Origin of the sequence: Mucilaginibacter paludis DSM 18603 (assembly GCF_000166195.2) — a bacterium.
Taxonomy (GTDB): domain Bacteria; phylum Bacteroidota; class Bacteroidia; order Sphingobacteriales; family Sphingobacteriaceae; genus Mucilaginibacter; species Mucilaginibacter paludis.
Genome location: NZ_CM001403.1, coordinates 1671457 through 1729127, shown reverse-complemented (window position 1 = coordinate 1729127; position 57671 = coordinate 1671457). Strand labels below are relative to the sequence as shown.

Below are 57671 nucleotides of genomic sequence, written 5' to 3'. Positions count from 1 at the left end.
TAAACTTAAAGCACCTTTCAAAAGAGCACAGAAAACATAGGTTAAAAATAGAAGAAATTGTAATAAGTATTTGATTATTAGATATTTAAATACTATATTTAGATAGTTAAACAAAAATAAGAAAGGCGGGGCCATCTAAACCTCCCCGCCTTAAAAAACGAAAAATATGAGAGTAAAAATACATAGGTTTGCCCATGCGGGCAAACCGCGCCTAAAAATTAAATTACTGAAAATCAACAATATATAAGTACAGCTACTTAAATTGACGGCTATGCCTTGGGAAGGTGTAGGAAGGGATTTGTACGCCTTTTACGCGCGGTAAGTATACAGCTATCGGATGCGCTTTGTCAATACGCTTATTTTGCAATAAGAAAGGTTCCCCTAATAAACCAGCTTGCAAATGCGTAGGGGTAAAAAAAGCGGCGGCCTTGTGCGATTCCTTCCCTTGGGGAAGGTGTAGGAAGGGGTTTTTACGCCTGGCTTTTTTTCGGGTGGTTGGATCGGTTTCTTGTAATGACGAGCTGTTAAGTTATTGATTATCAATATGATTTACCTCTCCATTTTGTCATCCCGACGCGAGGAGGGATCTCCTAAAAGCGGTAAGTATGCATCATATTAGCTGCACTGATTAGCAATGTGCAATATTTGCTCCAATAATCAGTATTCTTAATTTAGAACATCGTCCCGCTCAGTCGCCGCGGAAGAGCTTGTTACGTTATTCACTTGTGTTTGTTTTTGGTGTGAATGATTGCTGCGCAGTTTTGTCTTGATACAAAAAGTAACCAAAACTAAGCGGCAGCGACCTCATGAATACCTTGAAAAACAAACAATAAAGAATAAACCGACCGGAGGGAGCTCATGAACACCTAAAAAAACAAACACAGGTGAATAAAATCAAGACTGCCCGATCCTTCCACCCGCAAGGCCAGCTCCCGGCCCGGCGTGCAGTCATGCTTTTGCGCGCCTTTCCTATCTGCGTTGGCAATTTATAAGGTTCAAACCTCATCCCTGTTTTTTCCGGCTGGGCCGGATATGTTACTTATATATCTTAAACTTTTCTACCTCCATACCAACTATTTAAAGTCAGCGTTAAAAAAGTGGTTATCCACACTTGTGAAATACTAATGTTAATTACACTTTTGCATAAAGCGTAATTTAGCAAATTATTGTTATCAGTCTACTTATGGTCAAAGCAAAATACTTTATACCGTTTCTGTTTATCTTATTCATTACCAGGGTTAAGGCGCAGGAAAATCAGTCTTTCGAAATATATCGTACCTTCCATGCCGCGGTAGACCTGTTTGACAAAGGGGCCTACGTAGCTGCTGCCGAACAATTTCGCATGGTTGAAAAATCGAGACTTATGCCTTCCAGTCAACCCGAGTTTGAGTCACAATTATCGCTTCTTAAAGAGAACTGCCAATACTACGAGGCCGTTTGCGCGCTGGAGTTAGGCAACGATGATGCCGAAAATATGCTTTTGAAATTTATTAAGGAGCACCCCGAAAACCCGTTTACCAAGGTAGCCTATTTCCAGATCGGTAAATCATACTATAAACAAGGCAACTATATTTTAGCCATTGTATGGTTTGATAAAGTACAGGCGGGCGAATTGAGCGGAAGCGCCAATACTGAATACAAGTTTCGTAAGGGCTACGCTTATTTTATGACTGGTAATTTTAAAAATGCCCAATTGCTGTTTAGCGAGGTTAAAAACAAAAAATCGCCCTATACAGAAGACGCTATTTATTACTTTGCCTATATAGCCTATCTGAATAAAGACTATAGCATTGCCCTGGTTAATTTTGAGAAGCTTAAAAACTCAAAAAAATACGAATCCAGCTACCCTTATTATATCACAGCAGTTTACTTTTTAGATAAACGTTATGATGATGTGTTGAACTATGCTATTCCGATTATCAAAAGTACGCATCAGCAGTACGAAACTGAATTATTGCGGCTCATTGCTGCATCGTATTTTGCGAAAGCCGATTTTCCTGATGCGATGAAGTATTACACCCGTTTCCAGGATCATGATCTGGGTAAAACGCAAAATAACCAGGATACTTACCAAATAGGGTATGCAAGTTATAAGGTAGCAGATTATCAAAAGGCCATTAAAGAGCTGGAGAAACTGGTAGATCAGACAGATATTTACAGCCAGAGCGGCAGTTATACCCTGGGCGATGTTTTTATCAAGGTTAAAAACAAGCAGAGCGCCCGTAATGCATTTTTTGTTGCATCGAAACTTGATTTTGATCCTCAGCTGAAAGAAGATGCGCTATACGAATATTCAAAGCTGTCGTACGAGCTTGATTTTAATAGCCAGGCTTTAGAATCAACCCGGCTTTACTTAAAAAACTATCCGCGCTCAGCCAAACTGAACGAGGTGAAAACCTTGTTGGCCGAGGAACTCCTTAACTCGCATAATTATAAGGAGGCTATCGAAATATTGGAGCCGCTACCTAATAAAACCGCCAGTGCCAAGGAGGCATACCAGAAAGTAACCTACTACCGCGGCCTTGAGTTTTATAACGAGCGGGCTTTTGAAAATGCCATAGGTGTTTTTCTTCGCTCTCTGCAAAACCCCGTTGACCCTAAGATTACCGTACTTACTACCTATTGGATGGCCGAAGCCATGTACGAGGTTCGTAAATACGGAGAGTCGGTAGAAACCTTCGAGAAGTTTTTGGATATGCCCGAGGCGCAGTCAACACCGGTTTATAATTATGCCAATTACGCACTGGCTTATGCGGCCTTTGGCGATGAGCAGTATAAAAAGGCTGCAACTTATTTTGAGCGCTTTTTAGCGGCTGAGCAATTGGATAAAAATAGCATTAATGATGCGATAACCCGTACTGCTGACAGCTATTTTGTAATGAAAAATTACGGGAAGGCAATGGATTATTACGACCGGATTATTAACGGGCACGAAAAAGGCGAAGACTATGCTTTATTTCAGCGTGGCATGATCCAGGGTTTGCAGGGTGCTTTAGATAGCAAAATCAATACTTTAAACAGTGTATTGAGCCAGTTTCCCAATTCAAATTATGCAGATGATTCGGCTTTTGAGATTGCCTATGCTTATTTTATGAAGGGCAACGGCGATAAGGCTATCTCTGATCTGTTAGCCATGATTGCCAAGTATCCGCGCAGTAGTTATATACCGAGGGCTTTAGTTACCATTGGTTTGGTCAATTATAACGCAGGTAAAGATGATCTGGCTGTCGAATCATTTAAGCAGGTTGTTAAAGATTATCCGTCCACCGATGAGGCTAAGCAGGCTTTAAAGCAAATTGAAAAAATATATACCGATAAGGGCGATGCACAAACCTTTATAACCTACGCGGCTACCACACCGATAGGCAATTATACCACGGCCCAGCAGGAAAGCATTATGTACACCGCCGCCAACAACCTTTATTTAAAAGGCGACTGGCAGGGTACGGTAAATGCGGTGAACGGTTATTTTGACAAATTTCCGAAGCCCATTTATGATAAGCAGTCTAAATTTATCCGCGCACAAAGTTTGGTTAGCCTAAACCGGGGCGACGAGGCCGTTAACGATTATAATTATATCCTGAACGATTGGACGAGTGCTTACACGGAAAAATCGCTGATCAGCATGTCGCGTTTATTTATGGCGCAAAAAAAATACAACGAGGCTGTGGTGTATTTAAAACGACTGGAAACCAACTCCGAATATAAGGCCGATTATAATTTTGCGGTTAATAACCTGTTGCTTTGCTACTCGGAGATGGAAATGCCCGACGATGCGCTTAAATATGTAAACTTAGTACGCGAGAATATCCAGAGCAGTGAGGAGGATAAATTTAAATCGAGCTTGTATGCCGGTAAAGCTTACCTGCAAAAAGCCGATACTACCACCGCTTTAAAAGAGTTGAATGATGTGGTAGCCAATACCAAAACGATAGCTGCGGCCGAGGCCGAGTATAACATAGCCAAAGTACAGTATTTAAAAAGGAGCTACAAAACATCGCAGAAAACCTGTTTCGATCTGATCAACAAGCTGGCCAGTTATGATTACTGGGTTGCTAAAGCTTATCTGCTACTTGCCGATAACTACACTGCGCAAAAAGATACCTTCCAGGCTAAGGCAACCTTGCAGAGCATTATTGATAATTACAAGGCCGACGATGATATTTTGCCTGCGGCTAAACAGAAGCTGGCTAATTTATCTCCGGCAAGTGATGGACAGAAAGACAATAAAGAAAACAAGCAATGAAATTAACATCTATCAATAGCTTCATTACGGTTACGGCATTGTTTTGCTTTACCTATGCCAACGCACAACAAAAGCCGTCAACAAAAAAAGTTACCAAAACTTCAACCAAGCCTGCAGCCACAAAAAAAACAGCCGTTAACGCAAAAAAGGTAGCTGGGTTAGCTAAATCTTTGACGGATACGGTAAAAAAAGGAGGGGCTAATACTAATAATCTGCCCAAGGATAACAGCAACCTCTCGGAAGAGATTGTGGTGACCACGGCCTATAAGCCTGTTTTGGCAGATGCCGTTAAAATAAGACGCAATCCCAACCTTGAAAATACCGAGCCCTTTAAAGCACCCTTAAGCTATAACGCCTTAGATAAAACCCTGCGGCAAGATGACGAAATAAGGGAGTTACCCGCCATGACGATACCGCGGGAAACAGATCCGGATGTACAGAACAGCTACGTTAAAATTGGCCTGGGCAGTTTAAAAACAACTTATGGCGAAGTATATATCGATAATGGCCGCGATGAGGCCTTGCAGGTAGGTGGTTACCTGAAACATATTTTGCAGAACGGCAATCTGTATCAGCAAAAGGCAGGCAGGGACGAGGCCGGAATTTTCGGAAAAACTATTGGGGGTGAGTCCACCCTGAGTGGCCGGATCAATTACGGTTATCGCAGCAATTACTTTTACGGCTTTGATCAGTTTAACCCGCCAACGATACTGAATGTAGATAAACAACACTTCAGCACCTTATCGGGCGAGGCCGAGTTAGCCAAGAATTATAAAGACGAAGAAGAACAGTTTATCTATTCGACTAAAGTAAGCGGGTATACTTTTAGCAACGCTTTCAGCGCTAAAGAAAACAACGTGGTACTGTCGGGTTATATTAACCAAACGGTTAACCAGTTTTATGCAGGCATCAGCGGTAAAATAGATTTTACTACCGTTAAAGATGTTGCGTATTCGTTTAACAACAACATCATCAGTGCTAACCCTTATCTCAAATTTCAGGGTGAAAAATATAAGATTGACGCGGGAGTAAATATCGTGAACGAATTCGGAGCATCAACACGCTTCCATTTGTTTCCGGCGGCCAGGCTCGAGTTCCAGGTGATACCGAAATATGTGCGTTTATTTGCCGAGGCCCGCGGTGATGTGAACAAATCATCTATCCGCGATTTTTCGGAAACCAATCCGTTTTTAGGGCAAAATATCAATATCCAAAATTCGATTGACCAGTTGGACCTGAGCGTAGGGCTGAAAGGTATGTTGGCTCCCGGTTTCGGTTTCAAGGCAAGCATCTATCGCAACAGCGTTAAAAACATGCCGTTGTTTGTAAGCGATTTCGACTTTACCAAGGGGAACAATCGCTTTGCTGTAATTTACGACGGTGGCAGTGCGCGTATCAACGGCTTTAACGGGGAACTGGATTATAAACCGGCAGATGAATTGGATATTTTTGGCCGTATCGAGTTGAAAGATTACCAGCTTGCTACAGAGGCCCAAGCCTGGAACTTACCTAAATTTACATTAACAGCGGGTACTACCATCCACATCAGCGATCTGATCAGTGTTAACGGTTCGTTGGTTTTTCGTGGCAATACCCAGGACAGGGTATCATCAACCCAAATCGTCAATATCAAATCGTTCGCGGATATTAGTGGTGGTATTGAGTATAAGGCAACCAAGCGCCTGTCAGTTTTTGGACAGGTAAATAATTTACTTGGCAATAGCTACCAAACCTGGCTATACTATCCTAATTATGGCTTTAATATATTTGGAGGGGTTGGTTATAAGTTTTAACGTCGCTTTGATGTTATTGAATTTAGAACTATTTTTAGCGAAATGGATATAGCCGTTTTTATTAGTGAGTTACTGGACCATCAAAAAGATTTGGTGATACCCGGATTGGGCTCCTTTTATAGGGCTCATGTAGAAGGATATTATAACCAGGATCAGCAGCAATTTTATCCGCCGACGATGCAATTGCAATTTAGTACGGAGCAAAAGGATGACGATGGGAAATTGGTGGGCCTGATTGCCGAATATAAAAATATCAGTATCGAGTCGGCAAGTTATTTTGTCGACAAATTTGTGACCGCAGTATTGTTGCAGGTTAATGCGGGGAGCTTTGCCATTGGCGACAAGGGCGTACTTAGCATGCGGCGGAATCAGTTGGTGTTTATCTCCAAAAAGTTTGATAACAACAACGAATTATTTTACGGCTTAAGTCCTGTTAAGCTAAAAAGAACTAAATCATACAATCAGGAAGGGATTGCAGCCCCCAACGTGCAGGTGCCGGTTACCGAAAAACCATCACCCTTTACGGCTGCCTTACTGCGCGGCGAAACCATGCCTGATGCTATAGACGGCGTGGAGCAACAGCAACACGAGCCAGAAGCTGAAACCAAGCCCCGCAAAATATATATCCTGGTACTGGTAATAGCGCTTGTTTTATTATTAAGCGGCGTGGTACTAGTAACTGCCTATTGGCTAAAGCCCGAGCTGTTTGCCGGGCTGAGGGGGCATGTTGAGCCACCACCGGTTAGCGGCAGCGTACGAAAGAAGATAGTTTCCGATTCCACTGAAAATGCTATACAGGCTCAGAAAGATATCGGCGCCACGCCTGTGGTTGATTCGGTAACTAAAAGTAAAATAGAAATGCCGGTAGATACCTTTGGTATTGTAATAGGTACATTTAAAACGTATAACGGCGCGCAAATGGAATACGGCCGCTACATTAATAATGGTATGCGCAACATTGAAATCCGTAGAAAACCCGACGATGCCAGGCGTTACCAGATAGATGTTGCCACCTATTTAAATATCGATTCGGCAAATGCTCATTTGGAGCAATTCAAGAAAAAGTTAAAACAGACAGACATTTTCGTACAAACATATCCATATAAAAAACAATGATGTTATTACTGCAAGCAATAGATACAGCCAAACAAGTAGTTGATTCTTTAAGCAAGACTGTACAGCCCGGGGCTCTGCCCCAGGAAGAGTTACGCTTTGGCGACCTGCTGATTAAGGGTGGCTGGGTGATGGTGCCTATCGGGATATTGGCAGTATTAGGATTGGTGATATTTTTTGAGCGTTATTTTACCATTCGCAAAGCCTCAAAAGATGAATCTAACCTGATGGCGCAGGTGCGTTCGAGCATCATATCGGGCAAGCTCGATTCTGCTGTCGCGATTTGCAAAAACAGCAATTCGCCGCTGGGCCGTATGCTTCAAAAAGGATTACTACGCATTGGCCGCCCTATTAAAGATATTGAAGGCGCTATCGAAAATATTGGCAAACTTGAAGTATCCAAACTGGAAAAAAACATTGCCATTTTAGGTATAGTTGCCGGTATAGCGCCAATGTTTGGCTTCCTGGGTACCATAGCCGGGGTAATTAAAATATTTTACGATATATCTAAAACCGATAACATCAGCATGGGGGTAATATCCGGCGGTTTATACGTAAAAATGGTTACGTCGGCTGCTGGCTTATTGGTCGGCATCATCGCCTATGTACTTTATAACGTTTTAAACATTATGGTTGATAAAGTAATTTTGAAGCTTGAAACCGACGCTATCGAGTTTATTGACCTGTTAGAAGAACCCAGTAAATAATGAACCTTAAAAAAAGACATAGCCGTGCCACGGCAGAGGTGCACACATCGGCAATGAACGATATCATGTTCTTTTTGTTGTTGTTCTTTTTGATCGCCTCAACCGTTACCAATCCAAACGTGATCAAACTGATGCTGCCTAAATCATCTTCGGGGCAATCGGTATCAAAAAAAACGATCACGGTATCGGTAACCAAAGAGTTAAAATACTACGTAGACAAAAAAGAGGTTAAGGTAGACGACTTGAATGCCGCTTTAGCCGCCTATAAAAAGATGGCTACCGAGCTTACCATTGTTTTATTTGTTGACCGTACCGTGGCTATACAAAACGTGGTACAGGTGATGGATATAGCACAAAAGTTAAATATTAAATTAGTTTTAGCTACCGAGCCAAAATAATATGGAATACCGGGAAGAAAATAACTATCCAAAAGCATACATTGCCACGGCCATTATTATGAGTGTGCTGTTTGCTTTAAGTTATTTTATTGTTTTTAAAACGCCACCAAAACAGGAAGAAGGCACCGGCGGTATCCTGGTGAACTATGGCACTACCGACGAAGGTATGGGGACCGATTTTATGAGCGTTGAAGAAGTGTCGCGTGCCGAAAAGGCTAATAAAAGTGCTCCCAATAAAGTAACGCCTAACGAGGCTACCGAGAAACCCAGTACCGAAGAGAGCGATAAAAAGGTAGTAACCCAAAATACGGAAGACGCACCGACTGTTGCTGATAACAGTAAAAAACCAAGTAATAGTTTATCAACCGATGCCAAAAAAGCGGTAAGTAAACCTACGGTTAACCAAAATGCCTTGTACAAAGGCCCTAAAACCAACGGCACCGGATCTGGCGATGGTACAACCGGAACTCCGGGTAACCAGGGCAAACCCAATGGCTCAAACATGAGCGATAATTACAATGGTACGGGCTCCGGCAACGGTGGCTTAAATATGGCGCAGCGGAGCTTTGTAAGCAGGCCAGCAGTTGATAACCCTAAAAGGAATGTCGGTACTATTGTAATTGAAATTAAGGTAGATAAAAACGGAAACGTGATTGATGCAGGCGCTGGCCGGGGCACAACCATTAGCGATAATAACCTGATCCAGAAGTGCATACAGGCCGTGTACAGTTCCAAGCTGAATGCTTCGGATGTAGCACCCGATACACAGGTTGGCAAGGTGACTTTTGTATTTAAAGTAAATTAAACTTTTGTTGTTTTGTCCATGGTCGATGGTGTTTTGTCCATAGTCAATGGTCGATGGTCCATGGTTTTTTGTCCATAGTCGATGGTCGATAGTCCATGGTTGGAAATTCCATAGTCCATGGTTGAAGATTTTGATAGTTGATGATCGATGGCTTTTGGCTGGTGATGTTGGTTATTCACAGGTATTCTTTAATCTGCAAAACAGCACGATGGACTTCCAGCGAACTTACTATCGACCATGGACTAAAATAACCTTAAACAGACAATACCATGGACCATCGACTATGGACCATCAAAAAAGACATGACTTACCCCGAAACCCTCGATTATCTTTATGCCCAGTTACCTATGTTCACCAGGGTGGGTTCATCGGCATTTAAAAAAGACTTAACCAATACACTTGCTTTGTGCCAGGTTTTGGGCAATCCGCATGAGCAGTTTAAAACTATCCATGTGGGTGGTACCAATGGCAAGGGCTCTACATCGCATATGCTGGCAGCAGTACTGCAAACGGCAGGTTATAAAACAGGTTTATATACGTCGCCCCATTTGCGGGATTTTAGGGAGCGCATCCGTATCAATGGTGAAATGATTCCGGAGCAGGCTGTAGTTGATTTTGTTGACGAGCACCGGCATAACTTCGAAGAGATCGAACCCTCTTTTTTTGAAATGACGGTAGCGCTCGCTTTTGATTTTTTTGCCCGCGAGAAAGTGGATATAGCTGTGATAGAAGTTGGATTGGGCGGGAGGCTTGATTCTACCAATATCATTACGCCGCTGCTTTCGGTGATTACCAACATAGGCTGGGACCACATGAATATGCTTGGCGATACCCTGCCGCTCATCGCTGCCGAAAAGGCGGGCATCATCAAACCTGGTATCCCCGTAATCATCGGAGAATATCAGCCCGAAGTGGCCGATGTTTTTATTACGAAGGCCAGACTGGAGAACGCGCCGATTAGCTTCGCATCCGAGTTGCTGGAAGCAGGAAGCGAGAATAAAGAAGCAAGAGGTGAGAATCAGGAAGCGGGAAGCGAGAGGGCAGAAGCGAGAAATGCCAAATATCTTGAACTTGGTTTGCGGAACAAAAATAGCCCAGAGCTCCAGGCGTTAAACTATCAACTTGATCTTAACGGCTCATACCAAACCAAAAACGTAAAAAGCGTTTTAAGCGCTGTTGATCAATTAAGATTGCAGGGTTATGCCATTACTGATGGCGATGTTCAGTCTGCGCTGCGGCAGGTAAAAGCACTCACCGGCTTACGCGGCAGGTGGGATACGCTAAGCGATAGTCCGTTGGTGATATGCGATACCGGGCACAACCCCGAAGGCATCGCCGAAGTACTAAAAAACATTGCAGCTACGCCACACCAGCAATTACGTTTTGTAATGGGTATGGTAAATGATAAGGATAGCAGCAAGGTACTTGGCATGCTGCCCCAAAATGCCATTTACTACTTTTGTAAACCTGACATCCCCCGTGGCCTCGATGCAGAAACCTTAAAACTAAAGGCCGAAAGTTTTGGCCTGCATGGTAACGCTTACTCAAGTGTACAAGCGGCTTTTCAGTCGGCTAAGGCTGCGGCACAAAAGAATGACCTTGTTTTTATAGGGGGAAGTACTTTTGTGGTGGCCGAAGTGGTGTGAATATTTGCTGGTGTCGATGAAGTACCTTCTTCAGATGCGCTGGTCTGCGGGCATGCTTACCGCTCGCAAAAGGTGCGTCATCAAAACAACTTTTGTCATCAGAGGTAACTTTCTTCACGCGCCGGGTCTGCGGCAGACCTATCGCTCGCAAAAGGATCTTCAGCTCTGGGCCGGATTCTATTACACACGCGTCATTGCGAGTATCCCACCGGGCCTCACCCCGGAAAAAACAGGGATGACATTTGAGACCTGTAGGCTATTTTGCGCAGATAAGAAATGTGCGCAAAAGCCTGACTGCACGCCGGGCCGGGTTTGGCCTGTGGGCGGAAGGATCGGGCAGTCCAAAGCCCCCTCTAAATCTCCCCCGGTAGGGGAGACTTTTTAAGCCCTCCCTACCGGGGAGGGTTGGGTGGGGCTTCTTCACGCGGCGATTGAGCGTGCCGATGTTCTAAATTATGAATACTGATTATCTGAGCAAAGATAGCACATTGATAATCAGCGCACCGAATATGACGCATACTTACCGCTTTTAGAAGATCCCTCCTCCCGTCGGGACGATATGATGGAGAGAAATTTAACATTGACAATCAACAACTTACATAGACGTCATTATAAGGAACGAAGCAATCTCTACTCAGGCAGAGCAGCTTTGCAAGTTCGACCTGCACAGTTTAGACATTGCTTCGTAGTTCCTCCTCGCAATGACGTTGGGGAGGGTTTCTGAGTGCTTACAGAGGGGGATCCCATCGTTTGCGAGGCCGTCTTCGGCCTAACAAAGTTTAAGCGTGCTTTAACGGTAAATTACTGCGTTTGCCCGGCCAGTAAATACAATACAGCCATCCTGATAGCCACGCCATTTTCAACCTGGTCGAGGATGATGGATTGCTTGCTGTCGGCTACGTCGCTGGTGATCTCCACACCGCGGTTGATAGGCCCCGGGTGCATCACGATGATCTCTTTGTCCAACGAATCCAGTATTTGTTTGTTTAAACCGTAAAGCATAGTGTATTCGCGCAGCGAGGGGAAGTACTTAATATCCTGCCTTTCCAGCTGTATTCGTAGCATGTTAGCTACATCGCACCAGTTAAGGGCTTTAACCAAATTATGTTCAACCTTAACCCCTAATGAGCCGATGTATTTCGGGATAAGTGTGGTTGGCCCGCAAACCATTACCTCGGCGCCTAAATGTTTAAGGCACAAAATATTGGATAGCGCTACACGCGAATGTAATATATCACCAACAATCACTACCTTTTTGCCGGCCACTTCACCATACTTTTCGCGTATCGAAAAAGCATCCAGCAAGGCCTGGGTAGGGTGCTCGTGCGCGCCATCGCCTGCATTTACAATCTGAGCCTTTACATGCTTGGACAGGAAGATGCCTGCCCCGGCGTAAGGGTGCCGCATCACCACCATATCCACCTTCATGGCCAGGATGTTGTTTACCGTATCAATCAGCGTTTCACCCTTACTCACGGATGAAGAGGATGCTGCAAAGTTAACTACATCTGCCGAAAGGCGCCGTTCGGCCAGCTCAAACGAAAGCCTGGTACGTGTTGAGTTTTCAAAAAATATGTTGGCTATAGTAATGTCGCGCAGCGATGGTACTTTTTTTATCGGACGGTTCAGTACATCTTTAAAAGTATCGGCTGTTTCAAATATCAGCTCGATATCCTTTTTATTCAGATCTTTAATTCCTAATAAGTGACGTGTACTGAGGGTATGCATGATTTATTTATATTTCGGGAGCCTGATTTTTGAATTTCGGGCTTATTTAATTTCAATTATTTATCTGTTTCAGATGGAGGCTTTTGTTGAGACGATGGTGTAGGAATTGAAAATCGAACTCTCCATATCTTATTTTCCCTCTGATAACAAAATTACTTTGTCTTCTCCATCGGTTTCTTTCCAGCTTACCACCACTTTTTGCGAGGCGATGGAGTCTACTTCAATGCCGATATAATCGGCAGCTACCGGCAAATGGCGCGAGTAGCGGCGATCTACCAGGGTTAATAATTCTACCTTTTGTGGGCGGCCAAAGGCCAGCATGGCATCCATTGCAGCCCTGATGGTACGGCCCGTCCACAGTACATCGTCCATCATAATTACTTTTTTGCCTTCAACAATAAAATCTATCCGGGTTTGATTGGGCACCAGCGGCGATTCGCGGCGGCGGAAATCGTCCCTGAAAAAGGTAATATCCAGGTCGCCCTGCAAAATGGTTTTTCCGGGTAAAATTTTGCGCAGTTCTTCGGCTATGCGTTTAGCCAGGTATATGCCGCGAGGCTGTATCCCAATGATAACAGAATTTGAAAAATCGTTGTGGTTTTCGATCAGCTGCCTGCATAGGCGTTGTATGGTGATCTGGAATTTCTGACCGTCGAGTAATATCGGGTTAAGCATCAATGGTTGGATTTGGGCAAAAGTAGAAATTTTAAATGGAAAACAAATGTCATTTCCGCTTTTTAAGTTTCGACGGATTTACGAAAGAAAATCCTTTAACTATCCAGCTGGAATTATGGGTCAATATTTTAGCTTGCGAAGTCGCCCGGAAGGGCCCGGCCCTGCAATCTTTATTCCCGGTAAAAGCAGTCTTAATTATGCCTTAGATAATCGTGTTTATTCCAAATTTATAAATAGAAAACCCTGAGGTTTAATCATTGATCATTCGAAATTTAGTATGTTTGAAAGGTAGCCGGTAGCCGTTTTAAACCGGCTTAAAACACGGCTGCATACATGCCTGCTGAAAAGTACTGCCAAATGAAAAAAATATTTGTTTTACTCCCTCTTTGTCTTCCTTTTTTAGGATCAGCACAACAGAAAACTGCTGAAAGCCTGGTTCAATACGTAAAGCCCATTGTTGGCACACAGCGGATGGGCCATACTTATCCCGGTGCCACTGTACCCTTCGGGATGGTACAATTAAGCCCCGAAACGGACACTGCAGGCTACGTAAAGGATGGCAAATACAACCCCGATGTGTACAAATATTGCGCAGGTTACCAGTATGATGATCAAACTATTGTAGGCTTTAGCCACACGCATTTCAGCGGCACCGGGCACTCCGACCTGGGCGATTTTTTAATGATGCCAACCGTAGGTAAACTGTTGCTTAATCCGGGTACGGCAGGCAAGCCCCACAGCGGTTACCGCTCGGCCTTTTCGCACCAAAACGAAGTAGCCGAAGCCAATTATTATAAAGTTAAGCTGGACGATTATAACATCACGGCCGAGCTAACCACCAGCGCCCGGGTAGGCTTCCATCAATATACCTTCCCGAAAACAGACCGTGCGCATATCATCCTCGACCTGATGGCAGGTATTTACAATTACGAGGATAAAAACGTTTGGACCTATATGCGCGTGGTAAACGATACCCTGGTAACCGGGTACAGGCAAACCAGCGGCTGGGCAAAAAACCGTACGCTTTATTTTGCCATGCGTTTTTCAAAACCATTTACTAATTATGGCAATGCCGATTATTCAAAAAAGGAAGTGTACCGTGGTTTCTGGAAAAAGTTTAACCAGGGTGATAACTTCCCCGAGGTAGCCGGTCGGCAGATCAGGGCCTACTTTGATTTTTCGGCCAGCGAAGGCGAAAAAATTAAGATCAAGTTTGCCCTGTCGCCGGTAAGCATGGATGGCGCCTTGAAAAACATGCAGGCCGAAGTACCGGGCTGGGACTTTGACCAGGTTAAAGCCGCCGGGCAGCAGCTATGGGAAAAAGAACTTGGAAAAATAACCATCCGGAGTAAAAGTACCGACGATAAGCAAAATTTTTATACGTCGATGTATCATACCCTAATTAACCCGACCGTTTACATGGATGCTGATGGCAGCTATCGTGGTTTGGATCAAAACAATCATCAAGCCGGTGGTTTTACCAACTACACCACCTTTTCGTTATGGGATACGCATCGGGCGCTGCACCCTTTATTCAACATTATAGAACCTGAAAAAAATGCCGATATGGTAAAATCCATGCTGGCGCATTACGATCAAAGCCCCGAACACATGCTGCCGGTATGGTCAAACTCGGCTAACGAGAACTGGTGCATGAGCGGCTACCACAGCGTATCAGTAATAGCTGATGCTATCATTAAGGGCAATGTATCGTTTGATGCGAACAAAGCCCTGGATGCCTGCGTTACCACGGCCCGCCGCCGCAGTTATGAGGGGATTGGTTTTTATATGGATATGGGCTACATCCCCGACGAAAAGAACGGCAATTCTGTATCCTCAACGCTGGAATATGCCTACGATGACTGGTGCATAGCGCAGATAGCCAAAAAGCTGAACCGGAATGATATATATCAGGAGTTTATCAAGCGATCACAAAACTTTAACAACGTTTTTGATGCCAAAGCCGGCTTTATGCGCCCTAAACTGGCCGACGGAACTTTTAGGAAGCAATTTGACCCGCTATCAACCATTAACGAGGGTTTTATAGAGGGCAATGCCTGGAACTATACCTTGTATGTACCGCACGATCCGGCCAAACTGATTCAGTTATTAGGCGGCGATAAGCGTTTCATCGTTTACCTCGACTCTTTATTCACCATGAACCTTCCCGATAAATACTTTGCCGAAACCGAGGATATTACCCGCGACGGCATTATCGGCAATTATGTACATGGGAACGAGCCATCGCACCATGTGGCTTATTTGTACAACTGGACCAGCCAGCCCTGGAAAACACAACAACGGGTGCGCATGATATTACCGCGCATGTATAAACCCACACCCGATGGCTTAGGCGGCAATGATGATACCGGGCAGATGAGCGCCTGGTATATTTTTAGCGCTATGGGTTTTTACCCGGTGGCGCCGGGATCAGACAGGTATGCTATCGGCAGCCCGGCGGTTGATGGGGCGCTGATACAATTGGAAAACGGAAAAACCTTTAGCATCGACGTAAAGAATCAAAGCGATAAAAATGTATATGTGCAAAAGGTAACGCTGAATGGCAAAGCGGTTAACCGCAGTTATATTACCCACGCCGAAATCATGAGCGGGGGGAGCCTGGTGTTTTACATGAGCAAAACACCATCAAACAGCGGCTTTACCGTGGTCGATTAATTGATGGTGGGCCCGGCTTTAAACTGGCCGGCAGGGCTGTTGGGAAGCAGGGGCTTATACCTTTGGATATTAAATAAGGTGCCCGGATAATATTAAAATTATCAATTAGGGCACAGATTTTATTAGCATATTTGTTACGAATAATTTTAACATATTACCAATTAAATAAAAACGTATGCAGGAATTAGATCCTTCTGTTCAGCAGAAAGTGAACTCATGGCTCAATGGAAACTACGATGCCGAAGTTAAACAGCAGATTCAAAAATTAGTTGACGACAAGGCGTACACTGAATTGACAGACTCTTTTTACAGAGATCTTGAATTTGGAACGGGCGGGTTGCGTGGCACCATGGGGCCGGGTTCTAACCGCATTAACGAGTATACCATTGGGGCCGCTACACAGGGCTTATGCAACCACCTCAAAAAATCTTATCCTGGCGAAAAGGTGAAGGTTGCTATCTCTCACGACAGCCGTAACAATTCGGATCTTTTTGCGCGCATTACCGCCGAGGTTTTTTCGGCAAATGATATTCATGTTTATTTCTTTAAGGCGCTGCGCCCAACTCCCGAATTATCTTTCGCTATCCGCGAGTTAGGCTGCAAAAGCGGGGTGATGATCACCGCGTCGCACAACCCTAAAGAATATAATGGCTATAAAGCTTATGGTGCCGACGGCGGCCAATTTGTATCGCCTGAAGATACCGCTGTAATGGCCGAAGTAGCCGCTATTATCAATGTTGACGATATTAAATTTAACCGCGTTGAAGAAAATATCGAACTGATAGGCGAGGAGATGGATCAGCTTTATTTAGATAAGATCACCACACTTTCGGTTTCGCCGGAGGCTATTAAACGTCAAAAGGATCTTAAAATAGTTTATTCGCCCATCCACGGTACAGGCATTACGCTGATGCCGAAAGCTTTGGCCCAATTTGGCTTTGAGAACGTGATCATCGTTGAAGAGCAAGCCACACCGGATGGTAACTTCCCAACAGTAGTATATCCGAATCCGGAAGAAAAAGAGGCTTTAACCCTGGCCATGAAAAAAGCCAAAGAAGTTGATGCCGACCTGGTACTGGCTACTGACCCTGATGCCGATCGCGTAGGCATCGCTGTTAAAAACACCGACAACGAGTTTATCCTGCTCAACGGTAACCAAACCGGCAGCTTGCTGATCAACTACCTGTTAACCGCCTGGGAAGAAAGTGGTAAACTTACCGGGAAAGAGTATATTGTTAAAACCATTGTAACCTCAAACCTGATTGAAGAGATAGCCAAAGCCAAAAATGTGAAGTTTTATAACACTTTAACCGGCTTTAAATACATTGGTGAGCTGATTACCAAATTACAAGGTAAAGAAACCTTTATTGGCGGCGGCGAAGAAAGCTATGGCTACCTGATAGGTGAGTTTGTACGCGATAAGGATGCCATTGTTTCGGGAGCGTTTATTGCCGAAATGACTGCCTTTTACAAGGATAAAGGAAGCAGCCTGTTTGAGGCACTGGTAGAAACTTACCTGCAATACGGTTTTTATAAAGAAACTTTGGTATCAATAACCAAAAAAGGACAAAGCGGCGCCGAAGAAATTAAGGCGATGATGGAAAAATACCGCACCAACCCACCGGCAACCTTAGGCGGCTCAAAGGTGATAGCGTTGAAGGATTACGAGAACCGTATTGAAACCGACCTGGATACCAATACCACCAAACCCATCGACCTGCCAAAATCTGACGTGTTGCAGTTTATCTCGGAAGACGGAAGCATTATTTCGGCCCGTCCGTCGGGTACAGAGCCTAAAATTAAATTTTATTGCAGCGTAAATACCAAATTAACCAGCAAAGAGGCTTATGCTGAAACAGATAAAAAACTGGGTGAAAAAATCGATCTGATTATGAAAGATCTGGGTTTTTAATCCATCTGCTTTAAATCATTAATTGAAAATGCCCGGTATTGCGCCGGGCATTTTTTATATGTGCTCAAGTCTGCTTTGGCGCTTTGTAATCGCGCGTAGAAACACACCCCTCCGCCCCTCTCGAGAGCAGGGCTGTTGCGTTCTAAGTGAGTAACTGTTTCAATCTGCCGATGTCATTGCAAACGAGCCTTTGTGCCTGTGCCAGATTTTGAAAACCATGAGCTCTGAAAACGTTAATAGCGATGTTTCTGAACACCGATATATTTTCTGGCGCATGGGAAGTTCTAATCCGGGAGGCATCCTCTTTAAACGTGACATCCTTTACCCAATGGAGCTTATTCTCTATCCCCCAATGACTTCTGATACCATAGCATAACAGTTGTGCATTTTCCCTCACACTGCTGATATAGAATGCGCAGTCCTCACTGATCTTATTTTTGTCTTTTACCCAACGCTCTACCTTGATTACCTGACTGGCACCTATCCAGGCTTTACTGATTTCTTCTGGCGCCGGGCATATACATACCGATCTGCGCTCTGTACGTCCTTTATTTTTCTCCAATTCAACGAACTTGCTGCAAACCTTTGCTGTATCCGATGTCAGCGCTGCTATTTTTTCATAAAGGCCCTTTTGATTCTTTTTTACGCCTATCATATAATCATTATTCGTACCTATTATCAGCTCAACTGTTTTTTTTGGCAATGTAAGGCGTCAAGCGTAAACGTTACCCCTTCCAATCCCAGTTCAGCAATAAGCTTGCGTACCACCGGAATTTCACTTTCCTTTGAATTGTCTACAAGACCCTGGGCTAATACTTGACCACGGCTCCCATTATAGATACTTACCAAATTTACAAATCGCTGTTTTTCAAGCGCATAATCACTCATTGTCCCTTTGATCGCTTTGCCATCTATATTCATCCATTCATTTTTATTGATTTCTGTATACTGACTGGCCCATTGATAAAAAACTTCGCTTAAACTTTCAAAATCTAAATTCTGCAGTACACGCCTCACGGTATAAAACGTAGGCAAACGGGATTTTTTCGGAGTGAAATAAGTCAAAAGATCTTTTTGATTACGCTTTATAAAATCACCCAGAGCACGATAACCGTAATAACCACTCATCGTCCCCATCACAAATAATAACAAAATAAACGTTTGGTCATGCCGCTGACCCGCCTTTCTACGCACGTCTGGCAACTTTTGCAAATAGGTTATGATGCCCTTGTCCATACTCTTTTTTCTGCAAATTTAAATCCTCTTTTTTTTAAATGCAACAGCCCTGCTCTCGAGAGGGGATTCGCACGGGGCGCAGCTTTTTTTTATGCGTATTTATCTGATAATGAGTGTTTTTGTTTAGCTCCCCTCTTGAGAGGGGGCGGGCCGGGCAGTGCGCAATGGCAGGGGGTGTGTTTCACCGCGCGACAAACTTCGCACTCTTGTGCGCTACAGGTCGTAACTTAATTGTCATTGCCATAAGTCTGTTTGTGCTTTAGCTTTCGCTATTATTAAAAAACGATCTCAAAAGTATGCCAATGGCCATCGTAACTGTAATTAATTTGCCAGTTATACAGGTTGCAAATGTTTTTTACGATAGTGAGGCCCAGGCCCGTTCCCTCGGATTTGTTTCCCTTTTGAAAACGTTCAAAAATGGCACCAGGATCGAGTTCTTTCTCAAAGCCGGTATTTTGTATCACAAACCGGTCTTTCTTTAGCAAAATATTCAATTTGCCCTGGCTAACGTTGTGTCTTATGGCGTTGCTAAACAGATTGTTAAATAAAATATCCATCAAGTATTTACTTGCTATGATGCTCCTGGCTTCTAAATCAAAGGTTACCAGTATCTCTTTCGCAAGGCTCAGCTCCTGGAACTGCCGGAGTTTTTCGGCAATTAAAACATCCAGGTTTAATAGTTCGGCATCATTAATTAATTCGTTTTCAATTTTTACCAGCAGCAGCAAGGATTGATTTAAGCGCGATAACTTATTGGTGGCGGCATAAATATCGGTGATCTGGTCGTACTGGTCCTTCCGCAGCGTTTCATCCTGTATAAAGGTATCTAACTTGGAGGTAATTACTGCCAAGGGCGTCATCATCTCGTGCGAGGCATTTTCAGTAAACGCCTTTAAATGTTGAAAATCGTTTTTTACCCGGTTGGTCATTACATGGATGGCCTTATCCAGCTCACAAAACTCGTCAACCTTATTATCCATTGGCTGGTACTGCTTGCTTTCGGCTACATTAAATGCCTTTAACTGGTTAAGCAATACATAAAAAGGTTTCCACAGGCCATTTAACACAAACCTGTTTGTTACAAAGAGTATCAGTAAAAGTACTATAGTTAAAGCCAGCGTTATCATGGCGATGATCTGTACCAGGTACTGGGTATTTTCGCTCGAAACCGTAATATCAACCTTGTAGTGCTGTCCGCTTAAGTCAATAAAGCCGGTAACCGAGCGACCGTCTTCTTGTTTATTTCCCTTCGGACTATGATATATTGAATCATAAAAATAGGGTTTAGCGAGTCTCTGATTTGTTTTTTTGATAACTGTTTGCTCTTTATCAAAATCGGCGTCGCTATCCACAGGGAGCTGATGGTGTAGCTCCACATATTCCTGCACCTCGTCAAACTCTTCTGTTAAATCCCTGTCCAGTTGATCACGGGATATATAGCTGATGGCAAAATAGTAAATTACAGCGCCTGCTATCAGCACGATGATGGTCACAATAAAACTTGCTTTACTGTAATGGGATGAAAGTTTCATTCAGCAACAAATTTATAACCTATCCCGTAAACTGATTTCAAATAATCGTGAGCATTTAAATCCAGCATTTTTTTTCTCAGATTTTTAATATGGGTATAAATAAAATCAAAGTTATCGTGCATATCCATTTCATCACCCCAGAGGTGTTCGGCTAAAGCATTCTTCGAAACCACTTTACCCTTATTGGCAATAAAATAAAGTAGCATATCGTACTCTTTCCTGGTTAATATCAGAGTAGTGTCGTTCACATAAACACTTCTGCCTAATAAGTCGATGGTAATCTCGTTAAAAACCAACAGGTTGCTGCTGTTTGATGTTTTGCGCCTGTAAATAGCTGCCAGCCTGGCTTTTAATTCGGCCAGGTGAAAGGGTTTTGTTAAATAGTCATCGGCACCAATATTGAGCCCTTTTATTTTATCGTCGATAGAGTTACGCGCGGATATGATCAGCACGGCTTCGTTTCGCATGGCTGTTCTCAAAAAATCTAAAACCGCAAAGCCTTCGCCATCAGGCAAACCGATATCCAGCAATATACAATCGTAATTATAAACTGATAGCTTGTCAATTGCGGCGGTTAAGGTACTACAGCTTTCGCAGATATCACCTTCTCCGTTTAAGTAAGTAACGATGTTTTCAAGGAGCTTTTGCTCATCTTCTATAACCAGCAGTTTCAATGTTTTTTTTACCAAATATAAACTTTGATGTTGAGTAAATTCTGAAGCTTTAGCCAATTATCAATACATTGCAACAATACATCAGCTACTTCAGATTTACTACAAATTCGTTTAGTAATTTTAGACAATAATAGAGCCCCCTCTAAACCGCGTAGCGCTCATGCACACGAAAAAAAAGAAACAAAGGTGCATAATCTCCCCCGGTAGGGGAGACCTTTTTGTGTTTTTTGAAGTCCCCATACCGGGGAGGGTTTGGGTGGGGCTGTTATATTTAGGCAAAATAGGTGCATCATAAATTGAAAATAAAATGGCTATCATAGAACCCACCCGCGTGGATGTACAACACCCGCAACGTATAAAAAAGCATTCGGCTACTTTGCGCTTTTGGCATTGGGCCAATACTATCGTAATTACCGGCTCGCTTATCACCGTGTTAATTAACTCCACTATCACCAATAAGCGCCAAACAGCAGCCCTCATTAAAAGTGAATTGCAGAATGCAGGTGCAACGATCAGCGATCAGCAATCAAGCGCGGCAGCTCATGCCCTTGGCGATAAAACCTGGGAAGTGCATACTTATTTTGGCTACGTTTTGGCCGCCCTGTTTTTATTCAGGCTGATATTGGAGTTTTTTCAACTGGCCGACCAGAAATTTATCCGCAAGCTAAAATCGGCATGGCTACAATTTAATGCCGTTAAGAAGGAGAGGGAAATTGCCCGGCATGAGCTTACGGTTAAATTAATTTACTCGGCTTTTTACCTGCTACTTTTGGTAATGGTTGTAACGGGCTTGTTTTTGGCTTTTGAAGATGCCCTGGCCGGGTTTAAATCCATCAGGCATAGCGTTAAGGAGGTTCATGGTTTTTGCATGTACCTGGTGCTGGCCTTTATTGCCGTCCATTTGGCAGGTGTTTTTCTGGCTGAACGCAAAACAGGGAGCGGTATTGTTTCGGATATGATTAATGGGGGTAACCAGAGCTAAGGGCCCAACCCAAACCCTCCCCGTAGGCTACCGTGTACCCATATCTTTTGGTGCCATTAAATACTCCGTTAGAAGTAAAAGCGCGGTAGAAATGAACAATAACAAACGTTTTGTGTAATAGGATACCATTAAGTTGAGCAGTTCACGCAAGTTGCAGAGTTCGTCGCACGGTGAAACACACCCCTGCAGCCGCACTGCCAAACCCGCCCCCTCTCAAGAGGCGATCTAAATAAATCACTCATTATCAATGCAATATAAAGAAAAAAGCGGCGGTCCGTGCGATTCCCCTCTCGAGAGGGGTGGAGGGGTGTGTACTATACGAGCGACGATAAAGCGCAGAGATTTTGTATTATCATCTGCGTTTGGTAATCTATAAGGTTCAAAACGTCATCCTATTTTTTTCCGCAGGGCCCGATCTTATAAAAAATCCCCACCGTTTTAGCTGAGTTAATTTGCTAACGCGATGGGGATTTGTGCTTTAATGGCAAAGCCTATTTAAATTTCAGGGCCAGGGTAACGATGTCGCTGTTTAAGCCGGTCGACCGCATGTAGTGACCATACCTCAGCTCAAGTGTATTTAAATGCTGCCATCCAAACACTCCATTTGGCGGTGCCAGCCTAAAATTGGCGCCAATAAAATTGCTGTGCAGGGTAGATAAGTCGTAATCGCTGGTATAGTAAGTATCGGTAGGGCTGTGCTGGCCATAAGGCGCAAAATAGCGGGTTCCCGTTTGGTTGTTATACCGGTAAAAGGGGCTTAACGATACAAATGAGGTTAATTTAACCGGCACTTCTAATTCGGCGGTATGCCCGCGGATGCCCCAGTTATCCATGTAATAACGGTAAAAGGCGCGGATCACAAAATGATCGTCTAAAAAGTAATTCAGCCGGGCCGCTATGGGGAGTTTGTACCGGCTATCGGGCAGGTTCTCAACCCTTTCAGATCCATCTGTAAAATAGTCGCGCTGGTATTTGGTTGCCAGTAAGCCGTGCTGATAGGATGGTTCGGTAATAATTACAGCCTGTAAGCGCGTGGTAAGCACCTGCGAGAGCGAGAACGATGTGCTGAATGAATTGCGTGGGCGATAATCAACTGGTCGGTGGTCATCGTGTTCCGATCCCGATCCGTAGCCCGGCGGCCGGAGCTCGACCGGCAAAATAACCTTCCAGGTATCTAAAAATACCAGGGCCTTAAAGTCGAACTGGGTATTTTTGTTTTTGGATAAACGCGTTAAATTAATGCCTCCGCCAAAGGATTGATAATCAAACTCGTGCGAGTAGGAGGCGGTTAAGCCGAAAGCATTGCCCGTTTTATCATTTGATACTGTCCAGTTTAAAGAAGGATAGATGCGCACGTCAGACATTGAAGCTGATGAAATACTGTTAGGGTCTATTTTATCCGACGATGCCGATGTGTAATGATCGATGCCCAACTCAAAGGCAAAGGTATGTTTGCGGCCTTTTTTACTGTATTTTGAAAGCTGGAGGTCAAAAGTGTTGGCAAAATCCGTCAGGTTTTCTGTGCCGATGCCGCCCGTTACGGCCGAGTTATTGCCATCCTGGTGATAATAGGCCGAGATAATGTTAATTTCGTCGATTTTTAATTTTCGGGACTCGTAGTTACTGGTATCCTTAACCGGTTGAGGTTGAGTTTGCGCATGCGATGCCAGTATGCCCATGTAAAGAGCCAAAACACCCAGATATATTTTTTTCATTTTTTAGCCTTTTCTATATTAATTACACCCGCATCCACCACCGCTTTTGCCGCCATTGGCCCCCGAGCCGCCTTCGCGGTACAGTTGAAAGCTTTGCTCAAATTTTTGCGATTTACGGGCCGATAATTCCATATCCGAATCGTTCAGCTTGCTTTTTTGATATCCCTTAACTGACGAGCATGACGATAGGCCAGAGGCCAGGGCCAGCCCGGTCAGGGCTAATTTTATGGTGTGGTTAATTTTCATTTTTCAATTATTTAATATTTATATTTTTTGAGGTGCTCAGCCGGTTCTGATCGTCAATAATAATGCAGGCAATGTTTTTTAACTGGTTGATCATGTCGATCCCTACTTTAATGCCCATCACCGTTACCGGTGTAGCCATAGCATCGGCAAACTCGGCACTGGGGCAAATAATGCTCACGCTTTTAATACCGCTTACCGGAAGCCCGGTTTTAGGGTCGATGGTGTGCGAGTATTTTTTGCCGTTGATAACCGCGAATTTTTCGTAATTGCCCGATGTGGCAATAGCCATATTGCTGATATTGAGTGTAGAAAAAGGCGTATTTTTTTGATCGGGATCGGCAATTGCTATCGTCCAGGGTTTGCCGTAAGGCTGTGTTCCCCAGGTTATCAAATCGCCGGCGGCGTTTACAATCCCGCTGGCAACGCCGTTTTTTTGCAGCACGGTTTTAGCACGGTCGGCAGCATAGCCCTTGCCAATACCGCCAAAGCCTATCCGCATTCCCTTTTCTTTTAAAAATACGGTGCCTGCCGCTGCATCCAGGATAACATTTTTGTAGTTAATCAAGCCTACGGATTTGAGCGCGGTTGCGGCATCGGGCAGGCTCGTCATTTTGGTATCAAAATTCCACAAACTTTTATCTATCGAGCCATAAGTAATATCGAAAGCACCTTGCGTAAGTGCGGATATTTTTAAGGATCGTTCTATCAGCCTGAAAACTTCTTCGTCAACCTTTACCGGCGCTATGCCCGCGTTACGGTTAATTTGATTGGTTTGGCTGTCGTCGCTAAAGGTGGTGAGCAATTGCTCAATCCTGCTGATCTCGGCAACAGCCAAATCTATCTGCTGTTCGGCAAGTCCGGTATTGTCGGTTACAACGCTTATTTCAAACCTGTTGCCCATTAGCCGCAATACGCGCTTATGCACAACCAGCGGATTAGTTATGGTTTCAGTGTTGGGCATATTGATCAATCTGGCTTACAAAATTTTCGGGGGAAACATCCGGAAAGCCGTCCCATGTTTTGAGTACCTTGCCGTGCTCATCAACCAGGAGCGTGAACGGAAATTTACCGTCGGGGTTATACTTATCGGCCAGGGCTTCGTTCAGTTTAGTTTGTTCTTTGCTCAGCTGGTTCTTTTTTTGCCGGGGGAAATCGGCGCGCACCAGTATAAGGTGGTCTGAAGCGTAGTTTTCAAACGTGGTCGATTCCAGTATTTCTTTCCGCAGGCGGATACATGGGCCGCACCAATCCGAGCCCGAAAAATTAATAACAATCAGTTTGTGCTGTTTTGAGGCTTCAAGGCTGGCCTCTTTAAAGTCGCCGAGCCAGGTAACAGCCGAGCTGAACAAAAACAATAGGGAAATAGTTAAAGCTTTCATAATTAAAATCTCAGGAATGCACCCTTAATGAGGTACCTGTTAATACAGTGGTATACGTTGTTAACGATTTGTTTGTTGGGCCACCGGTTACTGCCCCGGTTTGGCTAAAGGTTGCGCCGTGGTTATTGCAATAAAACTGTTGATTAGAACCCTGGAAAACCAGCGGATAACTCTCGTGTGTGCACGATTGCTGCACGGCTATGTAGGCGCCGGTGGTGGTTCTGGCCACAATAACGCCATTGCTTTTTAACGAGCCGCCGTTGGTTAACAGCGCGGCATTGGCCGATGCTGTTAAATCGAGCGTGAAGTCTACCCCAGTTGGGCCGCTTACGCCCGATGATGAGCCGGAATCTGAGCTTTTTGAGCAGCCTATACAGTTTATTAGCGCGAATGAAGCGGCACTCATGCCAACCATCGTAAGAAAGTTTTTCCTGTCCATAATCAACTTTTAATATTAATAACCATCGGTTACAACAATATTAAATTTTAATTCTGTAGATAGCATGAAATTTAATGACTACGATCAGGTGGGAGTGATGGAAATTTTAGTTCGGGGATGGTTTAAAATATGAATCCGTGTGCAAAGCCTTCCGCAGCAAGTATAACTTGTTAACGGAAGGAAAGTATTTTAAAATATAAGTCCAGTTAATTCTTCGGTTAAGCCAAAGAACAAAGTCACGTTGGCACCACAACGGCGTTCCTGATTTAAGATCAGTTCGATTTGGATAGATTATTAAACAAGAGTGTTTTACTCCGATTCAAAAAAGTAAATTACCAGTATAATTGCACTCGTACTGCTTGGATTAACGGGCGTATGTGGCACCCTCCCGTCAAAAAGTATGGAATCGCCAGCGTTTAGCTGATAGCGGGCATCGTTAAATTGATATTCTATTTGCCCGCTGATGATGTATTTGTATTCGAAGGCCTCAGTTTGTACCATTGGCCGGGTGGCATTAGGTTCCAATTCAAGCAATACAATATCAACTGTAGACGGATTGATGTTTTGAGTGAAGATACGATGATACCTGAATCCGATAGCGGATTCTTTTTCAAACGGCTCATACTCCTCTTTTCTTTTAATCACAGCCAGCGCTTGCCCGGATGGGAAGCTGATGTCTTTAAAAAATTTATTCAAATCAACATCCAAGCCCTTAATAATCTCTATAAGTACCATAAGGGATGGTATAGTGCGGCTGTTTTCTATTTGCGAAATCAAGCCCTTACTTACGCTGGCTTTATCGGCAAGTTCTTGTATGGTAAGATTCTTTTCTCTTCTTCTTTCCTTTATCCGGTGGCTTATTTGTATCAGTACGTCTTGTTCCATAGTGTTCGGGTACTTTGTAAACGGAGCAAAAAATTAAATATTTCAACTGCAGCAAAAAAGCCCGCTACTGATTTATTGTTTGTGTGGGGAGCGCTTTAATGTTGAGTAGCCTGATTAAGCCGATATGGAAGTTAAGGCATTGAGCTGAGCGGGCATATACTGATGTTCTGGTAATGACCTGAATACATAAAAATTATGGCAATACGGCATATGGTACAAACAAGAAATACCTGAAATTAGACGGCCGATTTTGCAAAGTTAAACTCCTTCATTAATTATTTAGTTAATATAAAATACACAATTACATAATCTAAATAATTGTTTTTATTTATTTATTTTTCTGTATATTAGATAGTTAAGAATTTGTTCGATTCTTTCTTAAACGTTCTTTATAAAAAAAGCGGGTTGTAAAGATCCCGCTTTTTGTTTTTACTGATGTGCCGTTTTTAGGGCTGAATATGGAGTTCTGAATCAGGGGTTCTGAGCCGGGAATCTTGAGTCCCGGACGTGATGAAAAGATATCAACTCAAAGACACGAAAACTCCGGTTCAATAATCGGCTTAAGCCTCTATTATTCTAAAAACTTATTTTTAAGCATTTTAGTTTTGGCTGCATCAAGCCCTATCTCATTTTTTAAAAAATTATCAACCGAACCGTATTGGGTTTTGATTGCGCTAAAAGAGGCATCAATATATTCCTTTTTTACGCCCAACATGGATTTAGCTACTTCGGGGTCGATATGCATGAGCTGAACCATACCAGCAACAGACCTTGCGCTTTCAGCTTTGCGGTAATAATCAGATGCCAAATAATCGTTTACAATAACATCATAAGGTACACCTAAGCTGTAAAGTAGTAAAGCGGCGCCAATGCCTGTTCTGTCTTTACCGGCCGAGCAATGGAAAACTAAGCTTTCCTGGTTGGGTACGGCAAGTAATTTATCAAAAAAGGGTTTGTACCTATCTTTAAAGTATTGGGAATTGGCATAAAAAACCGTCATCAGCGAATCGCCTCCGTTACCTTTCAGGGTACCGATGTTCTTCATCCATTCGCCCAGGTTCTCGCTACCTGCAGGGCATAAGATGTAATCAGTATTAGGGTTTAAACGGTCGGGGGCGGCTTTTGATTCCTGGGTGCCTCTTAAATCCACATCATAAGTTATCTTTCTGTTTTTAAGTTCGGCCAGGTCGGCATCGGTCAGTTTGCTCAGATCCGCGCTGCGGTAAATTTTGCCCCACTTAACATGGTGCCCGTCTTGTGTGGTATAACCGCCAAGGTCTCTGAAGTTTACGGCACCTTGTAAATTTACTTTGCGTTTGGTGCTATCGGCAACCTGGGCGAAAACCGAGTGCGAGATGATTGCCAACGTGAATAAAAATAAGATCTTTTTCATGCTTCCATTAATTAAAAAAGGGGCTCTGCGAACAGAACCCCCGGTGATTGGTTTGATTTAGTTTATTATTTAGTTAACCACATGTCTTTCGTTACATCATCAGTACCACCAAATTGTGTATTTAATGATGCGTTGTAGTTGGCACCGTTAGCGTTAATTTCGTCTAATGGATACAGAAAACGACGAGGGATGATACCTCCGGTAGTTTTATAACCGGTATTTGCAGGCCCTGTAGCAAATGCTGGAACACCGGTACGGCGGTAGTTATAAAAGGATTCCCAACCTGAATTCATAACCATGGCCACATATTTTTGGGTCAAAATCTGATTTAAAGCAGTGGCGGGAGTAGTCGTATTATAAGCAATATTAGCCAGAAAGGTAGCATAATCAGTGGTAACGTTACCATAAGTACCTGTACCTACGTCAGAAACCCTGATCGATTGGTTGGCAGTTGCATTTAATGTTAAACCAAAATTAGCAAATGATGCTAAAACTCCTTTATCATACCAGCTCTTGGCATCGGCAGCAGTAAGCGTACCCACCCATCCGCGATTGATTGCTTCGGCAATGTTGAAGCACATTTCAGGGTAACCGATAAAGATAAAAGGCTCGGCTGTGGCACCTGTTTTAATACCAAAATAACGGGAACCGTTAAAATTTGAATAATTGCTGCTGGTAGCCAATAAAATTGAAACGTCTGTACCGGTGGGAGCACCGCGATAGCTGGCAAAGGATGCATAGTTGGCTTTATCTACCGGGGTAGCCAACAAAAAGGTACGCGGATCAGCGGTAGAGGTTGTAATATCAATAATAGGTTTGCCTATACACAGATAGTTGTTATAAGAGTCGCTACCCGAGGCAAAGTTTGGGTATAAATTAACCGAATTGTATTTATAAACCATATTGTCGCTGTTAGCGGTCATAATGGGATAGGTAGTTGGGTTGTTAACAATGGTTGCAAACTGAGTTTTAATGTTTAGGTCGGCATTGTCATCTGCCCTTTTACTCAGGCTGATCAGCACACGCAAACGATAGGTGTTGATCAGTTTTTGCCACTGTAAATTTGTAAGGCCGAAAATATCGCCAGCAGCATTAAATACCGTTCCTTGTGTTGCCGGAGTTATTATTGAGTTCAACGAGGTATTTGCATCATCTAACAATTGCAGGCAATTTTTATAGACATCATGCTGACTGTCAAAAGTTGGCGTAGGATAAGCAATAGGGTCGCCTGTTTGACTCATTGGGATATCACCAACACGTTGAGTAAGCCAGATGAAAGCATAAGCACGGAAGAATTTAGCAAGGGCCAGATACTTGTTGTTAGTTGCGCCTAATTGTGCTTTGGCCTGAACTTCTAATTGTATAGTATATTTCAGGATATCATAAGAGTGGGCGGTATAACTCCAGTCGTAACTGTTGGTACCCCAGTATTTATCATAATTAGATACCATATATTGGCTCGCTTTGTAAGCGTTTTTGTTGTTTGTGGCATCGTTACCAAAAGGCATTTCTTCCTGGCGTATAAGTGTAGCCGTAATGTGATTTAAAATTAAGGCTACTGGTACGGTTGCATCGGCATTAGCTGCATTTGGGTTAGAAACCAGATCGCCCTTTTGGCAACTGGTAATCGTAACAGCCAATGTTAGCGTAGCAACCACGATTTTTAATGTTTTTTTCATGTGATATATATTATTTTTTATCAACTATTTTATTAAAATGACAGATTTATATTAAAACCGTATTTGCGGGTGGTTGAACTCTGCAAGCCGTTATTGTTCTGGGTTGAACGATCACTTGAGTTAAAGCCAGAAGCGTATTGGTCGATATCAAAATCCTTACGTGCGGCAAAATATAATAGGTTGCGACCCACAAGCGAAAAAGAAGCGCTTTTAATAAAGGTATTTTTTAACAGGCTTGAAGGTAAATTATATCCTAAAGTAACTTCGCGTAATTTGGCGAAAGAGCGGCTTACCATCCACGCTTCATCGATGCCTTTAATTGCATTACCGTTTAGGTAAGCCTGAACTAAGATAGCCTTGGTATTAGGACCAAAAGTAAGTTGATCAATATTTGCGATAACACCGTTAGCAAATACTGGCGTACCAGAAGTGATCACCACGCCTGGACCTAACTCGTTACCAATCAAAGCTGGTGTTGGGGCCTGTGTACCGGTTTTGGTTGACAACCATTCAGCGTACCGGGCTGCGCCTATTACGCCAGTTACGGTTGATAAGTCTGTACCACCTTGACGGGTAGCGTAATAGTTATAATCGTAGATTTTACCCCCTATGCGGCCGTCAAACTGGAAGCTCAGGCTAAATGCTTTGTAAGAGAATCTGTTATTGATACCAAAGGTAAAGTCGGGGTTAAGGAAACCTAAAGAGCCCGTAGTTTGAGCGTTGTTGCCTGCAGCTGTCAGTAAAACCCCAGAGGTGTTATAAACAACGTTACCGTTACCATCGCGCAGGTATTTGGTGCCGTACACCTCATCTAACCTATCGCCAATTTTATAAGTATGGTTACCCAGCGTAAGCGTGGTTACTGCCGTGTTGTCTTCAAAAACTTTAGATAAGGTTTCTTTAAATGTTGAGTAGTTTACAGTCATGTCCCAATTCAAACCCTTGGGTTTTTTTAGGATACTTGCATTAAATGCTAATTCAAAACCGTTGCGTTTTGTGGTGATAACATTGTAGTTAACAGCCGTATAAGCAGTTGAAGGGGGGATTGGATAAGGATAAATTTGAGGACCGTTATCGGTATCAAAGTAAGTGAAATCAAAGCCTATACGGTTTTTTAATAAACGGATGTCAGCACCATACTCAAAAGATAAACGGTTGTAAGGTTTTAAAGTTTTGTTGGCTAACGTATTGTTATAAGTTACGGAAGGAGTGCCGTTATAAAAGGTAGAAGACGTAGCTGAGTTTTGGTTAGCGTAGCTCGGGCCATCGTAAGGGGTAAGCACATCGCTGCTGTAACCTAAATAAGTATTCATTGAATAGCCGGTAACCTGGGTTAAAGCTGAACCGATTGAAGCTTGTGTTAAAGCGCCTTTTACTTCGGCTACAGAGGCACGGAATTTTAAGAAAGAGATAAATTCGGGCAATTGAATGTAATCTGAAACAACCGTCGATAATGACGCCGAAGGGTAGAAGAATGTATTGTTATCCTTGGGCAAAGTAGATAGGTTATCTACACGGCCAGTGGTGTTCAGGTTGAAATATTTATCATAACCAAAGTCTGCCGAGTAGAAAGCACTATACACCTGCATCTTAGAGTTCCAGGTAAATTCTACTGCTGGTAATGTTGAGTTAGATAAGGTATAGGCGTTAGGCAGAGCAAGACCTTTGGTTGTGCCATAGAAGGAGTTGTAGGTAAATGTACGGTTGTTACCGCCTAATAAGCCGCTAACATTCCATTTGCTGAATTTGTGATTGTAGTTCAGGGCTATATCAGTGTTGTTCTCGAACAATTGGCGGTCGTCTTCACGATAGTCGCCATACCAGCCGAAAGAATAATCTGAAATGATACCGGTATAGCTGTTTAAGTTAGCTGATGAAGGCACCTGCTCTGTTTTCTTCTGGTTCCAGCTGCTTACTTGCGAGCGTAAACTCAGATTCAGATCGTTGTTGAATTTGTAATTTAATTTTAAGTAAGCGTAAATGTCAGTTTTATCATGGCCGCGTAACCATTTTTTGGCAACGAACCAAGGATTGTTCAAACGACCATACTCCTGAGCGTATTGAACCAGGTCGGGAACACCTTGAGGACCTTTGTAAATGTCTTCCAGATCGCGTACGTCATAGTCTGCCGAGCCATATACCTTAAACATATAAATGTAGCTTTGCGGACCGTAAGTAACTTCCGGGATGTTAGGGCTATATTGTTTATTATAGTTAATATTACCATCAATAGTTAACTTTGAGTTGATGTTATAACTGGCACTCAGGTTAAAGTTGTCGGAATTTATCGCTGTATTTGGGAAAATACCTTTTTGATATAAGTGAGAATATGAAAAACGGGTAGAATAGTTGGTGCCGCTACCGCTGAAAGCAAGATTGCTTGTATTGGTATAACCCTGCTGGGCAAAATTATCGTAATTGTTAACACCCCTTGCTGTCCATGGGGTTGGCGTTCTAACGCCGGTAAGCGCGTTATATGGGCTATCATACTGTCGTAATAACTGACCTTCAAAACGTGGGCCGTATTCTCCTAAACGGTTTGCATTATCATACAGGGCATCTGCTTGGGGTGTGTAAAGTGTGCCTACTAGACTGGTATTCGTAATGATAGGCGTTACCGCGGCCATATTCGGTTTGGGCTTCAGGAACGGCTATCCACGATCCGTCAAAAACAAGGCTGTTGTTAAAATTAACTTCCCAGCCTTTGGCATCTTTAGTGCCCTTTTTGGTTGTAATCACAATAGCACCGTTAATACCGCGCGAACCATACAGGGCCGCCGCGTTAGGGCCTTTTAATATCGAGTAAGTTTCAATATCGTCAGGGCTGATGTTCCAGGTATCAGAGTTAACCGGCGAACCGTCAACCACAAATAACAAGTCTTTGCTGCCACGTAAAACCAATTCCGGGCGGCCAAACATTTCAGCACTGGCACCTACTGATAAGCCGGCTACTTTACCGGCTAAAGAGTTGATCGGGTTGGCATCACGGGCCTTGATCAAATCGGCCCCTTTAACTTCCTGAACGGCGTAGCCTAAGTTTTTTACTTCTTTTTTTACTCCGTAAGCAGTAACAACTACTTCGGTTAATGAATTTGAACTGGATACCATCTTAACCGAAATGTTAAGATCTTTAGTAACAGTAACCTCTTGTTTGTTAAAACCAAGCGAGCTGAACACCAAAACCTCACCTTTAGAAGCTGAAATGGTGAAACGGCCATTGGCCCCCGTTGCGGTACCTGTAGTTGTGCCTTTAAGCAATACGCTAACGCCGGGCAAAGGCTGGTTAGCATCGTCAACAACAATACCCCTTACGGTATTGTTTTGGGCAAACAAATTGCCCCATGAGATAAGCGCGGTTACCATGATTAATAGCATCCGCGACAACTTGAGTAGTTTTTGTTTCATATGTGATTTGGATTATCCTGCAAAACTACCCTCGCAGTATTATGTAATGGTGGATACAATAAAAACAAAATGTTAACAAATGCTAAACAATAGTATCAAAATGCCCACATATGTTAATAAATATTATAAAGAATGAAAATTTTAGAATTTACGATAGTATATGTAAATACTAATGCTTCTGCCGAAGTGGAATATTTAGAGATATGAAATAATCAATATGTTGCCTCTAACTTGTGTCTGCGATTTTTAGGCAATACAATTTAACCTCACATTGGGGGTTTAAGACCTAAAGAGCGAACTCGACATCCTCAGGATGATATAAGCATTACATTCCAAGTTCCTGAAGGATATAACCAATTCCGAATAGAACAACGCAATTGTATATATATTAATTTTTGACAGAAGGAGATTATAATATAACGGATAAAAAATTCTATAATATCAATAATCAAATTGGCTGATACAAAGCTAAATCCGTTGGAAGGCTCCTAATCAGTAAAAGAGAAGCTACCATGATTTATGATATAGCGTCTCTTTTACTTTATAGTATTCGACTAACTCCGCCGAGCAATTGCAAAATTAATTACTTAATTAGTTGGTTTAGCAACGTAATCGGTACCGTTAGCTATTACATCCCATCTAAATATGTTCTCATCATAGTCATAATTTGTATTGTCAACTACCAATACAGGGAATGCACTCTTAAGTTCTAGTGACGAAGAGCCAGCAGGTACTGTATATGAAAGCTGGGTCGTTGGCCCGTAAGTAGAGCTTTGGGATATATTTACCGTTAACGGATTTGTTAGAGACAATGGTATGGTACAAGCTGCATCACTATAGGTTTTTAATGTTATGTCCGCAAATGTTACGTCCGTTGTGCCATCCGTAATATATTGATTAGCTTGTTCATTCCATGTTTTATGATCAGTTGTGACAGTATAAGAATTAAGGAATTCAGTACGGACAAAAATAGCGGTTAAACAAGTCCCTTGTGCATTTGCCGAACTTTGACCTTGTGCATTAAGATAGTTTATCGCTTTTTGATTTGCATCCGGATAAGAAATATTTGAAGTAAATTGATTTGCAGGAACTGTAATAGTTACCTGCGTACCTACATAACCTGGTCCGCAATTATTTTTTGTGAACGTTGCAGATTGTGGGCTGTTGCCATACGTAGGTGGAGTTGGATTGACTGTTATTGTATAGGATATATATCCGCTATGCGATGTAACCCCTGTATAGTAAGTGCATTGGATATAAAACCTTGCTGTTATAGCAAAATTGGTTGGATTTGATACACTTACTTTAATTGTAGTTGGTTGATTTGAGGAGCCGTATACGTTAACTACTTGTGTTACGCTGAAGTTTACCAAGTTGGGATTTACACCAGACGGCGAAGTAACTACCGTTTGGCTATTATCAATTTGTGTTATCGCGTTAAAGTTATATCCTGTAGTATTAAAACCTTGTGCTGTTTCACCAACTGCAGTCAGAGTAATAGTTGAGCCCGTTAAGGCCGACGATGGGCCTGAAAAAGATTGGGCAAAAATAATATTGCCGCTTAAAATTGTGATAAAAAATAAGATGATTTTTTTCATGATAGATTTAATTATGCCGGTGGATTAGTCGATTAAAAGTATTTAACGCATATTAAATCGAACTGTATTGAATATTAAATTGTGCTTATTTCATATTATTAAATTGTAAACTAAAACCGATGATGATATATCTGTTTAAATTAGAATAACTTGTGGATTGTGTATAAGTAGATCCGGCATAATTATTATTGAACTTAAAAGAATTGAATATATCGTATCCTTGTATCCATAGCGTACCATACTTTTTCAATATATTTTTTTTTATAGCAGCATTCATTGAAAACGAAAGGTTGTTTGTAATGCTATGATTATAATTTGCATAAGGATAAAGGTTGATTTGTATGGTGTATAAATTGACAGCTATATTGTCTGAATAAATAATGTTGGTTATCACAGAACTCGTTGAATTGTAGTAGCTTTTGTTGAAAAAAAAAGATACTACCGGAGTTATTGATAATACAGATTTGACAATTTCTTTTGAAGTTGAAAATGACTGATTAAGATTTACGCCATTATTTACAAAAAGTGCACGATCAACAATTGCAGGTGTTTCCTGATAACTGATGGATGAATTATAGTTTAAATAAAACTTATCGGTAATGTTTTTAAATATAGAGAAGCCCAACTGCCCCGATTTTGAATTTCCTATATTATCCAAAAAAAAATTTTGAATACCATTAGGTGTATAAGTTATATTAGACCCGAATTTCGACCTGAAATAATCAGCCCCCCCGGTAAAGGATAAACGTTCCTGGTCTGTTTTTTTTATATTGTATTCTAACCTGATACTGGTTTTTTGTTCTGGTATCAATTTAACATTGCTGTTCATTTGCGATATCAGATCGAAAGTATTGGTAATGTTTGTCAACTGATTGATATCCGGATAATGTGTCTCGGTGATAAAATCTAAAAGTAGATTTTTTTTTGAGTTGATTTTATAATCCAATTTAACACTGGAGTTAATGTGAAAATACCGGGCAGCATCGTATGCTGTACCCGACACGCTTCTTAAATTGAGTATTTCGGACACAGCGCCATTTAAAGATATTTTATCAAAGGTTTTTTGGACCTTGATACCTGATTGGTAATATTGATTGGATACTTTAAAGAGGTTATTCAATTCGGCTTTTATGGTGTCGCTATCAATATCAGATTGATAGTTAATATGGTCTGTTTTATAAACAGCAAAAAAAACAATGTTTGAAGCATCTCCGATAGGTTCTGTGAAATTTGTATTTAATGTAATATCGCTTTCATCCGCATGCCGTCTTCCATTAACAAAATACCGGGAAAAAGCATCATTATGCAGATTAACAACATCATTAATCTCACTTGTTTCGGGGTTATAGTTATCTTTATTGATGTCAATGGTTAACAAACGTCCTTTTTTTGATGTAAATCTTTTACTATAAAGCATTTTGGAGGATAAAAGATAGTTGGTGATATTTCTGTTTTTAAATTGCTGAGAAACCGTGTTATTACCGTTGAATGAAATATTGTAATTCAAAGAATCCGTTTCTTTTAATTTATTGTACTCAAGCTTTTGTGAAAAAGCAATAGTATTTAGCGGATCAATTTTATAATTAAGGCTAAAGCCCGTTTCCGATATTCCAAATGTTTTGGAACGAATGGTGTTTACTACTTTTGAAAACTGATCAATAGTTTGATCTTGTCTTTCAGACTCCGATCTGAAATCCTTATTTTCAAAGTTGCCTTTTACAGTAAACTCTATTTCAATTTTTTTGAATAATATATTCCGATAAAATAACTTTAAGCTATTTGCATTGGCATAATTGGAATTTGTTGAAAATTTAACAATAGGTTGCCCGATAAGGTTATCGCCGATATTAACATTATTAGAATTAGCACTTATTGAAAATTGCTCCTTGTCCCTGTAAGTATAAAGGTTTGCATTAACCAGATATCTATCAAGTGTACCCCCACCTATATTGGCGTTTCCAAATTTGCCTTTGTTAAATTTATCTTTGAGGCTGATATTAACTTTTACAGTGGGCCTTAGCATGGTTGTATTAGTAACGCTGTCGATATCACTTTCTGTAACCTCTATGTTATTGATTACTAACGCAGGCAGTAAGCTATAAATATCCATATTGTTTTTTCCAAAAAAACTGCCGTTGTTTACTAAAACGTCGGATACAGCTTTCCCTTTGAAATACAGTTGACCTTTCGCATCTTTTGAGAAACCCATCTGTGAAGAAAATAAATCACTGACCATTACGGACCGTTCGAAAACCCTTTTTGACAAATCTATCCTGGTCGTATCGTTGTATCTCTTTTTTTTAATTTTTACTTCATGAAGCACCAGATTTTTAGCGCTGATTTGATATTCTCCTAAAAAGTAACTGTTTTTACGTAAAGTATCAATTGATATGGAATTATCGATCAGGAAATCTATGTAGTTCAATCCTCCGATTTTTATATTATTTGCTCGTTTATAAAGGTACAATGGGAAATTAAATCGCCCCGTACTATCGCTAAACGTTACATAGGTTTTTTTTGGAGCGCTATAAATAGTAATAGTTCCATCGGTAATAGGTTTATGAGTATCCTTATTAATAATCTTACCTGTTATATTTATTTCTTGGGCAAAGGCTCTTTGGAAAACAGGTAGTATAAAAAAAAATAATATAAAGAGTTTATTCATTGAAATTGCCTGAGTTAGGAACCCATTAAATTTAGGTATCAATGCCATTACCCTCATTAAATTAATATTATTATTATTTTACCCTTATAATATATTAAATCCGGGTTTCTCAATCCATTTATGATTATGTGCTGACTAATATATTTATTGGGGAAATAAAAGCGCAAAATCAACACCTTATATAAGGCCAGCACAATTGCTTTATGTTATATACCAAAAGCTTTTTTTGAGAAGAGGAAAATGGAAACTTGTTCAAAGCGATTCTCAAGATAGAATTCTGGTGGGTTTCTATTAATTTTACCAAAGAGCATTTTGAGAGGTGGGATAGCTCAATCCCGGGAAAGCGATAAGCAAAATAATTTACCAGGCATTTTCAAATTAAAATTAAAACTTAAATGGCCGCTCAGCATTGATAAGTCTCGTTGTTTTAATGTCTTTGTATTTACCATAGCTTTCGGCATGGCCTAATCCTGCTTATTTCCGGTGTTTGGTTTAAATTTATTTAATGGATATTTTTCGCTGGCAAAAGCGGCGCGTGATTTTAATACCGCTTGGAGGTTATTTAAAAAACTATTCGATGTTGTTTGCTATCGGTCCTTATAGTAAAAAATATATAATATAAAAATAGCTGTTTATTGGGGTTTTTCTTAAACGAAAATATTGCCACTTTTATTGATAAAATAATTAATAACTTGACTTTTTGTTAATTTATTAATTATATTACACCTGTATATTTATTACTTTGATAATTGATTGCGTATGGGGTTAAAATTTTTACTTTTTTTTTGTTGGTATATCTTTTTAAGCCAGGTGCTTTTTGCACAGGCACCGGCAATAAGCTATGCAACGCCGCCAGCCTATACCGTGGGCGTTGCAATTGCACCTTTATCTCCAGTAAATAATGGTGGTGCGGTTACAGCGGCTACAACGGGCAAAGTAAGTACATTTGCTGGCAACGCCGGTATAGCAGGCAATACCAACGCCACAGGTACCGCTGCCACTTTTCACAGTCCTTTTGGTGTTGCGGTTGATGCGTCAGGCAATGTATATGTTGCGGATGCCGGCAATAACTTGATCCGTAAAATATCCCCCGTCGGAGTAGTTAGCACCTTTGCCGGGAGCGGTGTAGCCGGTTCGGCCAATGGCACCGGTACCGCGGCGAGCTTTAATAATCCTTTCGGCATAGCAACTGATGTACAGGGTAACCTATATGTGAGTGATGTAAATAGCAACCTGATCCGTAAAATAACGCCTGGCGGGGTGGTTACTACGCTTGCGGGGAGCGGGTCGGCCGGTTCTGTCAATGGTACGGGCACGGCGGCGAGTTTTAATACACCGTATAGCTTAACCACAGATATGCAGGGCAATGTTTATGTTGCCGATTATGGCAATCAACTGATCCGTAAAATAACTCCGGCAGGTGTAGTAACGACATTAGCAGGTACTGTTGGGTCATCCGGCTTTGTTAATGGTACAGGTACGGCAGCAAAATTCAATTACCCGCGGAGCGTTGCTACAGATGCTGCGGGCAATGTTTATGTGGCCGATCAGGTGAACCAGGCTATCCGTAAAATAACCCCGGCAGGCGTAGTAACCACCTTTGCCGGAAGCGGGGTTCCGGGAGCGCTGAACGGCACCGGTACCGCTGCCACGTTTTATAACCCAACTGGCGTAACTATGGATGCCCAGGGGAATGTTTATGTAGCCGATTCGCAAAATCATTCTATCCGTAAAATAACGCCCGCCGGTGTAGTAACTACATTGGCAGGTACGGGTTCCATGGGGTCGGCAAACGGGGCAGGCACTAACGCCAGTTTTTATTATCCTAATGCGGTAGTAGCAGATGCCCTGGGCAACCTGTACATAGCAGATACCAATAATCACCTCATCCGTAAAATAATAACAGGCAATTATACCATCACCCCTGTTTTGCCTGCGGGATTAAATTTTGACCAGTCAACAGGCACTATCAGCGGCACCCCAACGGCAGTGAGCGCTGCTACAACTTACACGGTGACTGCTACCAATGCATCTGGCAGCAATTCAACTACAGTAAGTTTAAGTGTGGTTGCACCGGCGCCAACGATAGCTTCCTTCACCCCAACATCAGCGCCAGCCGGATCAACCATTACCATTACGGGCACCAACTTTACGGGTGCCACCGCTGTTAAGTTCGGCGGGACGGCTGCAACATCGTTCGCTTTAGTTTCTGATACGCAAATAAGCGCGGTTGTAGGCGCAGGGGCATCGGGCAGTGTAACTGTTACCACGGCAGGCGGTACAGCTGCTTCGGTCGGTTTTACATTGATAACACCGCCGGTAATCAGCTATGCTGCGCCAACTGCTTATACCGTTGGTGTAGCCATAACAGTGTTATCGCCGACTAATGGCGGCGGTGCTGTTAGTACTGGCACAAATGTACAGGTAAGTACGCTGGCTGGTAAGGCTGGCTCAGCAGGCAATGCAAATGGCACAGGTACTGCTGCAACTTTTAGTAGTCCTACGGGTGTCGCAACGGATCCATCTGGCAATATTTATGTATCAGATTATAATAACAACCTGATCCGAAAAATTAACCTTGCAGGTGTAGTTAGCACATTTGCGGGAAGCGGTACAGCAGCTTCTGTTAACGGTACAGGTGTTGCGGCAAGTTTTTTACATGCATATCGTTTGACGACTGATGCACAGAGCAACGTTTATGTAATAGATGGCAATATGATCCGTAAAATAACCCCAGCCGGGGTGGTGACTACATTAGCGGGAAGTGGGGATTCCGGCTCCGCAGATGGTACGGGTACAGCGGCAAGTTTTCATACCCCATATGATTTAACTACAGATGCGCAAGGCAATGTTTATGTTGCAGATAACTTCAATCAAACTATCCGTAAAATAACTCGTGAAGGTGTCGTTAATACATTTGCTGGCACTTCGGGTTCATCAGGTTTTGTTAACGGTACGGCCGCTGCCGCAAAATTCAAAAATCCGATAGGTATTGCCACGGATACACAAGGGAATGTATATGTAGCCGATAACGGGAACCTGGCTATTCGTAAAATAACTCCAGCGGGTGTAGTTACTACCTTGGCAGGAAGCGGTTTTAAGGATCCTTTTAGCGTGGCTACAGATGCACAAGGAAATGTTTACGTTATGGATTATAGTACTCCTATTCTGCGTAAAATACTTCCAACCGGGACCGTAACCATCCTGGCTGGAGATGGCTCTGCAGGCTCTGCAAATGGAGCGGGTACCGTTTCAAACTTTTATGTTCCCAATGCTTTAGCCACGGATGCACTTGGTAATATCTACGTAGCTGACGCGGGTAACAACCTTATCCGCAAAATAACAACCGGCAATTATAGCATTACACCTATGTTGCCTGCGGGATTGAATTTTGATCAGTCGACAGGCACAATAAGCGGCACGCCAACTGTTGCAAGCCCGGCAACAACGTACACCATAACAGCTACCAACGCAGCCGGCAGCAATTCAACTACATTAAATTTAAGCGTAACGGTACCGGCGCCAATGATAGCCTCTTTTTCGCCAACATCAGCGCCATCCGGTTCAACTGTAATTATTGCCGGTACCAATTTTACCGGCACCACAGCTGTTAAGTTCGGCGGAACGGCTGCAACATCATTCACCGTAGTTTCTGATACACAGATAAGCGCCGTTGTAGGCCCCGGGTCATCTGGCGGTGTATCTGTTACCACGGCAGGCGGTACAGCCACTTCGGCCGGTTTTACATTGATAACACCGCCGGTAATCAGCTATACTACGCCACCTGCTTATACTGTTGGTGCGGCCATAACAGCTTTATCACCAACAAATAGCGGCGGCGCAGTTACATCAGCTACAACTGGTAAAGTAAGTACGGTTGCCGGCAGTGTGGGCATAGCTGGCAAAGCCAACGGCATAGGCACAGCGGCAACATTTAGTGGTCCTTCTGGTGTCACAACGGATGCGTCTGGCAATTTATATATTGCAGATTTTAATAACCGGCTAATCCGCAAAATAACGCCTTCGGGTTTGGTGACTACTTTTGCAGGCAGCGGAGCTGCCGGTTCGGAAAACGGTAACGGTGCCGCGGCGAGTTTTAATAACCCGTTTGGCTTAACAACTGATGCGCAGGGCAACATTTACGTTAGCGATGCAAATAATAACACGATTCGTAAAATCACGCCTTCAGGGGTGGTTACTACGTTTGCCGGAAGTGGGTCTTCAGGTGCGGCCGACGGCATTGGTATGGCCGCAAGTTTTAACAGCCCATATGGCTTAGCCACAGATGCACAAGGAAATATTTATGTTGCCGATTTTGGCAACCAGGTTATCCGTAAAATAACTCCGGACGGTGTGGTTACTACCTTTGCAGGTACTACCGGTGTAGCTGGTAATGTCAATGGCGCAGCGGCCGCTGCCAAATTTAATTCTCCCTATGATGTAGCCGTAGATGTTACGGGCAACGTATATGTAGCCGACGAGTTGAACCAGGTTATCCGGAAAATAACTCCCGCTGGGCTTGTTACTACCTTTGCAGGAAGCGGGGGTATTGGTGCGCTAAACGGTACAGGTACCGCGGCCTCCTTCCATAATCCTACCGGAATAACTACCGATGCCCAGGGCAATGTTTACGTAGCCGACTTATATAATAATGCTATCCGAAAAATAACACCGGGGGGCGTGGTAACTACATTAGCCGGTACTGGCTCGATAGGATCGGCAGATGGCGTAGGTACCAGCGCAAGTTTTTATAATCCTAACGCAGTTGCAACTGATGCCGTAGGCAATATATACGTGGTGGATACCTATAATCAACTTATCCGTAAAATAACCACGGGCAATTATACCATTACACCTTTTTTGCCGCCAGGTTTAACTTTTGACCAGACAACAGGCACTATAAGTGGCACGCCAACAGCTACAAGTGCGGTTACTACTTATACAATAACCGTTACAAATGCAGCCGGGAGCAGTTCAACAACGGTAAATTTAAGCGTAGCTGCAGCAACGCCGGCTATCGCTTCGTTCAGTCCGGCTAATGCGCCCGCCGGGGCGGCCGTAACCGTTACCGGCAGCAATTTCAAAGCAACTACCGCTGTTAAGTTTGGCGGAACTTCTTCGGCTTCGTTCACTGTTGTGTCTGACACGCGAATAATTGCTATTGTTGGTTCAGGAGCTACGGGCAGCGTTAGTGTTACCACTCCAATCGGAACAGCTACTTTGGCGGGATTTACGTTCACCGAGCCACCACTCATAAGCTATACCTCTTTGCCTGTTGATACCGTTGGCGTACCCATAACTGCGTTGTCGCCAGTAAACAAGGGCGGCGCTGTACCAGCTAAAACCTATTCGCTCGTAAGTACCATTGTAGGTAACGGTAGCTCTGGCGCAGTAAATGGTACAGGTACCGCGGCAAGCTTAAACTTATGCGATGGCTTGGTATTTGATTTGTTGGGCAATATGTTTGTTGCCGATTTTGGCAATCATATGATCCGTAAGATCACTCCGGCAACTGTTGTAAGTACTTTTGTGGGAACCGGTTCGCCTGGTTCTACTAATGGCAAAGGTACGGCGGCGAGTTTTTACGTGCCCTATGGTATGGCTATCGATGCCGCAGGTAACTTATTTGTTGCTGATCAGTTTTATAACCAGATCAGAAAGATAACACCAGACGGCTTGGTAACCACTTTTGCAGGCAGTTTAACCGGTGCTCCGGGTGCCACAGATGGCACAGGCGCAGCGGCAACATTCCGTAGCCCCCGCGGCATGGCCATTGACGCTTTAGGTAACCTATTTGTTGTTGAGGATAATTATCTCATCAGGAAAATTACTCCGGATGCTGTTGTTACTACTTTAGCCGGAAACGGCGCAGCAGGATCGGCCAATGGTACCGGTAATGCGGCAAGCTTTAACCACCCCTGGGGAATTGTAGCCGATGCTGCAGGAAATTTATATGTGGCCGATACCTATAATAATCTTATCCGTAAAGTTACTTCGGCAGGTTCCGTAACAACCTTCGCGGGCAGCGGTGCCGCCAGTTCTGTTGACGGTACTGGTACAGCTGCCAGCTTTAACTACCCTTCTGCAATAAGCATTGATGCATCAGGCAATTTATATGTAGCAGAGCTTAATGGTAACGTCATTCGTAAAATAAGCCCTGCGGGCGTGGTAACCACCATCGCAGGCAGCGGCGCATCAGGTATTGCCAATGGTATTGGTAAAGCCGCCACATTTGGCAACCTTTACAGTATTGCGACAGATGCCTCCGGCGATGTTTACGTAGCCGATCAATATAAATATATCATCCGGAAAATTGTGGGTACGGGTTACAGCATCAGTCCGGCTTTGCCAGCTGGTTTAAACTTCGATACTGCAACAGGGGTAATCAGCGGTACACCAACAACAACAGCCGCTGCGGCAACCTATACTATTACAGGCTATAATCTGGCTGGCAGCAGCAGCACTACTATAACATTCGCAGTAATTGCGCCTGTAGCCACGCTAACTTCGTTTAATCCAACAACAGCGGCAAGTGGTACAACCGTAACTTTAACCGGAACAAATTTTACAGGTGCTACTGCAGTTAAATTCGGTGGCACAGCAGCAACATCATTCACGGTAGTTTCTGATACCCAAATAAGGGCGGTGGTAGGCTCGGGTACAAGCGGTAATGTGTCTGTTACAACACCAGCTGGTACGGCAACACTCGCAGGTTTTACCTATACTGCAAGTCCGAGTATAGCTTATAATACGCCACAGATTTACATGGTCAATATGGCAATTACCCCGCTTGTACCTGTTAACTCAGGTACGGCGGTTACATCAGCAGGTACGGCAGTGGTAACTACCTTTGCCGGAAGCGGCGCAGCAGGTAGTGTTAACTCAACCGGCACATCAGCAACGTTTAACGGGCCATTGGATGTGGCAGTGGACGCCGAGGGTAACACATACGTTCTGGATCAGCTTAACAACCTGGTACGCAAAATTACGCCGGCAGGAGTGGTTAGTACTTTGGCCGGAAGCGGATCATCTGGTTCTGCAAATGGCGCGGCTACGGCGGCTACATTTAATCATCCAACTGGCTTAGCCGTTGACGCCGCCGGTAATATTTATGTTGCCGATCAGGGTAATAACATGATCCGTAAAATTACGGCGGCAGGTGTGGTAACAACATTGGCGGGTAAATTAACGGCTGGGTCGGCAGATGGAGTAGGTGCTGCCGCAAGCTTTAATTTACCTGCGGGTGTAGCGGTTGATGCCTCCGGAAATGTTTACGTTGCCGACTTATTGAATAGCATGGTACGTAAAATAACACCGGATGGTACGGTAACTACGCTGGCCGGAAGTACCAGTGCCGGTTCGGCCGATGGAACAGGTGCTGCAGCAGGATTTCATTACCCTACCAATTTACAAGTTGATGATCAGGGGAATATCATCGTTGCTGATCAGTTGAACAACAAGATCAGGAAGATAAGCCCGGCCGGAGTTGTAACTACAATAGCGGGCCCAACAGGTTTCAATAATCCTTATGATGTCGCCATTAGCAAAACCGGGATTATTTATGTGGCCGATTATAATAGTAATTCAATTAAAGCGATCAGTCCGTCGGGGGGCGTTACTACTTTGGCAACCGGATTTGCCAATCCGGGCGGAGTGGCTATTGATAGCCGGGGAGTAATTTATGTGGCCGATTATGGACATAATACAATCCGGAAAATAACAATTAATGGCTATTATATTGATAAAACACTACCTGCGGGCCTCAATTTTGATACAGCCACGGGCACTATCAGCGGTACGCCTACAGCAGCAAGTCAGGCAACCAATTACACAATAACGGCTACAAATAACACAGGGATGGGTACGGCAGTTATTAATATTACGGTAAATGATAAGCAGGCACAAACCATATCATTTGCCGCTATTGCTCCGGTAACATATGGCTCTGCGGATATCCAATCCGCCGCCACAACCAATTCTGGGTTAACCGTTAGCTACAGTAGCAGTAATCCGGCGGTAGCAACTGTTACAGCAGCAGGGCTCGTCCATATTGTTGCAGCGGGTAGTACCGTAATCACAGCCAGCCAGAGTGGCAACAGTATTTACGGTGCGGCAACACCTGTTAGCAGAACATTAACAGTTAACCAGGCTGCGCTCACTATTGCTGCCGTTAACCAAAGCAAAATATATGGTTCGGCCAATCCGCCTTTAACAGTAAGCTATTCCGGTTTTGTAAACGGCGAAACGCAAAGCGTATTAACTGCACAGCCCTTGTTGAGTACAACAGCAACAACTACTTCCGCAGTTGGCACTTATCCTGTTACTGTTAACAGCGCAACAGCGGCCAATTACACTATTAACTATGTGAGTGGTACCTTAACCGTTACCCAGGCATTGATCACTGTGACTGCCGATAATCAGACTAAAGTTTACGGTGCTGCTAATCCGGTATTAACAGTTAATTACACCGGTTTTGTAAACGGTGATACACAAAGCAGCCTGACAACATTACCAACCGTTAGCACCACTGCTACGGTATTATCTGGAGCGGGTACGTATCCTATAATCATAAACGGTGCGGTATCCGCTAACTACAATATTAATTATGTTTACGGTACATTAACAGTGAGCAAGGCTGCCCTCACCATTACTGCTACTAACCAAAGCAAAGTTTACGGCTCAGTTAATCCAGCTTTAACCGCAAGCTATTCCGGTTTTGTAAACGGCGAAACACAAAGCGTTTTAACCACACAGGCCTCATTGAGCACAACAGCAACTACTGCTTCGGCTGCGGGCATTTATCCCATTACAGTTAACGGCGCAGCAGCAACAAATTACACCATCAGCTACGTTAATGGAACCATGACGGTTAACCGGGCACTGATTACTGTAACTGCCGATAATCAAGCTAAAATATATGGCAGTGCTAACCCGGTATTAACAGTTGCCTACACCGGCTTTGTAAACGGTGATACGCAAAACAGCCTGACAACATTGCCAACGGTTAGCACCACTGCTACCGTATCATCGGCTGCTGGCAGTTATCTTATAACAGCCAGCAGTGCAGTATCTTCTAATTATGATATCAATTATGTTAGCGGTACATTGACCGTAAGCCAGGCTGCCCTCACTATTACTGCCACTAACCAAAGCAAAGTATATGGTTCCACTAATCCAGCTTTAACTGCAAGTTATTTTGGTTTTGTAAATGGCGAAACACAAAGCGTTTTAGCAGTACAACCCTTGTTAAGTACAACAGCAACTACCAATTCGCCGGTGGGCGCTTATCCTGTAACGGTTAGCGGTGCAGTATCTTCTAACTACAACATCAATTATGTTGCCGGTACTTTAACAGTGAGCAAGGCTGCCCTCACTATTACTGTCAATAATCAAAGTAAGGTGACTGGGGCTGCCAATCCGTTGTTTACGGCAAGCTATTCAGGATTTGTGAACGGAGATACACAAAGTAGCTTAACCACTTTACCGATAATCACAACAACGGCTACTGCAGCGTCACCGGCAGGCTTATATCCAATTATTGCAAGTGGTGCAGCAGCTTTAAACTATAACATCAGCTACGTTGCCGGTGTGTTAACCGTTACGGCAGCTGGCTTAATAAATCCAAGTGTAACAACGGTGCCGGCAACATCAATCACATCAACAGGTGCCACGCTGAATGGTTCTGTTAACGATAACGGCATAGCTGCTACGGTAACAATGGAATACAGCACCTCCCCCGATCTATCAGGTGCCAGCCTGGCACTGTTAACAACGGGTACCAGTCCTGTTCAACCTGGAACAGGAAACACTACATTCACAAGTACCATCAATGGTTTAAAAAATGCTACCACTTATTATTTCAGGATAACCGCTAAAACGGCAAACGGCGTTATCAATGGCGCAATTTTAAATTTTACTACCGAGGTATTGACAGTCCCTGTCATCACCTTTAATCAGCCTTCAGCCGTTACCTACGGTAGCGCCGATATCACCGTCGTTGCAACCAGTAGTAATACAATCATTCCGATAGTTTATACCAGCAGTAACCCCGCTGTGGCTACTATTACAGCAAATGGCGAAATCCACATAGTAAGTGCAGGGAATACTATCATTACTGCAACCCAGGCGGCCAACACCAGCTATGCGGAGGCAATGCCTGTTAGCAGAACGTTAACTGTTAACCCAGCTACACTCATTATTACTGCCTTTAACCAAAACAAAGTATACGGTTCAGTCACCCCAGCTTTAACGGTAAGCTATTCCGGTTTTGTAAACGGCGAAACGCAAAGCGTTTTAACAGCCCAACCCTTAGTGAGCACTACTGCGGTTATTGCATCCGGCGTAGGTAATTATCCCCTAACGGTGAGCGGGGCACTGGCAGCAAACTATAGCATCAACTACGTTGCAGGCAATTTAACTGTTACCCCGGCATCGCTGATGATTACTGCGGATAACCAAACAAGGGCATTTGGAGCTGCTAACCCAACGTTGACTTTAAGCTACAACGGCTTTGTGGCAGGAGACCAGGCTTCCGTATTGACTACAGTGCCGGTAGTAACCACTACGGCGACGGTTTCATCGATACCGGGAACCTACCCGATAACCGTTAGCGGCGGTTTAGCAGCTAATTATGTGATTGGTTATACACCAGGTATATTAACGGTGTCGGCATCAAGCCAGCTGATTACTTTTGCCGCTATGAGTAATAAAACCTATGGTGATGCGGACGCTGCACTGTTTGCCTCTGCCACGTCGGGACTGCCCATTAATTTCTCGAGCAGTAATCCCGCAGTTGCTGCTGTGGTTAACGGCAGCTTACATATCACTGGTGCAGGTACAACGGTAATAACGGCCTCTCAGGATGGTAATGCAAACTATGCTGCCGCAGCCCCGGTATCACAAACAGTAGTAGTAAGGCAGGCTGCGCTAACCATTACGGCAGATAATCAAACCAGGATTTATGGTGCAGCAGATCCCATTTTTACGGCTACTTATAACGGATTTGTTTACGGCGAAGACGCCTCTAAGCTGCCTACCCAGGCGTCGTTGTCAACCACGGCAACTATAACATCAAACGTAGGGATATACCCCATAACGGTAAGCGGAGCAGTTTCGGCCAACTATGTGATTAGTTACGTAACAGGGAATCTGACTGTCACGCCAGCTACCCGTACAATAGCCTTTACCAGTCTCCCTGCTAAAACATACGGCGATACTGATTTTGCGCCATCTGCTGTTGCCAGTACAGGCGAGGCGGTGCTTTACACCAGTTTAAATACCAGTGTGGCTACGATAGTAAACGGCAGAATACATATTGCAGCAGCCGGATCCGCAACAATAGTTGCTACCGTGGCGGCCAATAGCAATTATACAACAAAGCCTGCAGCGCAAGTTACATTGCTGGTTAACAAGGCGGCCCAAGCCATTAATTTCAGCACAATACCCTCCCCGGCCATCAAGGGCACTACCATTACGCTAAATGTATCTGCAAGCTCCGGCCTGCCGGTGACATTAACAAGCTCCGACCCGAACGTTGCGACAGTTGTTGGCCATTCGCTTGCTTTGTACAGCCTGGGAACAGTGCGGATCACTGCCAGCCAGCCTGGAGATGATAATAATTTACCAGCTGCCGATGTGCAGCAAACCGTAACGGTGGACGATGACCAGCAGAATGATGTAGTTTTTCATCCGGTTGTAACGCCTAATGGTGATGGTGATAACGACATATTAATTATTGAAGGTATTACTAAGTTCACGGATAATCACCTGGTTATCGCTAACAGGAACGGGGCTAAAATATTTGAGACAACGGGCTATGATAATCATGCCAATTCGTTCGACGGGCGCTCGAATGCAGGATCGCTACAACCACAGGGCACCTATTTTTACCTGTTAGAATACACCGTAAACGGAAAGAAGAAACAGATTAAAGGATTTTTAATTCTAAAATACTAATGAGTTTAATTCAGAATAGCAGATTGTGCAGGCGGCAATTGTTTGCTTTTTTGTTCAGCGCGATCATCATCCTTACCGTCTTTGATACACACGCGCAGCAAACAAGTTTTACACAGTATATGGATAACCTTACCCCGGTTAATCCTGCATTTTCTTTGCGGAATGACGGTGCCGGAACCATCAGTACAGCCGTAAGAAAGCAGTGGGTAGGGGTGCCCGGTGCGCCCACCACGTATTTATTTAACGGCGACTTCCCTATCCAGTCAATGGATGGGTCGGCGGGGCTGATTATCAGGGATGATCAATTTTCGGTAGAGCATCTTACAACGCTTAACGTGTTCCTTGCCAAAAGCATACAGATAAACGATTTTCAGCATTTGGCAGTTTCCATCAACGCGGGCTTCAAAAACTATATTGCAAACTATAGTTCCCTGGGTTATGGCGATGCACTGCTAACTAACATTAACGAAAGGGAACCCAACATGGGCTTTGGTGTGATGTTTTACGATGATGACTATTACTTCGGTGTATCGGTTCCTGAGATCAGCTTGCGGAGCTTAGGCGTTGGTTCGGTTCAAACTAACCAGAGTTTTAGAAATAACTATTATCTTACGGGAGCATTTTATATGGATCTGAATGAGGATTTCAAAATTAAACCGGCCTCTCTCGTCTCCTACACCCGTGGGGTACCGGTAATAGCAGATATTTCGACCACCTTATATGCAAAGGATACCTACGGGTTAGGTGTAAACTACCGTACCAATAACGAAGTAGCTACCATTTTATCATTTAAAACAGATAGTTTTCATATAGGTTATAGTTATCAATTTGGCACGGCATCTAACAATATCGGCAGCTTTAGCAACGCAACTCATGAGATTATGCTGTCCTTTCATTTCGACTCACCCAATTCAAAACCTTTAAATATGGGGCAGTAATTTTTATGATATATTGGTATTTAACTTGGTTTTTTTGCTAAAATACCATTCTGAAAAAAAATTCGATGAGTAATGTGTCCTGAAAATATTCTGTTAGTGAGGTATCACTACCCGGAACGTTAGATTAACCCGTGGCTTCATGGTTTGGGTGGATTTGGCTATCCGGTGTTCCCCGTGCTCCTGTAGGTCGCCTTTCATTAGCAAAAATGAGCCATGCTCAAGCCTGACGGAATATTTTTGATGATGATTTGCCTTGTTGCGGATATCGAAGCTTCTAACCTGCCCCAAACTTACAGAGGCGATAATGGGATGTTTGCCCAGCACTTTTTCCCGGTCGCTGTGCCATGCTACCGAATCATTACCGTCGCGGTAATAATTGAGCAGTACACTATTGAATTGAATGCCTGCCAAAGGTTCTACCTTGTTTTTTATCATGAGCAGTTCGGGTGTCCAGGATGCTGGATTGGATAGTGTCCCGGTAGCGGAATAATCAGTGCCGATATCACCGTACCAGGCTGTAAGCCTGGGCGTAGTCACTTCCTTATCATACATTTTTTGGATCGTTTGCTTCCAGGGTACTTCCGTTATAAAATTCTGCAACAATTGGTCGCTTTCCGCTTCACTAAATAAACCTGGCCGGTATTCCAGTAGTTCTTCCGGTAATCCCCTGCTCTGGCCCGCCATCTCTAAAAAACTCAATTGCTCCATCTCCGCTCTCTCTTCTGTTTTACAGTGTCTTTACATAATTCATAATAAATTTTGCCAGTTGCTCTTGTTCGCCAATTTTGAGTATTTCGCCATCGTAAATCCAGTAGCCTTGAGCGTCAAATAATATTCTGCCAAGGTAATCAGGCCTGTCATCAAAGGCGGTATATAATTCATAACTTATCACCGCGCCCTTTTGTTCTATATCGGTTACTACCCTAATAATTTCGTCGGGCGCATTTTTACGCTTTATCCAGGCTTTGGCTTCTTTAATCAGATTCGCATTGTTGATCATCATAAAGCAAAAGTGAAAAATAATTTAGATAAATTACTAATTTTATTAGTAATTTATTATGGAACGGATTTTCTTTTTAGCAAGCTCGTTATTTCGATGAAATCATTGTAGTTATTTTAACAGGCTATGCAATGTCTGACTTGTTTTCTTGCTGGATTTACATGGGTTGGAAAATAATTAAGTGGAGAGGGAGGGAGCCCATTAGAACACCTTCAGGAGATTTTAAGAATTATTAGAGAAATCTACAAGGATAAGCGGGCCTCATTTTTTTGAGTATGCTTAAATGTTGAATTACCGATATTTAGGTAATTCGATTTCTCAAAACTATTATATTGAATAATTATCGATAAATTAGAAAAGCCAGCGCCGGATAAAAACTAATGCCAAATCGTCTTATAGTTGTTCTTCGGCTATTGCCAACATACGGATTAAATATTCATCATAATATGTGTCAGGCAAACTAATTATAGCTTGCCCTGAATTCAAGGGGAGAGAGACTGGTCTTTGATTTGAAAAATTTACTGAATGACTGCGGATGTTCAAAGCCAAGTTCAAAAGCAATTTCGCCGACTGTCAGATCACTAATTGTTAATATCTCTTTGGCTTTTTCAATGAGCCTGAGGTGTATGTGCTGTTGTGTATTATGTCCGGTAAGGGTTCGCAGCATGTCACCCAGATATTTGGGCGATAAATTTAATTCCCCGGCAAGAAACTGAACCGTAGGCAAACCCTGCAACAGGGCCGTTTTATGGTTGAAATAAGCATCCAGGATCTTATCCAGTTTCTCCAGCAACGCGTTGTTAAGCGGTTTCCGGGTGATAAACTGCCGTTTATAAGAGCGCTGGCTGTAGTTCAGCAGCAGTTCGATCTGCGAGATCAGCACATCCTGGCTGATGTCGTCTATAGCGGTTTCCAGTTCGTCGCCAATGTTTTTGCAGATTGCGTTAATGATCGTTTTTTCTTTACCGGAAAGATGCAGCGATTCATTCACGGAATAAGAGAAAAATCCATATGTTTTGATCTTGCTATCCAGCGTATAGTTCCTTAAAAAGTCGGGATGGATCAGCAGGGTAAACCCTGTAGTCGCTGTAGTCGTTTCAATGCCTGTTAATGGCTGACCGGGTGAAGTAAAAAACATGCCGCCTTCTTCGAAATCATAGACGGTCTGCCCGTATTTCATTTTACAACCGGCCGATTCGTTATAGGTAATGTTGTAAAAATCCATTACAAAAGGATTGGCCAGCATTTCCCTGTTGATTTCAACCTTGCTGTAATCGAGCATGCTGATGAGCGGATGTAGCGGCTGTGGCAATCCAAAAACCCGCTGCATTTCTGTAATAGAGTGAAAAACACGCAATTTATTTCGTTGTTCCATAATAACCTCCGGGTTCTTAATGCCGGTAAATTTCGTCAAAGAAAATCTACCGGCAGTGTAATTTTTGATTTTTCAGGCATTCAGCATTTGTTTTATCCCTGCCCGGAAAGCCTCGTCGCCAACTGCAAGACGCTATGCATACAAATTTTTTGCATCCTCGCCGCACACATAACGCAGGGTGTCTTTACCATCGGTCGCTGCGCCATAAACAACTTCAGCGATCTGTGCCGGTGTGGTCGTGTTTTCACCGTGTTGGATGAGCGCCATGAATTTACCCATCAAAGTTTCGTAGGCCGGATGAGCGACAAATACAGACCGGTCTCCGATATCCGTTGAAACCAGTCCCGGTTCAATGGTTTTAATCCCAATACCCACCTCACTTAATTCGTAAGACAGGCTTTCGCTCCAGCCTTCCAGCGCCCATTTGCTGGCATCATACATGGAACTTACCGGGAAACCCATCAGGCCGGCAGATGATCCGGTGGTGATAAAAAGCCCTGATCCTTTTTCACGAAAGTATGGAATGAAGGCCTGGGTCACCCGAACAACGCCAAAGAAATTCGTTTCCATCTGTTCAACTAACTGCTGGTCTGTTGTTGCTTCGAGTATACCCAGCAACGCATAACCCGCATTGTTAAATACAACATCAATCTCGCCCAATGCCAGCGCTTTTTCGGTAGTTTCTTTGATCTGTTCCGTATTGGTAACATCCAGTGGCAGCAAAGTCACATTACTCAGCAGGTTCAGTTCTTTTTCATTTTCCGGCCTGCGCATAGTAGCGATCACGTTCCAGCCCTTTTCTGCAAAATACTGTGCGGTCGCTTTTCCTATACCGGCAGAAGCCCCGGTTATAAAAATCGTTTTTGTCATTTCTTTTCGTTTTATATTGAACTGCAAATTTCGGGTACAGATATCGGCAATACGTAACGAAACCGGAGTTTGTTGTAGTCAAAATGATAAATGCGACCCGCGATTAAAATCTAAAATAGAATTCTATTATTATATGGTTATAAAGCTTCCATGTCATGATCTTGCCAGAACATCTGCTCGGTGCGGATGCGTTTGATTTTAGAAACGTGGCCGTTGAACTTGCGGCCTTTAAGATCGGGTATGACTTCGGTATTTTTCATGACTATCTGATTTGATCATCAAAAGTCGGCAGGGAGATTTTAGGGATTAGGCAAGTTGCCTAAAATTTAAACTGGTGGTAATATTCATTCTTATGAATAGTGTAGCGTAGTTGTAACTTTCCGGGGAAATTGCTGTTGTTCGATTAATGAAGATCGCAAAAATTAAAGATTTCAACTATAAAACCGGCCAAGTCGTTGTCGTGGGCGCTTCTGCGGGTGGCCTGGATGCGCTGGCCGCTTTAATCCAGCAATTACCGGAAGATTTCCCTGCGCCTGTGCTTTTGGTGATGCACATTTCCCCGGATGCTACCGGCGACGTGTTATTAAATGCCTTAAATAAACATGGGAAATTAAAATGCGGACATGCCATACATGGTGAATTGTTTAAAGCCGGGCGGGTGTATCTTGCGCCATCCGATCACCATCTCCTGATCGAAAAAAACGGCGAACTGCACGTTACCAAAGGGGCGGCTGAAAACCGCTCTCGTCCCGGTATTGATCCGCTGTTCCGTTCCGCCGCAGTCGCTTTCGGCAACCAGGTGATAGGTATTATTCTTACAGGCTACCTTGATGATGGCACTGCCGGTATGATCGCCATTCAAAGATGTGGCGGCATTTGTATCGTACAAGACCCCAAAGAAGCGCAATATCCCGATATGCCTAAAAATACCTTAAATCAGTTGAAAGTAGATTATTGCGTGCCAATAGCAGAGATGGGCGGTATCTTGGCTACACTCATGGCAAGAAAAGTGGGCAGGCAAAAAACAATACCAGATGACATTCAAAGAGAAGCAAAGATTGCCGAACGAGTGCTGAGTGACCTGCCTGCGGTCAATTCCCTGGGTGAACAAGTTCCGTTTAACTGTCCCGGTTGTGGGGGCGTACTCTGGAAGATGCACAAAGGGTCTTTTGTACGTTATCGGTGTCATACTGGCCATGCTTATACCTCTGTATCACTACTCGCTGCTCAAACTCAAAAAATTGAGGAAACTATGTGGATAGCCCTGCGTATGTTTGAAGAAAGAAAAAACCTGCTCACTACGGTAGCTAAAGAACAGAAAGGGGCAACTTCACGCATGGCCGCAGAGCGGGCGGAATCATCGCAGGTTCATATAGACCGCATTAGGGCTATATTGTTGGCAGATGATAAGCCTAACAATAGTGATCTGCCGATATAGATCATTATTTGATTTGTAATAATTAAAACGCTAAAAATTACCGTTAACGCAGATTCGACTTTTGCAAAAATACCATCGTCAGGCTATCATTAATAGTTCTCATATCAAAGATTTCATAACCAAGCGTTGCGTATAAAGCCATATTTTTAATACTCTTATCCCAGGTAAATAATTCATAGCGTTCGGCATCGCCGTATTTTTCTTCAATTACTTTCATCAATTGTTTGCCGATTCCTTTATTCTGCCATTCAGGGGACACGATCAGCTTTCCAATATAACAGGTGTTGACTTCGAAATTTGCTCGGACGCTTCCAATAATTTGCGGGTCTGTTACTGCTTTTAAAATGATGGCTGTTTTAAACTCTTCCAATAAAGACGATTCATCTTGCATTAAAGGCTGGATCGTATAGTCGTTATACAATTCCGCTTCGGATTGATAGGCCAGTTTTTGTAAGGCTAAAATTTCAGTAATATCCGAAGCCTGTGAATTAATGATCTCCATGACATTGACATTTAAACAAAAAAATGAATTTACAATTTCATTGCCGGATTTTTAATAGGTGTATTGCTAATTATATTTTAGGCTACTTGCCCAAGCCTTAATTGGTTTGTTAAGAATATTGTATCTGAAAAAGAGCTGTGCTATGTATAGAAAAAAGTTAAAAAGAATGCCTTATGATATAGAAAAAAAAGATAGTGACGAGGCAAAAAAGGTGGCTAATAATGAGGAGAATAGCGATAGTTTAGTTAAATTAATAGCTGAAATCACAGTAAAAAACATCATTGAAAAATATAGAAATGGACGCAATGGGATATGTGAGAGTCCGTAAAAAAAACGGTCTGTTAACTCATTAGACTATCATGAAAATGGCTGCTCGTTGTCGAGCAGCCCTCTAAAGATTTTAATTCAATCTCGTGATGCGGAGAGGGAGGGATTCAAACCCCCGGTACCTTTAACAGTACACCTGATTTCGAATCAGGCACATTCGATCACTCTGACACCTCTCCGTATAGTGGGCTAAAGCCCGGTATTATAATAATAAAAACCTGCGTATGGCAGGGGCTTTATTATTCAGCGGAGAGGGAGGGTTTGGAACTCATCTAATTAGTTCGCTATAAATCAATTATTTACGTTGTTTACTAAATACATTGCCACGATTTTGCCATGATTTTGAAAACACCCGTAAAATAAAGAACGGCAGCGTGCTAATACTCTCCGATCTATATCATCAGTTATCAATTGCCCAAGCTTATCTAACCCAAAGCGCCCTGTAACTGTAAATCGTTTTCTTAGGTCAAAGATACGAAAAAAACGGGTATAAATCAAATTTACGGACGGAGCTGAATCGGGATTGTGTAATGGAATGGCCTGACAAAAGATATTTTATGGGATGTAATATTGATTACCCCCCCCTTGTCATTTTGGTGGGTTTTTTCTTTCTTTTCACCCGCCACTCTTTTTAACGATTATTTACGACTTGGCTGCCCTTAAAGTCACATCGTGCTGTCAACCTCAAAAGACCCAGTCTTAAATATTTGTCGCATCTATTAGTAAAGTGTCAAGGTTCCCGTAAACCCTATTTTCTTTTAAGTACATTGTTCAATCCTTGTTGGTCAATAAATAGTTGGGGTTCAGATACTAATAAAGAAACCAATATGGCATTAAATTTCTCCATTTAGTTCAATATAGGTATTTTTAAGCTTGACAATAAATGCCATGAAATTAAAAACCTTCAAAAGCAAAATGACATTTTGCATGATCTTTACCTTAATTTTTATTAAGTATGGTTACGGTCAGCATAACAAATCAAATATAAATGACGCCGATCTTTTCTTTACCCCTAACATTATTGCTGGCTCTACGCTGAGTGACATAACATATAGAGTAATTGCCCTTCACGGTGATGGTTTTGCAGACCGGGTGACGCAAGTGCCTGCTACCGGCACATTCACATTCATGGACAGTGCTTATCCATCGGTTATCAAATGGCATTTCTCTGCAAGAATGGATGGCAAACCACCTATTGAAGATGCGATAGGCGAATACCGTGATACAGCCAAAATACAATGCTTTAATGGGAATTGTAACCTGATGACCAGTGCCAGTTCGCCATTTTATAATCCAACGTTTTGGGGTAGGCCTAAAGGAAAGCTTGTTGCTGGTCAAACCTGGACTGTAAGACTTGATAAACCCTGGGAATTGGGGCCAGCGGGCCAACAGAAAGTTACCGTTGTTACCCTCGATAGAAAAAATGGGATCATCATCCTGAAACGGGAAGGGTACGGAGATGGCCCGTATGAAGGTAAACACGATTCCACTGCGGTGAAAAAGGATGGAAAAACAATTATGGTCGCCACAAAATATGGAAAAGCCCATTGGGTTGGCCAGGCAATCTTTCAGCATGGGGTTACAATAAGCGATGAACTTTTGACCATAACACCAGTGGAAATTAATTCAAATAGTACGGGTACTATTCAAGCAGAAGAACGGCAGTATATGTCGCTGTTACAACATCCGGATGCAATTCATCTTACGAAAAAAGCTCCTAATAGAGGTGAGAAAAGTTA

38 protein-coding genes, 1 tRNA gene and 1 pseudogene (2 of these 40 only partly in view) are annotated in these 57671 nt (G+C 43.1%); 16 read left to right on the top strand and 24 right to left on the bottom strand.

The window, feature by feature from the left end; translation table 11 throughout:
* The 8 genes from MUCPA_RS07325 to MUCPA_RS07290 all read left to right on the top strand — a co-directional run.
* Positions 1 to 74 carry the 3' end of an IS4 family transposase gene (locus MUCPA_RS07325; RefSeq protein WP_008503844.1) on the top strand. It extends 1165 nt beyond the left edge of the window, so only the last 74 of its 1239 coding nucleotides appear in the window; its start codon lies beyond the left edge, outside the window; its stop codon occupies positions 72 to 74.
* Between the two features lie 1109 nt (positions 75 to 1183).
* Positions 1184 to 4246, top strand: a complete 3063-nt coding sequence (locus MUCPA_RS07320) for a tetratricopeptide repeat protein (protein ID WP_008505449.1) — start codon at positions 1184 to 1186, stop codon at positions 4244 to 4246.
* Positions 4243 to 6039, top strand: coding sequence for a TonB-dependent receptor (locus MUCPA_RS07315; RefSeq protein WP_008505448.1), 1797 nt, complete (start codon positions 4243 to 4245; stop codon positions 6037 to 6039). The genes MUCPA_RS07320 and MUCPA_RS07315 overlap by 4 nt, the downstream gene beginning before the upstream one ends.
* Before the next feature lie 42 nt (positions 6040 to 6081).
* A complete protein-coding gene (locus MUCPA_RS07310) occupies positions 6082 to 7155 on the top strand; it encodes an HU domain-containing protein (protein ID WP_008505447.1) in 1074 nt (357 codons plus the stop codon).
* Positions 7152 to 7859: a MotA/TolQ/ExbB proton channel family protein gene (locus MUCPA_RS07305; protein WP_008505445.1), complete on the top strand. Its 708-nt coding sequence runs from the start codon at positions 7152 to 7154 to the stop codon at positions 7857 to 7859. The genes MUCPA_RS07310 and MUCPA_RS07305 overlap by 4 nt, the downstream gene beginning before the upstream one ends.
* Positions 7859 to 8257 (top strand): ExbD/TolR family protein, encoded by a 399-nt coding sequence (locus MUCPA_RS07300; protein WP_008505443.1) that lies wholly within the window; start codon positions 7859 to 7861, stop codon positions 8255 to 8257. The genes MUCPA_RS07305 and MUCPA_RS07300 overlap by 1 nt, the downstream gene beginning before the upstream one ends.
* A gap of 1 nt (position 8258) precedes the next feature.
* Complete coding sequence (locus tag MUCPA_RS07295) at positions 8259 to 9062, top strand: hypothetical protein (protein ID WP_008505442.1); 804 nt, start codon at positions 8259 to 8261, stop codon at positions 9060 to 9062.
* Positions 9063 to 9331: 269 nt separating this feature from the next.
* Positions 9332 to 10708 (top strand): bifunctional folylpolyglutamate synthase/dihydrofolate synthase, encoded by a 1377-nt coding sequence (locus MUCPA_RS07290; RefSeq protein ID WP_008505440.1) that lies wholly within the window; start codon positions 9332 to 9334, stop codon positions 10706 to 10708.
* Positions 10709 to 11509: 801 nt separating this feature from the next.
* On the opposite strand, the gene MUCPA_RS07280 is transcribed toward MUCPA_RS07290, so the two are convergent.
* Together MUCPA_RS07280 and pyrR are read right to left on the bottom strand one after the other, a co-directional pair.
* Entirely contained in the window at positions 11510 to 12436 is a 927-nt protein-coding gene (locus tag MUCPA_RS07280) for an aspartate carbamoyltransferase catalytic subunit (RefSeq protein ID WP_008505438.1), read from the bottom strand.
* A 129-nt stretch (positions 12437 to 12565) separates the two neighbouring features.
* Positions 12566 to 13111, bottom strand: coding sequence for a bifunctional pyr operon transcriptional regulator/uracil phosphoribosyltransferase PyrR (gene pyrR / locus MUCPA_RS07275; protein WP_008505437.1), 546 nt, complete (start codon positions 13109 to 13111; stop codon positions 12566 to 12568).
* A gap of 357 nt (positions 13112 to 13468) precedes the next feature.
* On the opposite strand from pyrR, the gene MUCPA_RS07270 reads away from it, so the two are divergent.
* Positions 13469 to 15787, top strand: coding sequence for a GH92 family glycosyl hydrolase (locus MUCPA_RS07270; RefSeq protein ID WP_040627149.1), 2319 nt, complete (start codon positions 13469 to 13471; stop codon positions 15785 to 15787).
* Between the two features lie 175 nt (positions 15788 to 15962).
* The gene (locus MUCPA_RS07265; protein ID WP_008505426.1) at positions 15963 to 17699 is read left to right on the top strand and encodes a phospho-sugar mutase; all 1737 of its coding nucleotides are present in this window, start codon (positions 15963 to 15965) and stop codon (positions 17697 to 17699) included.
* Between the two features lie 142 nt (positions 17700 to 17841).
* Here MUCPA_RS07265 and MUCPA_RS38165 read toward each other — a convergent pair.
* The 3 genes and pseudogenes from MUCPA_RS38165 to MUCPA_RS07245 form a co-directional block, all read right to left on the bottom strand.
* Positions 17842 to 18935 (bottom strand): annotated as a pseudogene (locus MUCPA_RS38165) (ISAs1 family transposase).
* A 275-nt stretch (positions 18936 to 19210) separates the two neighbouring features.
* Positions 19211 to 20467, bottom strand: coding sequence for a sensor histidine kinase (locus MUCPA_RS07250; RefSeq protein WP_008505424.1), 1257 nt, complete (start codon positions 20465 to 20467; stop codon positions 19211 to 19213).
* A complete protein-coding gene (locus MUCPA_RS07245) occupies positions 20464 to 21141 on the bottom strand; it encodes a response regulator transcription factor (RefSeq protein WP_008505423.1) in 678 nt (225 codons plus the stop codon). Before MUCPA_RS07245 ends, MUCPA_RS07250 begins: the two co-directional genes overlap by 4 nt.
* Before the next feature lie 307 nt (positions 21142 to 21448).
* Here MUCPA_RS07245 and MUCPA_RS07240 point away from each other — a divergent pair, with 307 nt between their 5' ends.
* Positions 21449 to 22123, top strand: a complete 675-nt coding sequence (locus MUCPA_RS07240; protein WP_008505422.1) for a cytochrome b/b6 domain-containing protein — start codon at positions 21449 to 21451, stop codon at positions 22121 to 22123.
* Between the two features lie 491 nt (positions 22124 to 22614).
* On the opposite strand, the gene MUCPA_RS07235 is transcribed toward MUCPA_RS07240, so the two are convergent.
* The 12 genes from MUCPA_RS07235 to MUCPA_RS07185 form a co-directional block, all read right to left on the bottom strand.
* Positions 22615 to 23838: a DUF3570 domain-containing protein gene (locus MUCPA_RS07235; protein WP_008505421.1), complete on the bottom strand. Its 1224-nt coding sequence runs from the start codon at positions 23836 to 23838 to the stop codon at positions 22615 to 22617.
* An 18-nt stretch (positions 23839 to 23856) separates the two neighbouring features.
* On the bottom strand, positions 23857 to 24084 hold the full coding sequence (locus tag MUCPA_RS07230) for a DUF4266 domain-containing protein (protein WP_008505413.1): 228 nt from the start codon (positions 24082 to 24084) through the stop codon (positions 23857 to 23859).
* A 7-nt stretch (positions 24085 to 24091) separates the two neighbouring features.
* Positions 24092 to 25045 (bottom strand): FAD:protein FMN transferase, encoded by a 954-nt coding sequence (locus tag MUCPA_RS07225; RefSeq protein WP_008505412.1) that lies wholly within the window; start codon positions 25043 to 25045, stop codon positions 24092 to 24094.
* Positions 25032 to 25463 carry a thioredoxin family protein gene (locus MUCPA_RS07220; protein WP_008505411.1) on the bottom strand — a complete coding sequence of 144 codons (432 nt, stop codon included), beginning with the start codon at positions 25461 to 25463 and terminating at the stop codon, positions 25032 to 25034. Before MUCPA_RS07220 ends, MUCPA_RS07225 begins: the two co-directional genes overlap by 14 nt.
* A 10-nt stretch (positions 25464 to 25473) precedes the next feature.
* Positions 25474 to 25902, bottom strand: coding sequence for a QcrA and Rieske domain-containing protein (locus MUCPA_RS07215; protein WP_008505410.1), 429 nt, complete (start codon positions 25900 to 25902; stop codon positions 25474 to 25476).
* Between the two features lie 309 nt (positions 25903 to 26211).
* Positions 26212 to 26787 (bottom strand): helix-turn-helix domain-containing protein, encoded by a 576-nt coding sequence (locus MUCPA_RS07210; RefSeq protein ID WP_008505409.1) that lies wholly within the window; start codon positions 26785 to 26787, stop codon positions 26212 to 26214.
* A gap of 571 nt (positions 26788 to 27358) precedes the next feature.
* Entirely contained in the window at positions 27359 to 28180 is an 822-nt protein-coding gene (locus MUCPA_RS07205) for a tyrosine-protein phosphatase (protein ID WP_008505402.1), read from the bottom strand.
* 65 nt (positions 28181 to 28245) lie between these two features.
* Positions 28246 to 29859, bottom strand: a complete 1614-nt coding sequence (locus MUCPA_RS35780) for a SusD/RagB family nutrient-binding outer membrane lipoprotein (RefSeq protein WP_008505401.1) — start codon at positions 29857 to 29859, stop codon at positions 28246 to 28248.
* 32 nt (positions 29860 to 29891) lie between these two features.
* Positions 29892 to 32486 carry a TonB-dependent receptor domain-containing protein gene (locus MUCPA_RS07195; RefSeq protein WP_050982042.1) on the bottom strand — a complete coding sequence of 865 codons (2595 nt, stop codon included), beginning with the start codon at positions 32484 to 32486 and terminating at the stop codon, positions 29892 to 29894.
* Positions 32407 to 33264, bottom strand: coding sequence for a carboxypeptidase-like regulatory domain-containing protein (locus MUCPA_RS36880; RefSeq protein ID WP_050982041.1), 858 nt, complete (start codon positions 33262 to 33264; stop codon positions 32407 to 32409). The genes MUCPA_RS07195 and MUCPA_RS36880 overlap by 80 nt, the downstream gene beginning before the upstream one ends.
* A gap of 587 nt (positions 33265 to 33851) precedes the next feature.
* Positions 33852 to 34862: a DUF5977 domain-containing protein gene (locus tag MUCPA_RS07190; protein ID WP_008505399.1), complete on the bottom strand. Its 1011-nt coding sequence runs from the start codon at positions 34860 to 34862 to the stop codon at positions 33852 to 33854.
* 85 nt (positions 34863 to 34947) lie between these two features.
* Positions 34948 to 37287 carry an outer membrane beta-barrel protein gene (locus MUCPA_RS07185; RefSeq protein ID WP_157543837.1) on the bottom strand — a complete coding sequence of 780 codons (2340 nt, stop codon included), beginning with the start codon at positions 37285 to 37287 and terminating at the stop codon, positions 34948 to 34950.
* Between the two features lie 999 nt (positions 37288 to 38286).
* Between MUCPA_RS07185 and MUCPA_RS07180 the strand changes: the two genes are divergently transcribed.
* Both MUCPA_RS07180 and MUCPA_RS07175 read left to right on the top strand, forming a co-directional pair.
* Positions 38287 to 49482 (top strand): MBG domain-containing protein, encoded by an 11196-nt coding sequence (locus MUCPA_RS07180; RefSeq protein WP_008505396.1) that lies wholly within the window; start codon positions 38287 to 38289, stop codon positions 49480 to 49482.
* Entirely contained in the window at positions 49482 to 50420 is a 939-nt protein-coding gene (locus MUCPA_RS07175) for a PorP/SprF family type IX secretion system membrane protein (protein ID WP_008505395.1), read from the top strand. The genes MUCPA_RS07180 and MUCPA_RS07175 overlap by 1 nt, the downstream gene beginning before the upstream one ends.
* A gap of 93 nt (positions 50421 to 50513) precedes the next feature.
* Here the strand turns inward: MUCPA_RS07175 and MUCPA_RS07170 are convergent, their stop codons facing one another.
* The 5 genes from MUCPA_RS07170 to MUCPA_RS39170 form a co-directional block, all read right to left on the bottom strand.
* On the bottom strand, positions 50514 to 51128 hold the full coding sequence (locus tag MUCPA_RS07170; RefSeq protein WP_008505394.1) for an alpha-ketoglutarate-dependent dioxygenase AlkB family protein: 615 nt from the start codon (positions 51126 to 51128) through the stop codon (positions 50514 to 50516).
* Positions 51129 to 51147: 19 nt separating this feature from the next.
* On the bottom strand, positions 51148 to 51423 hold the full coding sequence (locus MUCPA_RS07165) for a hypothetical protein (protein WP_008505393.1): 276 nt from the start codon (positions 51421 to 51423) through the stop codon (positions 51148 to 51150).
* Positions 51424 to 51880: 457 nt separating this feature from the next.
* Positions 51881 to 52795, bottom strand: a complete 915-nt coding sequence (locus MUCPA_RS07160) for a helix-turn-helix domain-containing protein (protein ID WP_008505392.1) — start codon at positions 52793 to 52795, stop codon at positions 51881 to 51883.
* Between the two features lie 132 nt (positions 52796 to 52927).
* Positions 52928 to 53665 (bottom strand): SDR family oxidoreductase, encoded by a 738-nt coding sequence (locus MUCPA_RS07155; RefSeq protein ID WP_008505391.1) that lies wholly within the window; start codon positions 53663 to 53665, stop codon positions 52928 to 52930.
* 137 nt (positions 53666 to 53802) lie between these two features.
* On the bottom strand, positions 53803 to 53925 hold the full coding sequence (locus tag MUCPA_RS39170; RefSeq protein ID WP_262492989.1) for a hypothetical protein: 123 nt from the start codon (positions 53923 to 53925) through the stop codon (positions 53803 to 53805).
* A 146-nt stretch (positions 53926 to 54071) separates the two neighbouring features.
* Here MUCPA_RS39170 and MUCPA_RS07150 point away from each other — a divergent pair, with 146 nt between their 5' ends.
* Positions 54072 to 55103 (top strand): chemotaxis protein CheB, encoded by a 1032-nt coding sequence (locus MUCPA_RS07150; protein ID WP_008505389.1) that lies wholly within the window; start codon positions 54072 to 54074, stop codon positions 55101 to 55103.
* Positions 55104 to 55146: 43 nt separating this feature from the next.
* Here the strand turns inward: MUCPA_RS07150 and MUCPA_RS07145 are convergent, their stop codons facing one another.
* A complete protein-coding gene (locus tag MUCPA_RS07145; RefSeq protein WP_008505388.1) occupies positions 55147 to 55605 on the bottom strand; it encodes a GNAT family N-acetyltransferase in 459 nt (152 codons plus the stop codon).
* Positions 55606 to 55747: 142 nt separating this feature from the next.
* Between MUCPA_RS07145 and MUCPA_RS07140 the strand changes: the two genes are divergently transcribed.
* Positions 55748 to 55933, top strand: coding sequence for a hypothetical protein (locus MUCPA_RS07140; RefSeq protein ID WP_008505387.1), 186 nt, complete (start codon positions 55748 to 55750; stop codon positions 55931 to 55933).
* A 91-nt stretch (positions 55934 to 56024) separates the two neighbouring features.
* Here the strand turns inward: MUCPA_RS07140 and MUCPA_RS07135 are convergent.
* Positions 56025 to 56111, bottom strand: a tRNA-Ser gene (locus MUCPA_RS07135).
* 709 nt (positions 56112 to 56820) lie between these two features.
* On the opposite strand from MUCPA_RS07135, the gene MUCPA_RS07130 reads away from it, so the two are divergent.
* Positions 56821 to 57671, top strand: partial view of a hypothetical protein gene (locus MUCPA_RS07130; RefSeq protein ID WP_008505381.1) — the 5' portion only. 1 nt of this gene lie beyond the right edge of the window; the window shows 851 of its 852 coding nt (coding positions 1-851); it begins with the start codon at positions 56821 to 56823; its stop codon straddles the right edge of the window (only 2 of its three bases are visible, at positions 57670 to 57671).

What these genes read in the sequence shown, in the direction of transcription:
- MUCPA_RS07320 (WP_008505449.1), top strand. Translation starts at nt 1,184, where the DNA reads ATGGTCAAAGCAAAATACTTTATACCGTTTCTGTTTATCTTATTCATT.
- MUCPA_RS07315 (WP_008505448.1), top strand. Translation starts at nt 4,243, where the DNA reads ATGAAATTAACATCTATCAATAGCTTCATTACGGTTACGGCATTGTTT.
- MUCPA_RS07310 (WP_008505447.1), top strand. Translation starts at nt 6,082, where the DNA reads ATGGATATAGCCGTTTTTATTAGTGAGTTACTGGACCATCAAAAAGAT.
- MUCPA_RS07305 (WP_008505445.1), top strand. Translation starts at nt 7,152, where the DNA reads ATGATGTTATTACTGCAAGCAATAGATACAGCCAAACAAGTAGTTGAT.
- MUCPA_RS07300 (WP_008505443.1), top strand. Translation starts at nt 7,859, where the DNA reads ATGAACCTTAAAAAAAGACATAGCCGTGCCACGGCAGAGGTGCACACA.
- MUCPA_RS07295 (WP_008505442.1), top strand. Translation starts at nt 8,259, where the DNA reads ATGGAATACCGGGAAGAAAATAACTATCCAAAAGCATACATTGCCACG.
- MUCPA_RS07290 (WP_008505440.1), top strand. Translation starts at nt 9,332, where the DNA reads ATGGACCATCGACTATGGACCATCAAAAAAGACATGACTTACCCCGAA.
- MUCPA_RS07280 (WP_008505438.1), bottom strand. Translation starts at nt 12,436, where the DNA reads ATGCATACCCTCAGTACACGTCACTTATTAGGAATTAAAGATCTGAAT.
- pyrR (WP_008505437.1), bottom strand. Translation starts at nt 13,111, where the DNA reads ATGCTTAACCCGATATTACTCGACGGTCAGAAATTCCAGATCACCATA.
- MUCPA_RS07270 (WP_040627149.1), top strand. Translation starts at nt 13,469, where the DNA reads ATGAAAAAAATATTTGTTTTACTCCCTCTTTGTCTTCCTTTTTTAGGA.
- MUCPA_RS07265 (WP_008505426.1), top strand. Translation starts at nt 15,963, where the DNA reads ATGCAGGAATTAGATCCTTCTGTTCAGCAGAAAGTGAACTCATGGCTC.
- MUCPA_RS07250 (WP_008505424.1), bottom strand. Translation starts at nt 20,467, where the DNA reads ATGAAACTTTCATCCCATTACAGTAAAGCAAGTTTTATTGTGACCATC.
- MUCPA_RS07240 (WP_008505422.1), top strand. Translation starts at nt 21,449, where the DNA reads ATGGCTATCATAGAACCCACCCGCGTGGATGTACAACACCCGCAACGT.
- MUCPA_RS07235 (WP_008505421.1), bottom strand. Translation starts at nt 23,838, where the DNA reads ATGAAAAAAATATATCTGGGTGTTTTGGCTCTTTACATGGGCATACTG.
- MUCPA_RS07230 (WP_008505413.1), bottom strand. Translation starts at nt 24,084, where the DNA reads ATGAAAATTAACCACACCATAAAATTAGCCCTGACCGGGCTGGCCCTG.
- MUCPA_RS07225 (WP_008505412.1), bottom strand. Translation starts at nt 25,045, where the DNA reads ATGCCCAACACTGAAACCATAACTAATCCGCTGGTTGTGCATAAGCGC.
- MUCPA_RS07220 (WP_008505411.1), bottom strand. Translation starts at nt 25,463, where the DNA reads ATGAAAGCTTTAACTATTTCCCTATTGTTTTTGTTCAGCTCGGCTGTT.
- MUCPA_RS07215 (WP_008505410.1), bottom strand. Translation starts at nt 25,902, where the DNA reads ATGGACAGGAAAAACTTTCTTACGATGGTTGGCATGAGTGCCGCTTCA.
- MUCPA_RS07210 (WP_008505409.1), bottom strand. Translation starts at nt 26,787, where the DNA reads ATGGAACAAGACGTACTGATACAAATAAGCCACCGGATAAAGGAAAGA.
- MUCPA_RS07205 (WP_008505402.1), bottom strand. Translation starts at nt 28,180, where the DNA reads ATGAAAAAGATCTTATTTTTATTCACGTTGGCAATCATCTCGCACTCG.
- MUCPA_RS35780 (WP_008505401.1), bottom strand. Translation starts at nt 29,859, where the DNA reads ATGAAAAAAACATTAAAAATCGTGGTTGCTACGCTAACATTGGCTGTT.
- MUCPA_RS07195 (WP_050982042.1), bottom strand. Translation starts at nt 32,486, where the DNA reads ATGGCCGCGGTAACGCCTATCATTACGAATACCAGTCTAGTAGGCACA.
- MUCPA_RS36880 (WP_050982041.1), bottom strand. Translation starts at nt 33,264, where the DNA reads ATGAAACAAAAACTACTCAAGTTGTCGCGGATGCTATTAATCATGGTA.
- MUCPA_RS07190 (WP_008505399.1), bottom strand. Translation starts at nt 34,862, where the DNA reads ATGAAAAAAATCATCTTATTTTTTATCACAATTTTAAGCGGCAATATT.
- MUCPA_RS07180 (WP_008505396.1), top strand. Translation starts at nt 38,287, where the DNA reads ATGGGGTTAAAATTTTTACTTTTTTTTTGTTGGTATATCTTTTTAAGC.
- MUCPA_RS07175 (WP_008505395.1), top strand. Translation starts at nt 49,482, where the DNA reads ATGAGTTTAATTCAGAATAGCAGATTGTGCAGGCGGCAATTGTTTGCT.
- MUCPA_RS07170 (WP_008505394.1), bottom strand. Translation starts at nt 51,128, where the DNA reads ATGGAGCAATTGAGTTTTTTAGAGATGGCGGGCCAGAGCAGGGGATTA.
- MUCPA_RS07165 (WP_008505393.1), bottom strand. Translation starts at nt 51,423, where the DNA reads ATGATGATCAACAATGCGAATCTGATTAAAGAAGCCAAAGCCTGGATA.
- MUCPA_RS07160 (WP_008505392.1), bottom strand. Translation starts at nt 52,795, where the DNA reads ATGGAACAACGAAATAAATTGCGTGTTTTTCACTCTATTACAGAAATG.
- MUCPA_RS07155 (WP_008505391.1), bottom strand. Translation starts at nt 53,665, where the DNA reads ATGACAAAAACGATTTTTATAACCGGGGCTTCTGCCGGTATAGGAAAA.
- MUCPA_RS39170 (WP_262492989.1), bottom strand. Translation starts at nt 53,925, where the DNA reads ATGAAAAATACCGAAGTCATACCCGATCTTAAAGGCCGCAAGTTCAAC.
- MUCPA_RS07150 (WP_008505389.1), top strand. Translation starts at nt 54,072, where the DNA reads ATGAAGATCGCAAAAATTAAAGATTTCAACTATAAAACCGGCCAAGTC.
- MUCPA_RS07145 (WP_008505388.1), bottom strand. Translation starts at nt 55,605, where the DNA reads ATGGAGATCATTAATTCACAGGCTTCGGATATTACTGAAATTTTAGCC.
- MUCPA_RS07140 (WP_008505387.1), top strand. Translation starts at nt 55,748, where the DNA reads ATGTATAGAAAAAAGTTAAAAAGAATGCCTTATGATATAGAAAAAAAA.